General features: G+C 69.4%; 48 protein-coding genes and 1 riboswitch (2 of these 49 cut by a window edge). Of the genes, 22 read left to right on the top strand and 26 right to left on the bottom strand.

From position 1 onward, the window contains the following. Positions 1 to 2,248: the 5' portion of a BTAD domain-containing putative transcriptional regulator gene (locus AMK34_RS31300; RefSeq protein ID WP_143202665.1), read on the bottom strand. It extends 704 nt beyond the left edge of the window; only the first 2,248 of its 2,952 coding nucleotides appear in the window; the start codon lies at positions 2,246 to 2,248; its stop codon lies beyond the left edge, outside the window. Positions 2,249 to 2,391: 143 nt separating this feature from the next. On the opposite strand from AMK34_RS31300, the gene AMK34_RS31295 reads away from it, so the two are divergent. Together AMK34_RS31295 and AMK34_RS31290 are read left to right on the top strand one after the other, a co-directional pair. Further along, positions 2,392 to 3,048 (top strand): SH3 domain-containing protein, encoded by a 657-nt coding sequence (locus tag AMK34_RS31295; protein ID WP_037346577.1) that lies wholly within the window; start codon positions 2,392 to 2,394, stop codon positions 3,046 to 3,048. A gap of 44 nt (positions 3,049 to 3,092) precedes the next feature. Continuing rightward, a complete protein-coding gene (locus AMK34_RS31290; protein ID WP_073847734.1) occupies positions 3,093 to 4,664 on the top strand; it encodes an alkaline phosphatase D family protein in 1,572 nt (523 codons plus the stop codon). Here the strand turns inward: AMK34_RS31290 and AMK34_RS31285 are convergent, their stop codons facing one another. Next, positions 4,665 to 5,669, bottom strand: a complete 1,005-nt coding sequence (locus tag AMK34_RS31285) for a winged helix-turn-helix domain-containing protein (protein WP_073847733.1) — start codon at positions 5,667 to 5,669, stop codon at positions 4,665 to 4,667. It lies immediately after the preceding gene. Positions 5,670 to 5,813: 144 nt separating this feature from the next. After that, positions 5,814 to 6,974: a glycoside hydrolase family 88/105 protein gene (locus AMK34_RS31280; protein WP_038517946.1), complete on the bottom strand. Its 1,161-nt coding sequence runs from the start codon at positions 6,972 to 6,974 to the stop codon at positions 5,814 to 5,816. 238 nt (positions 6,975 to 7,212) lie between these two features. Between AMK34_RS31280 and folP the strand changes: the two genes are divergently transcribed. Next, positions 7,213 to 8,079, top strand: coding sequence for a dihydropteroate synthase (gene folP / locus AMK34_RS31275; protein WP_083650052.1), 867 nt, complete (start codon positions 7,213 to 7,215; stop codon positions 8,077 to 8,079). A 236-nt stretch (positions 8,080 to 8,315) separates the two neighbouring features. Here folP and AMK34_RS31270 read toward each other — a convergent pair whose 3' ends face one another. After that, positions 8,316 to 9,836 carry a sensor histidine kinase gene (locus AMK34_RS31270; protein WP_143202690.1) on the bottom strand — a complete coding sequence of 507 codons (1,521 nt, stop codon included), beginning with the start codon at positions 9,834 to 9,836 and terminating at the stop codon, positions 8,316 to 8,318. Between the two features lie 217 nt (positions 9,837 to 10,053). On the opposite strand from AMK34_RS31270, the gene AMK34_RS31265 reads away from it, so the two are divergent. The 4 genes from AMK34_RS31265 to AMK34_RS31250 all read left to right on the top strand — a co-directional run bounded on the left by AMK34_RS31265 (position 10,054) and on the right by AMK34_RS31250 (position 13,817). Further along, positions 10,054 to 11,115, top strand: coding sequence for an ABC transporter substrate-binding protein (locus tag AMK34_RS31265; protein ID WP_073847732.1), 1,062 nt, complete (start codon positions 10,054 to 10,056; stop codon positions 11,113 to 11,115). Between the two features lie 16 nt (positions 11,116 to 11,131). After that, positions 11,132 to 11,914, top strand: coding sequence for an ABC transporter ATP-binding protein (locus tag AMK34_RS31260; protein WP_038517935.1), 783 nt, complete (start codon positions 11,132 to 11,134; stop codon positions 11,912 to 11,914). Continuing rightward, on the top strand, positions 11,901 to 12,794 hold the full coding sequence (locus AMK34_RS31255; protein WP_038517932.1) for an ABC transporter permease: 894 nt from the start codon (positions 11,901 to 11,903) through the stop codon (positions 12,792 to 12,794). Before AMK34_RS31260 ends, AMK34_RS31255 begins: the two co-directional genes overlap by 14 nt. Positions 12,795 to 12,884: 90 nt before the next feature. After that, entirely contained in the window at positions 12,885 to 13,817 is a 933-nt protein-coding gene (locus tag AMK34_RS31250) for an acyl-ACP desaturase (RefSeq protein ID WP_038517929.1), read from the top strand. 135 nt (positions 13,818 to 13,952) lie between these two features. Here the strand turns inward: AMK34_RS31250 and AMK34_RS31245 are convergent, their stop codons facing one another. Then, positions 13,953 to 15,611 carry a DEAD/DEAH box helicase gene (locus AMK34_RS31245; protein WP_073847731.1) on the bottom strand — a complete coding sequence of 553 codons (1,659 nt, stop codon included), beginning with the start codon at positions 15,609 to 15,611 and terminating at the stop codon, positions 13,953 to 13,955. A gap of 273 nt (positions 15,612 to 15,884) precedes the next feature. Between AMK34_RS31245 and AMK34_RS31240 the strand changes: the two genes are divergently transcribed. Both AMK34_RS31240 and AMK34_RS31235 read left to right on the top strand, forming a co-directional pair. Then, positions 15,885 to 17,222, top strand: coding sequence for a serine hydrolase domain-containing protein (locus AMK34_RS31240; protein ID WP_073847730.1), 1,338 nt, complete (start codon positions 15,885 to 15,887; stop codon positions 17,220 to 17,222). A gap of 25 nt (positions 17,223 to 17,247) precedes the next feature. Continuing rightward, entirely contained in the window at positions 17,248 to 18,978 is a 1,731-nt protein-coding gene (locus AMK34_RS31235) for an acyl-CoA dehydrogenase (protein ID WP_073847729.1), read from the top strand. Positions 18,979 to 19,047: 69 nt separating this feature from the next. Here AMK34_RS31235 and AMK34_RS31230 read toward each other — a convergent pair whose 3' ends face one another. Beyond that, entirely contained in the window at positions 19,048 to 21,420 is a 2,373-nt protein-coding gene (locus AMK34_RS31230; RefSeq protein WP_038517917.1) for a Tex family protein, read from the bottom strand. Positions 21,421 to 21,582: 162 nt separating this feature from the next. Between AMK34_RS31230 and AMK34_RS31225 the strand changes: the two genes are divergently transcribed. Further along, positions 21,583 to 23,073, top strand: a complete 1,491-nt coding sequence (locus AMK34_RS31225) for a chitinase (protein WP_038517914.1) — start codon at positions 21,583 to 21,585, stop codon at positions 23,071 to 23,073. A gap of 136 nt (positions 23,074 to 23,209) precedes the next feature. Here AMK34_RS31225 and AMK34_RS31220 read toward each other — a convergent pair whose 3' ends face one another. From AMK34_RS31220 to AMK34_RS31210, 3 genes are all read right to left on the bottom strand, one after another. Continuing rightward, on the bottom strand, positions 23,210 to 24,877 hold the full coding sequence (locus AMK34_RS31220) for a GMC oxidoreductase (RefSeq protein ID WP_073847728.1): 1,668 nt from the start codon (positions 24,875 to 24,877) through the stop codon (positions 23,210 to 23,212). After that, the gene (locus AMK34_RS31215) at positions 24,874 to 26,331 is read right to left on the bottom strand and encodes a flavin-containing monooxygenase (RefSeq protein ID WP_073847727.1); all 1,458 of its coding nucleotides are present in this window, start codon (positions 26,329 to 26,331) and stop codon (positions 24,874 to 24,876) included. The genes AMK34_RS31220 and AMK34_RS31215 overlap by 4 nt, the downstream gene beginning before the upstream one ends. A gap of 88 nt (positions 26,332 to 26,419) precedes the next feature. Beyond that, complete coding sequence (locus AMK34_RS31210; RefSeq protein ID WP_073847726.1) at positions 26,420 to 27,523, bottom strand: winged helix DNA-binding domain-containing protein; 1,104 nt, start codon at positions 27,521 to 27,523, stop codon at positions 26,420 to 26,422. An 80-nt stretch (positions 27,524 to 27,603) separates the two neighbouring features. On the opposite strand from AMK34_RS31210, the gene AMK34_RS31205 reads away from it, so the two are divergent. Beyond that, the gene (locus AMK34_RS31205; RefSeq protein ID WP_038517904.1) at positions 27,604 to 28,632 is read left to right on the top strand and encodes an AraC family transcriptional regulator; all 1,029 of its coding nucleotides are present in this window, start codon (positions 27,604 to 27,606) and stop codon (positions 28,630 to 28,632) included. On the opposite strand, the gene AMK34_RS31200 is transcribed toward AMK34_RS31205, so the two are convergent. Next, the gene (locus AMK34_RS31200; protein ID WP_073847725.1) at positions 28,559 to 29,224 is read right to left on the bottom strand and encodes a TetR/AcrR family transcriptional regulator; all 666 of its coding nucleotides are present in this window, start codon (positions 29,222 to 29,224) and stop codon (positions 28,559 to 28,561) included. The genes AMK34_RS31205 and AMK34_RS31200 overlap by 74 nt on opposite strands. Beyond that, a complete protein-coding gene (locus AMK34_RS31195) occupies positions 29,221 to 29,736 on the bottom strand; it encodes an NUDIX domain-containing protein (protein ID WP_037346619.1) in 516 nt (171 codons plus the stop codon). Before AMK34_RS31195 ends, AMK34_RS31200 begins: the two co-directional genes overlap by 4 nt. Before the next feature lie 178 nt (positions 29,737 to 29,914). Between AMK34_RS31195 and AMK34_RS31190 the strand changes: the two genes are divergently transcribed. Beyond that, positions 29,915 to 30,193, top strand: coding sequence for a hypothetical protein (locus tag AMK34_RS31190; protein ID WP_073847724.1), 279 nt, complete (start codon positions 29,915 to 29,917; stop codon positions 30,191 to 30,193). Positions 30,194 to 30,408: 215 nt separating this feature from the next. Here AMK34_RS31190 and AMK34_RS31185 read toward each other — a convergent pair whose 3' ends face one another. From AMK34_RS31185 to paaI, 3 genes are read right to left on the bottom strand one after another with little or no spacing between them, the layout of a single operon-like run. Further along, on the bottom strand, positions 30,409 to 31,002 hold the full coding sequence (locus tag AMK34_RS31185) for a TetR/AcrR family transcriptional regulator (protein ID WP_034323145.1): 594 nt from the start codon (positions 31,000 to 31,002) through the stop codon (positions 30,409 to 30,411). Then, on the bottom strand, positions 30,999 to 32,282 hold the full coding sequence (paaK, locus tag AMK34_RS31180) for a phenylacetate--CoA ligase PaaK (protein WP_073847999.1): 1,284 nt from the start codon (positions 32,280 to 32,282) through the stop codon (positions 30,999 to 31,001). Before paaK ends, AMK34_RS31185 begins: the two co-directional genes overlap by 4 nt. 2 nt (positions 32,283 to 32,284) lie before the next feature. Next, the gene (gene paaI / locus AMK34_RS31175; protein ID WP_038517894.1) at positions 32,285 to 32,668 is read right to left on the bottom strand and encodes a hydroxyphenylacetyl-CoA thioesterase PaaI; all 384 of its coding nucleotides are present in this window, start codon (positions 32,666 to 32,668) and stop codon (positions 32,285 to 32,287) included. A 205-nt stretch (positions 32,669 to 32,873) separates the two neighbouring features. Between paaI and paaZ the strand changes: the two genes are divergently transcribed. Genes paaZ through paaE form a run of 6 tightly spaced genes read left to right on the top strand, consistent with a single transcriptional unit; the run spans position 32,874 to position 38,536 of the window. Further along, positions 32,874 to 34,904: a phenylacetic acid degradation bifunctional protein PaaZ gene (gene paaZ / locus AMK34_RS31170; RefSeq protein WP_073847723.1), complete on the top strand. Its 2,031-nt coding sequence runs from the start codon at positions 32,874 to 32,876 to the stop codon at positions 34,902 to 34,904. Beyond that, entirely contained in the window at positions 34,901 to 35,839 is a 939-nt protein-coding gene (paaA, locus tag AMK34_RS31165; protein ID WP_038517888.1) for a 1,2-phenylacetyl-CoA epoxidase subunit PaaA, read from the top strand. Before paaZ ends, paaA begins: the two co-directional genes overlap by 4 nt. Beyond that, the gene (gene paaB, locus AMK34_RS31160) at positions 35,839 to 36,123 is read left to right on the top strand and encodes a 1,2-phenylacetyl-CoA epoxidase subunit PaaB (RefSeq protein WP_037346994.1); all 285 of its coding nucleotides are present in this window, start codon (positions 35,839 to 35,841) and stop codon (positions 36,121 to 36,123) included. Before paaA ends, paaB begins: the two co-directional genes overlap by 1 nt. A gap of 1 nt (position 36,124) precedes the next feature. Further along, on the top strand, positions 36,125 to 36,982 hold the full coding sequence (paaC, locus tag AMK34_RS31155; RefSeq protein ID WP_073847722.1) for a 1,2-phenylacetyl-CoA epoxidase subunit PaaC: 858 nt from the start codon (positions 36,125 to 36,127) through the stop codon (positions 36,980 to 36,982). Further along, the gene (gene paaD / locus AMK34_RS31150; RefSeq protein ID WP_037346628.1) at positions 36,976 to 37,464 is read left to right on the top strand and encodes a 1,2-phenylacetyl-CoA epoxidase subunit PaaD; all 489 of its coding nucleotides are present in this window, start codon (positions 36,976 to 36,978) and stop codon (positions 37,462 to 37,464) included. Before paaC ends, paaD begins: the two co-directional genes overlap by 7 nt. Position 37,465: 1 nt before the next feature. After that, positions 37,466 to 38,536 carry a 1,2-phenylacetyl-CoA epoxidase subunit PaaE gene (paaE, locus tag AMK34_RS31145; protein WP_073847721.1) on the top strand — a complete coding sequence of 357 codons (1,071 nt, stop codon included), beginning with the start codon at positions 37,466 to 37,468 and terminating at the stop codon, positions 38,534 to 38,536. Positions 38,537 to 38,599: 63 nt separating this feature from the next. On the opposite strand, the gene AMK34_RS31140 is transcribed toward paaE, so the two are convergent. Beyond that, a complete protein-coding gene (locus AMK34_RS31140) occupies positions 38,600 to 40,171 on the bottom strand; it encodes an ABC-F family ATP-binding cassette domain-containing protein (protein WP_073847720.1) in 1,572 nt (523 codons plus the stop codon). A gap of 1,448 nt (positions 40,172 to 41,619) precedes the next feature. On the opposite strand from AMK34_RS31140, the gene AMK34_RS31130 reads away from it, so the two are divergent. Beyond that, complete coding sequence (locus AMK34_RS31130; protein WP_073847718.1) at positions 41,620 to 42,708, top strand: dihydrofolate reductase family protein; 1,089 nt, start codon at positions 41,620 to 41,622, stop codon at positions 42,706 to 42,708. A 204-nt stretch (positions 42,709 to 42,912) separates the two neighbouring features. Here the strand turns inward: AMK34_RS31130 and cobN are convergent, their stop codons facing one another. The 11 genes from cobN to AMK34_RS31080 form a co-directional block, all read right to left on the bottom strand. Continuing rightward, a complete protein-coding gene (cobN, locus tag AMK34_RS31125; RefSeq protein WP_073847717.1) occupies positions 42,913 to 46,494 on the bottom strand; it encodes a cobaltochelatase subunit CobN in 3,582 nt (1,193 codons plus the stop codon). A gap of 53 nt (positions 46,495 to 46,547) precedes the next feature. Then, positions 46,548 to 46,620, bottom strand: a riboswitch (cobalamin riboswitch). Between the two features lie 52 nt (positions 46,621 to 46,672). Further along, the gene (locus AMK34_RS31120) at positions 46,673 to 47,350 is read right to left on the bottom strand and encodes a response regulator transcription factor (RefSeq protein WP_038517869.1); all 678 of its coding nucleotides are present in this window, start codon (positions 47,348 to 47,350) and stop codon (positions 46,673 to 46,675) included. After that, positions 47,335 to 48,777, bottom strand: coding sequence for a sensor histidine kinase (locus tag AMK34_RS31115; RefSeq protein ID WP_241832904.1), 1,443 nt, complete (start codon positions 48,775 to 48,777; stop codon positions 47,335 to 47,337). The genes AMK34_RS31120 and AMK34_RS31115 overlap by 16 nt, the downstream gene beginning before the upstream one ends. After that, positions 48,761 to 49,009 carry a hypothetical protein gene (locus tag AMK34_RS31110; RefSeq protein WP_037346637.1) on the bottom strand — a complete coding sequence of 83 codons (249 nt, stop codon included), beginning with the start codon at positions 49,007 to 49,009 and terminating at the stop codon, positions 48,761 to 48,763. The genes AMK34_RS31115 and AMK34_RS31110 overlap by 17 nt, the downstream gene beginning before the upstream one ends. Positions 49,010 to 49,065: 56 nt before the next feature. Further along, a complete protein-coding gene (locus tag AMK34_RS31105; protein WP_073847715.1) occupies positions 49,066 to 50,220 on the bottom strand; it encodes a glycerate kinase family protein in 1,155 nt (384 codons plus the stop codon). A 17-nt stretch (positions 50,221 to 50,237) separates the two neighbouring features. Next, entirely contained in the window at positions 50,238 to 51,674 is a 1,437-nt protein-coding gene (locus AMK34_RS31100; protein WP_083650051.1) for an SLC13 family permease, read from the bottom strand. Positions 51,675 to 51,909: 235 nt separating this feature from the next. Then, a complete protein-coding gene (locus AMK34_RS31095; RefSeq protein WP_073847997.1) occupies positions 51,910 to 53,163 on the bottom strand; it encodes an HNH endonuclease signature motif containing protein in 1,254 nt (417 codons plus the stop codon). Between the two features lie 103 nt (positions 53,164 to 53,266). Next, complete coding sequence (locus tag AMK34_RS42855) at positions 53,267 to 53,524, bottom strand: hypothetical protein (RefSeq protein ID WP_143202664.1); 258 nt, start codon at positions 53,522 to 53,524, stop codon at positions 53,267 to 53,269. A 69-nt stretch (positions 53,525 to 53,593) separates the two neighbouring features. Next, a complete protein-coding gene (locus tag AMK34_RS31090; RefSeq protein WP_005162705.1) occupies positions 53,594 to 53,839 on the bottom strand; it encodes a helix-turn-helix transcriptional regulator in 246 nt (81 codons plus the stop codon). 3 nt (positions 53,840 to 53,842) lie between these two features. Beyond that, positions 53,843 to 54,694, bottom strand: coding sequence for an ABC transporter permease (locus tag AMK34_RS31085; RefSeq protein WP_073847714.1), 852 nt, complete (start codon positions 54,692 to 54,694; stop codon positions 53,843 to 53,845). Beyond that, positions 54,691 to 55,596: an ABC transporter ATP-binding protein gene (locus AMK34_RS31080; RefSeq protein ID WP_073847713.1), complete on the bottom strand. Its 906-nt coding sequence runs from the start codon at positions 55,594 to 55,596 to the stop codon at positions 54,691 to 54,693. The genes AMK34_RS31085 and AMK34_RS31080 overlap by 4 nt, the downstream gene beginning before the upstream one ends. 98 nt (positions 55,597 to 55,694) lie before the next feature. On the opposite strand from AMK34_RS31080, the gene AMK34_RS31075 reads away from it, so the two are divergent. The 3 genes in view from AMK34_RS31075 to AMK34_RS31065 are tightly spaced (each overlapping or abutting the next) and all read left to right on the top strand, a layout consistent with a single transcriptional unit that may run on beyond the window. After that, positions 55,695 to 56,774, top strand: coding sequence for a precorrin-3B synthase (locus AMK34_RS31075; RefSeq protein WP_073847996.1), 1,080 nt, complete (start codon positions 55,695 to 55,697; stop codon positions 56,772 to 56,774). Further along, positions 56,771 to 57,394 (top strand): precorrin-8X methylmutase, encoded by a 624-nt coding sequence (locus AMK34_RS31070; protein WP_016332061.1) that lies wholly within the window; start codon positions 56,771 to 56,773, stop codon positions 57,392 to 57,394. Before AMK34_RS31075 ends, AMK34_RS31070 begins: the two co-directional genes overlap by 4 nt. Continuing rightward, on the top strand, positions 57,391 to 57,526 hold the 5' end (the start) of the coding sequence (locus AMK34_RS31065; protein WP_073847712.1) for a precorrin-2 C(20)-methyltransferase. The gene runs 1,370 nt beyond the window's last position; only the first 136 of its 1,506 coding nucleotides appear in the window; its start codon is at positions 57,391 to 57,393; its stop codon lies off the right edge, out of view. Before AMK34_RS31070 ends, AMK34_RS31065 begins: the two co-directional genes overlap by 4 nt.

The raw sequence follows: 57,526 nt of genomic DNA, 5'->3' as shown, positions 1-57,526 counted from the left end.
GCGACTGCTCGAACGCGACCAGGGCCTCGGCGTAACTGTCCTGGTACAGCTGGATCTGCCCGAGGTTGCGCTGGATGATCGCCTCGCCGCGGACCTCGCCGGACCGCCGGGCGGCGGCCAGCGCGACGGCGTGCGTCTGCAGCCAGTCGTCCTGGTGACCGCGCTGGTCGAAGTACGGTGCCAGCGCGGCGGCGAGCCGCCAGGCCAGCGAATCGAAGCCGAGGTCGGCGGCCAGCGAGACGGCGGCGACACAGGTGTGCCGTTCGGCGGCGAACCACGCGGCCGGATCCTCGATCAGCCTGCCGGTCCCCCGGGGGAGCGCGGGCTGGACCGCGGTGTCGTCCCGGTAGAGGCCGAAGAAGTGGATCGGCAACCGGTCCGCGGCCTCGACCGCGAGCGCGAGATAGCCCTCCAGCACCCGTTTCGTGGCGCCGTGCGCCTTCGCCGGGACGTCCTGCGCGCGGAGTTCGAGCGCGTAACACCGCAACAGGTCGTGCAGACGGTAGCGAGGTTCGCCGGTGGTGTCCGAGCCGCTGAGCTCGACCAGATGGGCGTCCACCAGCACGTCGAGGACGTCGTCCCCGTGCTCGCGACCGAGCAGCGCCGCGACCACCCAGCCGGGGAACTGCACCGAACCGAGCCCGCCGAGGCCGCGGAACGCGGTCGCCGCCGACATGGGCAGCAGGTCGTAGCTGAGGGTGACACTCGCCCGCACGGCGAGATCGCCGACGCGGAGTTCGTCCAATCTTCGTCTCTCGTCCCGCAGCCGGTCCGCCAGCACCCGCAACGTCCAGCCCGGCCGGTGCGTCAGCTTCGCCCCGGCGACCCGGATCGCCAGCGGCAGATACCCGCAGTGACGCAGGATCGCGGTCGCGCACTCCGGCTCCGCGGCGACCCGCTCGGCGCCGACGATGCCTTCGAGCAGCTTCGCGGCCTCGGCTTCGGGCAGGAGCTCGACGTCGACCGGGGTCGCCCCGGCCAGATCCGGCATCCGGATCCGGCTGGTGATCAGCACCGCGCACGAACCCGCGCCGGGCAGCAGCGGCCGGACCTGCGCCGCGCTGCCGGCGTCGTCGAGGACCACGCACATCCGCATGGTCGACAGCCGGGACCGCAGCAACGCCGCGCGTTCGGGAAGATCGCGCGGCAGCCCCGCGTCGGGGACGCCCAGCGCGCGGAGCAGCTCGGCGAGCACCGTCATCGGGGGCCGGGGCGAGGACGACGTCCCGGCGAGGTCGACGTGCAGCTGACCGTCCGGGAAGTCGTCCCGGACCGCGTGCGCCACCCGGATCGCGACGGAGGATTTGCCGATCCCCGGCGCACCCGAAAGCACCGCGATCGCCGGCTTCCCCTGCTCGCGGCGCTCGCGGAAGAGGCCGACGAGCTCGCCGACCACGTCGTCACGGCCGGTGAAATCCGGCAGGTCCAGCGGCAGCTGGCAGACCGGCGCCATCGGCCGGGTGAGGGCCGCGGACACCGCGTCCTGGGTCGCGGACGGGGTGAGGACCAGCGAGGCCCGCAGCTGCCTCAGCCGCGGGCCCGGTTCGGTGCCGAGCTCCTCGGCCAGCACCTTCTCGGCCGTTTCGTAGGCCTCGATCGCGTCGGCCGTGCGGCCGTCGGCCCGCAGCGCGACGATCAGCTGCTGCCAGAGCTCCTCGCGCAGGGGATGCTCGGTGACCAGGCCGCGCAGTTCGGCGACGGCCTCCGCGGTCCGGCCGAGTTCGATCCTCGCCCGCAGCCGCTGTTCCTGCACCGCCAGCCGCAGTTCCGACAGCCGCGCCACGGTCGCGCCCCAGCCGTGGTCGTGGGGGAGGCCTTCGAGTACTTCCCCGCGCCACAGGGCTTCGGCTTGATCCAGCAGGTCGAGTGCGGATTCGGCCTCGCCACGGCCGAGCGCGTCCTGCGCGCGGGCGGCCAGTTCGCCGAACCGGATGTGGTCGATCTCCTCGGGCGTGGCCTTGAGGATGTATCCGGACGCCCGGCTCCCGATGCGCTCCCCGAGCGCGGGGTCGTGGTCGGCGAGGCGTTTGCGGAGTGAGTGGACGTAGGTGCGGATGTTCGCGGCCGCCGACCGGGGAGCCGACGAAGGCCAGAGGACCTCGATCAGCAGTTCGGTGGAGACGACGACGTTGGGCTGGAGCAGGAGAGCGGCCAGCAGCAGACGCGGTTTGGGGCCGCCGAGCGGCACCACCTGCCCGTCCACCGCCACTTCGAGCGGACCGAGAACGCGAAACCCGAGAATAGTCACCTAAACCGCCAATACGGCAGGAGCCCCATATCCGCCGATAATATTGCCGTCCCGCCATGGTTGGCTAGATCCATTCGCATGCATGTGCAGACGCGGGTCGGCGTTTGTACGTGACGTGTACGACGCCGGTCGACCCTGCGGTCATGAAGCGTTCAAGTGTCCGGCGGCTCGCCGGTTTCTTTCTCGTGCTGGTGACGGCGGGCGCCTTGGGCCTCGCCGGAGCCACTCCCGCGGTGGCCGCGGCCACCGGGACCGTGAAGACGGCGGGTGATCCGCTGAACGTCCGCCGCGCCCCGAGCACCTCCTCGACCGCGGTGCGCACGGTCGCCAACGGCGCCACGGTGACCATCGACTGCCAGACGATCGGGACCTCCGTCGCCGGCCCGCTGGGCACGACGACGTTGTGGGACTACGTTCCCGCGCTGGGCGGTTACATCTCGGACGGTTACGTCTACACCGGTTCCGATCAGCGCATCGCGCCCGACTGCGGAGTCGGTTCCGGCAGCGCCGAATGTTCCACCGGCGTCTGCGCGGGTGAGGGGCAGTTCCGTTCATCGGATGCTCATTTCCTCGTCTACGACAAGGACGCCGACGGCAAGTCCGCCGTGGTCGCCTACTGGCTGAAGGGCGGCGCCGGCCCGTTCTACGTCTGGGCTTCCGGCGGCAACGGGACCCACGTCGACAAGGCCGTGCCGGTCGCGAAGGGATCGTGGGTCTATTACAAGGTCTGCGTCGCCAACGCCGCCGCCAATCCGACGCTCGAAGCCTGTAGTGGCGGCATCACCGATTACGCCGCGTGAAATCCCTCCCCTCTTCTTTCCCCACTTCGAAAGGTTGAATTTTCATGGGCCAGGTGAATCGGCGGGCGGTACTCCTCGGCGGTGCCGCGGCGGTTTCGGCGGCGGCGTTGTCGTCGACGGTGCCTTCGTGGGCGAACGCGAGAACGCTGGCGGCGGCGCCCGCCATCCACGATCCCTTCCAGCTCGGGGTCGCCTCGGGTGACCCGCTGCCGGACAGTGTCGTGTTGTGGACGCGGCTCGCGCCCGCGCCGCTGAACCCCGACGGTTTCGGCGGGATGCCGGACGCTTCGTACACAGTGGACTGGGAACTCGCGAACGACCAGGCGTTCACCTCGATCGCGCAGCGGGGCACCGCGACCGCGGCCCGCGCCTCCGGGCACAGCGTGCACATCGAACCGGTCGGACTCGAGCCGGGACGTGAATACTTCTACCGATTCAAGACCAGTGGCTACATCTCGCCGGTCGGCCGGACCAGGACCGCGCCCGCCGCCGGTGCCGCGGTGAACCAGCTGAAGTACTGCTTCTCCTCGTGTCAGCACTGGGAGGAAGGCTGGTACCACTCGTACAAGGGCATGCTCGCCGACAACCCCGAACTGGTGCTGTTCCTGGGCGACTACATGTACGAGCGGAAGTCCGGCCGTGCCGCCGCCGAGCGGAATCCGCGCAGGCTGGCCTTCACCGAGGACGTCACGACCCTCGCGCAGTACCGCGCCCGGCACGCCCAGCACAAGACCGACGCCGACCTGCAGAACGCGCACGCGATGGCGCCGTGGATCGTGGTCTTCGACGACCACGAGGTGATGAACAACTGGAACGGCACCACCAGCCCGGCCACCGCGGACCGCAAGGCCGCCGGGTTCCAGGCGTTCTACGAGAACATGCCGATCCGGTCGACCGCCAAGCCGAGCGGCGCGTCGATCCGCCTGTACCGCCAGTTCACGTGGGGGAACCTCGCCCGGTTCCACATGCTCGACACCCGTCAGTACCGCAGCGCGCAGGTGCCCGACCCGTCCGGTTCGACGGGACCGGCGTGCACCGACATGCGGTCGACCTCGCGCAGCATCCTCGGCACCACACAGGAAGCGTGGCTGCTGAAGGCGCTGGAGACGCAGCCGGCGAAGTGGGACTTCCTCGGCCAGCAGGTCTTCTTCGCCACCCGTGACGGCGACGGCAACAAGGCGACGTGCGAGAGCCCCGATTCCTGGCAGGGTTACGAGGCCTCGCGCGACCGGATCGCGAAGGGCATCGTGGACCGCAAGGTGCCGAACCCGATCGTGCTGACCGGCGACGTCCACCGCCACTGGGCGGCCGATCTGCGCCGCGACTACTTCAACCACAGCGACCCGGTGTTCGGTTCGGAACTCGTGACGACCTCGGTGACGAGCAACAGCGACACCGCGACCGACCCGTCGTCGACGTGGCTCTCGAACAACCCGCACATCAAGTACTGCCGGGGAAAGCGCGGCTATGTCCGGGTGACGGCGTCGCAAACGCAGATGCGGGCGGATTTCATGACGGTTTCGGACACCACGGAGTACGACTTCTCGAAGGTGACCTTGGCCGCGGACCGTTCGTACGTCGTCGAGGCCGGCAAGCCGGGGCTGCAGCGGGTCTAGTCAGGAGAGCAGGTCCACCAGCGCGTCACCGCGAGGAGTCCGGACCACGAGGACGACCTGGCCCTCGCGGTGCCGCTGGATCAAACCCGCCGAAACGAGCTGTTCGCAGTGATAGGTCGCGGTGCTCGCCGCGCACGACAGCAGATTCGCGATCTCGCCCATCCGGGCCGGCTTTCCCAGATGCCGCAACAGTTTCGCGCGGTGGGCCCCGACCACCAGGTCGAGCCCGTCGACACCCGGGGCCGGTTCGGTCTTGCCGCCTTCGAGCAGGCCGTCGAGCCCCGGCAGCGGGTAGCCGATCCAGATGGCGTCCTCTTCGTCGAAGTTGGACACCACCGAACGGCTGCCCGCGAGCATCGGGACGAGGATCAGCTTGCGGCCACGGGTGGTGTACCGCGCCGGTTCGGCGTCGGGCAGCAGGAGACATCCGTTGCTGAACCGGAAATGGGGCCGCAGCAGGCCGAGTACCGCGTCCGTCCCGCCGCGGACGGAGGCTACGCCGATGCGTTCGATCTCGCGGTCGAGCAGGGGACGGGCCTTGGTCCAGAGATTTTCGGTCGCCAGCCTGGTCGCGGTGAAGGCGTCCGCGATCGAGGCGACCCAGCGTCTCGGATGGTCGGCGGCCTGCCGCCACTGCGCGGGCAACCGGTCGCCGAAGACCTCTTCGAGGCCTTTCAGGACGTCGGCCTCCGGCAGTTCGCGCAGCATCTCGGCCTGTGCGGCGGCGGAGGAGTCCGCACCGGGGCTGATCGGGACGATGAAGTCCGGTTGTACCGAGGTGCCGCGGCGGGCGAGGGCGCTCGCCGCGCGGTATCCCTGCTCCGGGATCGCCGAGCCCACCTGACGGCGCCAGGCGGCGGGCAGGCCGCGGTCGTACCCGCCGACGACCTCGACGAGCATCGAAACCAGTGAGATGTGCGGGGAAACCGTCACACCGACCGGGATCGTGCTGGTGTCACCGAGTTCGAGCCGGGTATAAGAAGCCGGGGGCGGCGTCTCGCGCATCCGGTCGTCCCTCCTGGGAGTGGGCGTCGCAGCACGCGATGTTAGCGCCTCCGGTCAATACCCGGCACCCGCCCGGAAAACGACCGAAGGACGCTTTCCTCAGGTCGGAAGCGGGGAAGGCGTCCTTCGGCCGGTGCGGCGACCTCAGCGGGCGAGTTGCTCATTCATGATGAGGAACGCGCCGAGACCGTGGAAATCGTTGGTGTTGCGTTTACGCGCGTAGTAATACGCCGTGTCGCCGACGTTGGTGCCTTCGGAAATGTTCGCGATATCGGTCAATCCGTCGGAACCGGTCGAAACCTGGGAGAGAACCCCGCGATAGCCCTTCGCGGCCACTGGTCCGTACTCCGGGCCGACGTAGCCGCGTTGCACCGCGCGGGACAGCAGGAACGTGTACATCGCCGAAGCCGACGTCTCCAGCCAGTTGTCCTTGTCGCCACCCCGGTCGACGACCTGGAACCAGCGGCCCGAAGCCCGGTCCTGCCAGCGCCGGTAGCCGGCCGCGAGGAATTCGACGACGTCCACGAGACGCCGCCGCCGCGGATGGTCGCGGGGAAGGATTTCGAGGAGGTCGATCGCCGTCATCCCGAGCCAGCCGATCGCCCGCCCCCAGTGGTACTTCGAATGCCGTCCGGCGCCGGAAGCCCACGGTTCCGAGCCGTCCTCGTCGTAGGCGTGGTAGAGCAGGCCCTTGGCGGGTTCCTTGAGGTGGTCGAAGTAGATGCTGACGTTCTTCGCGGCTTCCTCGTAGCAGTAGCCGGCATCGCCGAAGGTCTTGCCGTACAGGGCGAGGAACGGCTGCGCCATGTACACGCCGTCCGCCCACAACTGCCCGACCCGGCTCGTGGCGTGGAACATCCCGCCGTCGGACGTCCGGGGATAGGACGGGAAGCGGCCGCGCAGCTGCTCCGCCGCGGTCTTGTACTTCGCCTGCCCGGTTTCGTTGTACAGCAAGGGGAACATCTGCCCGGAGCGCATCGCGTCCAGGTTGGTGAACCCGTTGGAAATACCGCTGTCGGTGACGAATCGGTCGTACCACGCGAGGATGTAGTCGAGGTAGGACTTCTCGCCGGTGCGCCGGTACACCAGGTACTGGCCGTAGAGGTAGAGACCACGGGTGTAGCCCCAGCCGCCGAGCGTGGCCGGGGTGTGGCGTTTCATCGTCGAGTCGACGACCGCGCGCGACCAGTCCACCGGCGCCGCGGTGGCCACGCCGGGCAGGGTGAGCGCGCCGAGGGCGCCCGCGGTTCCCGCCAGCACGGTGCGTCGCGAAAGCCGTGCCGCGCGAAGAGGATCCGGTGCCATTCGAGGTCCTTCCTGCGCAAGGAAACCGGGGGAATGAGTGGCCGGGATGCCGATCCGCCGTCCGTCGCCATCCCGGCTGAACAACGTCTACCCGCGTGTTCGACGGTGAGTCAAGAGAGATCCGATCTCTTACGTCATATATCAGATATGCCACTCGAATGGGCGCTCCCGGTCCCCGGGACGGTCCCGCTGGGCGGCACTTTCCGTCTCCGGGCGTCCGCTCGCCTACGATCGGTGCGTGAACGAGCTGACCTTCCGCGGGCGCCGCGTCGCCAGGGACCGCGCCCTGGTCATGGCTATCGTCAACCGGACCCCCGATTCGTTCTACGACAAGGGCGCGACCTTCTCGGATCCGGACGCGCTCGCCGCCGTCGCCAGGGTGGTGGCGGAGGGCGCCGACATCGTGGACATCGGCGGGGTCAAGGCGGGCCCCGGCGCGGACGTCGACGTCGAGGAAGAGATCCGACGGGTGGTCCCGTTCGTCGAGCGGATCCGGGAACTGCATCCCGACCTGGTGATCAGCGTCGACACCTGGCGCCACGAGGTGGGCAGGCGCGCGGCGGAGGCCGGCGCGGATCTGATCAACGACACCTGGGCGGGCGCCGATCCGAAACTGGCCGAGGTCGCCGCGGAATTCGGCACCGGTTACGTCTGCTCGCACACCGGGAACGCCGTCCCGCGCACCCGCCCGTTCCGGGTGCGCTACCCGGACATCGTCGCGGACGTCGTCGCGGAAACGACGGCCCACGCCGAAGCCGTCGTGGCGCTCGGTGTCCCGCGTGAAGGGGTGCTGATCGACCCGACGCACGATTTCGGCAAGAACACGTGGCACAGCCTGGCGCTCCTGCGGCACGCGCGGGAACTGGCGGACACCGGCTGGCCGGTGCTGATGGCACTGTCCAATAAGGACTTCGTCGGGGAGACACTCGGCGTGGAACTCGCGGAGCGGGTCGACGGCACCCTCGCCGCGACGGCCTGGGCGGTGGCCGAAGGGGCGAAGGTGTTCCGGGTACACGAGGTGCGGCGCACCCGGCAGGTGCTGGAGATGGTCGCGTCGATCCAGGGGACACGGCCGCCGGCGCGCGCGATCCGCGGGCTCGCCTAGGCTCGGTCGGTCGTCAGCGCGATTCGGTCTGGAGCCGTGGCCCGGGCACCCGCGATCGGACATTTCGCGTGACTGCGAGGACGACACTGGTGATCAGATGGACGACACGCGTGACTGGATGGACGACACGCGCCCGTGGCCGGGTCCGCCGCGAGTCGTCCACCTGGACACGCGTGTCGTCCATCTGATCACGCGTGTCGTCCCCGCGGTCCCGCGCACCGGACCGCAGAAGGGGCCTAGCCGTCAGTCGGGATGACGGCCGAAACCGTGGTGCCCGAGCCGGGTTCGCTCGCGACGGTCAGTTCGCCGCCGAGCGCGCGGACCCGGTCACGCAGGCCGTGCAGCCCGGAACCGCCGCCGATGTCGGCCGTGCCGACGCCGTCGTCGTGGACGTCCACCCGCAGGCCGTCCTCCCCGACGCGGATGCACACCCGGACCTGCTCGGCTTGCGCGTGCTTCAACGCGTTGGTGACCGCTTCCGAAACGACGAAGTACGCCGTCGCCTCGACGGCGCCGCTGAGCCGGGGCACGTCCGCCCCGGCGAGGTCGACGGCGATCGGGACGCGGGCAAGCAGCGACCGGACCGCGGGGATCAGCCCGGCCTCGGTGAGGATCGGGGGACGCAGCCCGCGCGCGAGTTCACGCAGTTCGGTGACGGTGGCCTGCAGTTCGTCGATCGTGCCGGTCAGCAGGGTCGCGACGGCGGGCGTGAGGTCGTCCCCGAGCCGTCGTTCCGCCATCCGCAGCAGCAGTACGACGCTGACCAGGCGTTGCTGTGCCCCGTCGTGCAGGTCGCGTTCGACCCGCCGCCGCTCGTCGTCGGCGGCGGCGACGATACGGGCGCGGGAGGCCTGGACCTCGACGAGACGTTCCTCAAGTTCCGCGGCCAGCCGCTGGTTGTCCAGGACGAGCCCGGCGGCGGCGTTGAGCGCGTCGATCGACCGGCTGTCCTTCCACACCTCGTCGTCCTGCACGAGCGCGGCCAGCCCGGAACCGTCGCGTTCCAGCAGGAGCCGGATCATCTCCGCGTTGCCGACCCGCGCCCGCAGCACCCCGATCAGGAACGTCAGCGGCCACAGGCAGAACGAGATCCGGTAGACGTCCAGCAGCGGTTCGGAGAACGGGTGCCCGGAGCCGAGCGCGCTGCCGACCGTGGTGCTCACCGCGCCGACCACGGCGATCGCGAGGACGGGGGAGAGCAGCCGCCGCTGCGGGAGCCGCCCGGCGAGCCAGCGGTAGAGCAGCACCACCACGACCCCGCCGCCGATCAGCGCGCCGACCAGCTCCAGCAGCCGTTTGACCAGCTGTTCGGCCTCCGGCGAGGCGGCGACCGCGGCGAGGTTCCGCGGATCGTCGTTGACCAGCAGGCCGAGGACGGCCGACCCGAAGACCACGGCGTACGCGGAGAACGCGAGGATCCGCTCCCCTCGGGACCGGAGTTTCCCGTGCGGGAAGGCGAGCACGAGATGCGCGATCACCGGACTGGACGCGGCCGAGAGCGCCAAACCGAGGGTGTGCGTGAGCGGCTCGTCGGAGAACTGGAGGTCCTCGGTGAACAACGCGAGCCCGGCCAGCGCGATGAGCAGGCCGATGGGGTTCGAGGCCCGGCGCACGTGCGCGACGGCGCCGGCGAGGAGGAAGAGGAACCCCGTCGTGGACGACAGGGTGGTGTCGAGCACGGTGTGCGTGCCGTCGGCGATCTTGAGCGTCGTCGCGACGACGCCCATGCCGATCCCGGCGGTCAGCACGCCCGCCATCGCGACGGTCCGAGGGTGCGTCACCACTAAGCGTGATTCGTCCGTTCGGCCCGGACCGTTACACCGGTCCTGATATGTGGAACACCTGTTCCGCCAGGTGTCAAGGATTCTCAGCATCTTTCCCGTCATTCGGATGGCGATGCAGGCACGTGGGTGAACATGCGACTCTCGCGCCATCACCCGAGCCGAAGTCGTACCCTCCGAAAGGCGACCTTCCGTGAGCACCCACCACAGAACCCGTTTGCTGGCCGCGGCCTTTGCCGCCTTGACCTTGGCCGGCGGGATCGCGGGGTGTTCACGCGCGGACAGCGGCGCCGCCCCGGCGGAGCAGAAGAGCCAGGGTGCCGCGGCCGAGGTGCGTGTCGGGTACTTCCCCAACGTGACGCACGCGCCCGCGCTGATCGGCGTCAAGAACGGCTTCTTCGCCAAGGAAATCGGCTCGACGAAGCTCACCACGCAGACGTTCAACGCCGGCCCCGAAGAGGTCAACGCGCTGCTCGGCAACTCGCTCGACATCGCCTTCATCGGCTCCGGGCCCGCGATCAACGCCTTCACCAGGTCCAAGGGCGCCATCCAGCTCGTCTCCGGCGCCGTCACCGGCGGCGCGCAGCTGGTGGTGAAGCCCGAGATCACCACTCCCGAGCAGCTCACCGGCAAGAACATCGCGACCCCGTCGCTGGCCAACACCCAGGACGTCGCGCTCAAGAAGTTCATCGCCGAAAAGAAGCTGCCCGACGTCAAGATCACCAACCTCGACAACCCGAAGACGTTCGACGCCTTCAAGAAGGGCGAACTCGACGGCGGTTGGCTGCCCGAACCGTGGTCCTCGCGGCTCGTGCTGGACGCGGGCGCGAAGGTCCTGCTGGACGAGAAGAACCTGTGGCCGGAAGGCAAGTTCCCGACCACGGTCGTCATCGTCCGCAGCGAATTCCTGCAGCAGCACCCGGAGACCGTCACCGCCATCCTCAAGGGTGAACTCGCCGCCATCGAGTGGGCGAAGACCAATCCCGCCGAGGCGAAGAAGGTCGTCAACGGGGAGCTCAAGGCGCTCGCGGGCAGCACACTGAGCGAGGCCGTCCTCGATCGCGCGTTCTCCGGCATCGAACTCGGCATCGACCCGGTGGCGTCGACCTTCACCCAGCTCGCGCAGGACTCGGTGACCGCGGGCGTGGTGAAGTCCGCGGTGGACCTCAAGGGGTTCGCCGATTTCGGCCCGCTCAACGCCGTGCTCGCCGAGCAGGGCAAGCCCGGCGTGAACGCGCCCGGGCTGACGAAGTGACCGGAGGGGATCAGCGATGACGACCACCTTGGAGCCCGGCCTGTCCACCGATGTCGCCGTGCGGCTCGACGGGGTGCGGAAGGCGTTCGGGCCGACCGGCCGCGCCGTCGTGGCCCTCGACGGGATGGACCTGACGGTGGCGCCCGGCGAGTTCGTCTGTCTCCTCGGCGCCTCCGGTTGTGGCAAGAGCACCCTGCTGAACCTGGTCGCCGGGCTCGACCAGCCGACGTCGGGCTCGATCACGCTCGAGACCTCCCGGCCCGCGGTCATGTTCCAGGAAGCCGCGCTGATGCCGTGGCTGACCGCGGCCCGCAACGTGGAACTGCCGCTGCGGCTCGCCGGTTTCGGCCGGGCCGAGCGTCGCGAGAAGGCGGCCGAACTGCTCGAACTCGTCCGCCTCGGCGGCGCGGGCGACAAGCGGCCGCACGAGCTGTCCGGCGGGATGCGGCAGCGTGTCGCGCTCGCCAGGGCGCTGGCCGCGACCCTGCGCGTCGGCGGTGACACGGAGCAGTCGCTGCTGCTGATGGACGAGCCGTTCGCCGCGCTCGACGCCATCACCCGCGACGTCCTGCAGGGTGAACTCCTGCGCGTCTACCGCAGCACCGGCACCTCCGTGTTGTTCGTGACCCACGACGTCCGCGAGGCCGTCCGGCTGGGCCAGCGGGTCGTGCTGCTCTCGTCGCGGCCGGGCCGGGTCGTGCGGGAATGGCGCGACGTCCAGGCCTCCGACGCCGAGGAGCTGACGCTGGAGATCACCGGTCACCTCCGGGAGGTGATCAGTACCCATGCCGCGGCTTGACCGCCCTGAAACCGCGGTGGAAGACGCCGACGAGGCCGTCGGCGCGGGACTCGATTCGCTCGACACCCCGACCGGGGAACGCCGGGAAAGCCGGGGCAAGCGGTTCCTGCGCGGCTTCGTGCCGCCGGTGGTCTTCCTGGCGCTGCTGATCGCGCTGTGGCAGGCACTCTGGGCCGCCGCGTTCTGGCCGGAGGCCATGCTGCCCGCGCCGCTCGCGGTGTGGGACGAACTCGTCGGCATCACCGTCGACGGCGAGATCTTCGAATTCGTCTGGACGTCGGTGCACCGGGCCGCGCTGGGCTTCCTGATCGGCGTGGTCATCGGGACCCCGCTCGGCCTGCTGGTGGCGAAGGTCCGCATCGTGCGCGCCGCGGTCGGGCCGTTCCTGACCGGGCTGCAAAGCCTTCCGTCGGTGGCGTGGGTGCCGGCGGCGATCCTGTGGTTCGGGCTGAACGACGCCTCGATCTACTTCGTGGTGTTGCTGGGTTCGGTGCCTTCGATCGCGAACGGCCTCGTCTCGGGCATCGACCAGATCCCGCCGATCCTGCCGCGCGTCGGACAAGTGATGGGCGCGAACCGGCTCTCGTCGGCCCGGCACATCCTGCTGCCTGCCGCGTTGCCCGGGTTCCTGGCCGGGCTCAAGCAGGGCTGGGCTTTCTCGTGGCGTTCGCTGATGGCCGCCGAGCTGATCGCGTTGTCCCCGGCGCTGGGCAAGGGGCTCGGCGCGTACCTCAACGAGGGCTCGTCGTTCAACAGCATGGAAGGCGTGATCTCGGCGATCTTCCTGATCCTGCTGGTCGGCGTCGGTATCGAGCTGCTGGTGTTCCGTCCGCTGGAGCGTTCGGTGCTGCGAGCGAGGGGGCTGACGGCCTCGCTGTAAGTCGTTCATCTTCCGGAGGTGGCAAACCTACGACACCGTAAGTTACGGTGTCGTAGGTAGCGTTTTCCGTACCCTGGAAGGACGAAACGCATGACGGTCCCCGAAACCACCCGGCTGATGCTCGAGCTCGAGGGGACGGTCGAGGAGAACCTCAACCGGCATCTCTCGGTCGCCAAGGAATGGATGCCGCACGAGTACGTGCCGTGGGACGAGGGCCGGAACTTCGCCGATCTCGGCGGCGAGGCGTGGGATCCCGAGCAGTCGCGGGTGTCGCCGATCGCGCGGACGTCCCTGGAGGTCAACCTCCTCACCGAGGACAACCTGCCGAGCTACCACCGCGAGATCGAGCGTGCCTTCGGCCGCGACGGGGCGTGGGGCACGTGGGTGCACCGCTGGACCGCCGAAGAGGGCCGCCACGGCATCTGCATCCGCGACTATCTGCTGGTGACGCGCGCGGTCGATCCGGTCGAGCTGGAGCGTATGCGGATGCAGACCATGGAGGCCGGCTACGACAGCGGCGACAAGGCGCTGCTGAACGTTTTCGCGTACGTGTCCTTCCAGGAGCTGGCGACGCGGATCTCACACCGCAACACCGGGAAGTACACGCAGGATCCGTTGTGCGAGAAGCTGCTCGCGCGGGTCGCGATGGACGAGAACCTGCACATGCTCTTCTACCGGAACCTGGTGCAGGCGTCGCTGGAGCTTTCACCCGACGCGATGATGCGCGCCATCACCGACGAGGTCGTCCAGTTCCAGATGCCGGGCGCGGTGATCCCGAGCTTCGTGCGGAAGGCCGCGCTGATCGCGAAGGCGGGCATCTACGACCTGCGGATCCACCACGACGAGGTGATTTGGCCGCTGCTGCGGCAGTGGAAGATCTTCGAGCTCGAAGGGCTCGGCGAGGTGGGGGAGAAGGCGCGGGACGAACTCGACCAGTTCCTGAAGGCCCTCGACACCCAGGCGTCACGTTTCGAAGAGCGTCGCGCGGCCGCCGAGGCCCGCTCCGCCGCCCGTCGCGCGTGATCGGAGCCGTCACTCGCGTGATCAGAGGCGTAACTCGCGTGATTGGAGCCGGATCATGGAGTTACGCCTTCAATCACGCGAGTTACGCCTCCGGACACGCGTGATCCGCCTGGGATCACGCGTGTCCGGGATGGGTCAGCGCGAGCGGCGCGAGCCGGCCCGGGTTCCCGATGAGAACGCGGCGGCACCGCCACGACGGGCGGGAGCGCCGCCGGACTGGTTCCGCGACGACTGCGATTTGGCGGCGCCGGAGCCGCGGCGCGGCTGCGCCTCGGCGGCGGCGCGACGACCTTGGCCGCCCTTGGGCGCGCCTTCGCGACGTCCGGTGCTCTCGGCACCGCGACGGCCCTGGCCCGCGGAAGCGCCGCGACGGTCGCCCTCGGAGCGGGGCTGACGCGAACGGCCGTCCGAGGAGCCATCGCGACGTCCGCCGCCCGAAGCACCCCGTCCGCCGCCGGAAGCGCCACGGCCCCCGGCCGAGGGACCGCGGCCACGACCACCGCGGGCACCGCGCCCGCCGCGAGCCGGACGCTCTTCGTCGTCACCCTTGGCCGGGATGGCTTCACCGGAGGCGGTGACCTTCTTCGGCCGCGTGTCCACGATCGGTCGCCGCGGCGACGCGGTGAACGAACGCTCACCGGGCGCCAGCTCCGACAGCAGCGGATGGCCGGGGCCGAGCTGCGTGGTGGTCGGCTTGATACCCGCCTTGCGGGTGAGGTCGCGGACGTCGCCGACCTGCGCGTCGGTCATCAGCGTGACGACGGTGCCGGACGCCCCGGCCCGCGCCGTCCGGCCGGAGCGGTGCAGGTACGCCTTGTGCTCGACCGGCGGGTCGGCGTGGATGACGAGCGTGACGTCGTCGACGTGGATACCGCGCGCGGCGATGTCGGTCGCGACCAGCGTCTTCGCCGCGCCGGACGCGAACGCCTCCAGGTTGCGGGTCCGCGCGGTCTGGCCGAGGTTGCCGTGCAGTTCGACCGCCGGCACGCCGGAGGCCATGAGCTTGCGTGTCAGCTGCTTGGCGCGGTGCTTCGTGCGGGTGAACACGAGCGTGCGGCCCGGGGCGGCGGTGAGGTCGATCAGCACCGGCAGCCGGTGGGTCTCCTCCAGGTGCAGCACGTGGTGCTTCATGGTCGCGACCGGCGACTGCGCCGAGTCGACGCTGTGCGTGACCGGGTCGTGCATGAAGCGCTTGACCAGCACGTCGACACCCGCGTCGAGGGTCGCGGAGAACAGCAGCCGCTGCCCGCGCTCCGGGGTCTCGGCCATGATGCGCCGCACGTCGGGCAGGAAGCCGAGGTCGGCCATGTGGTCGGCCTCGTCCAGCACGGTGATCTCGACGTGGTCGAGCTTCGCCTCGCCGGAACGCATGTGGTCGGCGAGCCTGCCGGGGCAGGCGACGACGATGTCGACGCCGTCACGCAGGCGGGTGATCTGCGGGTTCGGGCTGACCCCGCCGAAGATCGTGGTGACCTTGAGGCCGAGCGGTTTGGCCAGCGGCAGGAACGACGCCTCGATCTGGGTCGCCAGCTCGCGGGTCGGCGCCAGGACCAGCGCGCGCGGGCGGCCGGGGCGGCGCCGCGTCGGGCCATCGGCGAGCCGGGCGAGGACGGGCAGCACGAAACCGTAGGTCTTGCCGGAGCCGGTGCGGCCGCGGCCGAGGACGTCCCGGCCGGCCAGCGAATGCGGCAGCGTGGCGGCCTGGATCGGGAACGGGCTGGTGACGCCCTGTTCGGCGAGCGCGTCGACGATCGTCTTGGGCAGGCCGAGTTCGGTGAAGGTAGGTGTGCTCATAAGCGTGTGGGCACAGGTGCGCCCTGGTATCTCCGTAAGGATAGAAAGGGTTGTCCTGCCCGGCGCAGACCTCGGGGGCCGCGGCGCGTGGTCTTCGACAACGAAACGCGGCCCGAGGCAGAACTGAGCGGACCGCAAGACCAGTGTACTGGGTCGTGATCTCCCGGGCTACGTGATATCGCCCGCACCGGTCCGTCGATGTTCGTCGGTTCGTACGAGCCGGACCCGCCCTCGCGGTGAAACGCTGACCTGACCGGACGAAAGGGGACACGGGTGTCGAACGTTCAGGAACTGCAAGGGGTGCTCGACGAGGAAGCGCGTCGCGCGAGTGTCCCCGGGGCCGTGGTGGGGGTGACGCACCGGGGCGAGGAGTCGGTGTTCGCCACCGGGGTGTCCAGTGTGGACACCGGGCTCCCGGTCGATCCCGGCACGTTGTTCATGATCGGCTCCACCAGCAAGACGTTCGCCGCGGCCGCCGTCATGGCACTGGTCGAAGACGGGGTGCTGGATCTGGACCGGCCGGTCGTCGACCACCTTCCCGATCTCCCGCTGGTGGATCCGGTGGCGCGGAAGACGGTCACCCTGCGCCATCTGCTCACGCATTCGGCCGGGTTCCTCGGCGACGTGGACTTCACCACCGGATGGGGTGACGACGCGCTGGCCCTCGCGATCGCGAAGTTCGGCGAACTCCCGCAGAATTTCGCGCCCGGTGAGGTGTTCTCCTACTGCAACGCCGGGTTCCAGTTGGCCGGGCGGGTCGTCGAGGTGGCGGCGGGCGAGCCTTTCGAAGACGTCGTCCGCGCCCGGCTGCTCGAACCGCTCGGTATGACCGAGTCGTATTACCTGCCGTGGGAGGTGCTCACCCGGCGTCACGCCGTCGGTCACGTGCTGCGAGACGGCGGGCCGGCGGTCGAGCACACCGTGGGCCTGACCCGGGCCGACAGCGCGAGCGGCGGCCTCTGGTCGACGGCGGGTGACCAGCTGAAGTGGGCCCGGTTCTTCCTGACCGGCGAGGCCGAGGGGAAGCCGCCGCTCAGCGAGGCCACCCGTGACCTCATGCGCGCGCCGCAGCGCAAGGCCGCGCTGCGCTTCGAAGAGGTCGGCCTGAGCTGGCTGCACACGACCCACGGCGCGGCACGGCTGGTCCGGCACGGCGGCAACGTGAGCAATCTGCAGCTGTCGGATTTCGTGACGCTGCCCGAGCACGATTTCGCCGTCACGGTGCTGACCAACAGTGCGGGCGGATCGGCACTGGGCGCCAAGATCGTCGACTGGTGCCTGGAGAACGTGGTCGGGCTGCCGCCGCTCGTGAGCCCGCCACCTGTGCCCCAGCCGGATATCGCCGAGTACCTGGGCCGCTACCGGACCGGTGACCTGACGTTCGTGATCAGCGACCAAAACGGCGCCCTCTGGGCCCAGCTGGTCGCCGAAATCGAGGACTTCCCGTCGCCTCCGCCGTTCGAGGCCGTGTTCGTCGGCGACGACGCGATCGCCCCGGCCGCGGACACCCGCAAGCCCACCGCCCGGTTCCTGCGGGACGAGCGTGGACGGGTGACTTCGGTCGAGTTCGGTGGCCGGACGGCGAAGCGAGGCGCTACGGTTACCGGGTAGTAACTTCGGCTGACCAGGAGTGACCATGAGCGAAAAGGCGACCGCGTTGTTGCTGAACCCGGGTGGGTACGACCCCCAGCAGTTCGACCCGGAGACGCGTCGCCTGTTGCGTGCCACCATCGAGTGGTTCGAACAGCGTGGCAAGCGCAAGCTCGTCGAGGACTACCACGACCGGACCTTCTACGCGGACTTCATCGAGTTCGCGGGCAAGGAAGGCCTGTTCTCGACCTTCCTCACTCCCGGCGCCAACGCCGAGGGGAACCCCGACAAGCGCTGGGACACCGCGCGGGTCGCGGCCCTGTCGGAAATCCTCGGCTTCTACGGCCTGAACTACTGGTACCCGTGGCAGGTCACCATCCTCGGCCTGGGCCCGGTGTGGCAGAGCGCGAACGAGGCCGCCCGCAAACGCGCGGCGGACTCGCTCGCGGCCGGCGGCGTCGCCGCGTTCGGACTGTCCGAAAAGGAGCACGGGGCCGACATCTACTCGTCGGACCTCGTGCTCACCCCGGACGGCGCGGGCGGCTACCGCGCGAACGGCTCGAAGTACTACATCGGCAACGGGAACTGCGCGCGGACGGTGTCGGTCTTCGGCCGCATCGAAGGCGTCGAGGGGCCGGACCAGTACGTGTTCTTCTACGCGGACTCGGAGCACCCGAACTACCGCGTGGTGAAGAACGTCGTGCCGTCGCAGATGTACGTCGCCGAGTTCGAGCTCAACGACTACCCGGTGTCCGAAGAGGACATTCTGCACGTCGGCGCCGAAGCGTTCTCCGCGGCGCTGAACACGGTCAACATCGGCAAGTTCAACCTGTGCTTCGGCGGCATCGGGATGTCGACGCACTCGCTGTACGAGGCGATCACGCACGCGCACAACCGGGTGCTCTACGGCAAGAAGGTCACCGATTTCCCGCACGTGCGCCGGGAATTCGTCGAGGCGTACGCGCGGCTCGTCGCGATGAAGCTGTTCTCCGACCGTGCCGTGGACTACTTCCGTAGCGCGAACGCGGACGACCGCCGGTACCTGCTGTTCAACCCGATCACCAAGATGAAGGTGACCACCGAGGCGCAGAAGGTCATCGGCCTGGTCGCGGATGTGGTGGCGGCCAAGGGTTTCGAGGCCGACACCTATCTCGCGATGTCCAAGAACGACATCGACGGCCTGCCGAAACTCGAAGGCACGGTGGCGGTGAACCTCGCGCTGATCGCGAAGTTCGTGCCCGCGTACCTGTTCGCGCCGCAGGCCTACGAGCCGGTGCCGACCCGGTCCGACGCGGCTGACGACGAGTTCCTGTTCCGCCAGGGGCCTGCGCGCGGGCTGTCGAAGGTGCGGTTCCACGACTGGCGTGAGGCCTACGCCAAGGCGGCCTCGATCCCGAACGTCGCGCGGTTCACCGAACAGGCCGAGGCGCTGGTGAAGCTGTTCACCGACGCGGCCCCGGACGAGGCGCAGCAGCAGGACCTCGACTTCGGCCTCGCGCTGACCGAGCTGTTCACACTGGTCGTCTACGGGCAGCTGGTGCTGGAGCAGGCGGAGATCACCGGCATCGAGACCGAGGTCGTCGACCAGATCTTCGCCGTGCTGGTGCAGGACTTCAGCGTCGCGGCGATCGACCTGCACGGGAAGTCGTCCTCAACCGAGGCGCAGCAGGCGTTGGCGCTCGCTTCGATCCGGAAGCCGGTCGTGGACGCGGACCGCTTCGACCACGTGTGGTCCCTGGTCCGCGATCTCTCCGGTACCTACGCGATGAACCCCTGACCCAAGTACATGAAGGCCCCCATCCTTGCGCCTGGGTACAGGATGGGGGCCTTCATGTACTTCTGAGCCTTACTTGCCGAAACCGGCCTTCCGGAGCGCGTCCGCCATGGCGCCGCCGCCACCGGAGTTCCCGCCGCGGTCCCGGCCGCCACCACGGCCGCCCTGGCCGCCACGCTGACCGCCGCCCTGACGCTGTCCGCCCTGGCCGCGGTCACGACCGCCGCCGCCCTGCTCGCGAGCGGGCTTGCCGGGTTCGTCGTCCAGGCGCAGGGTCAGCGAGATCCGCTTGCGCGGCACGTCGACCTCCAGCACCTTCACCTTGACGATGTCGCCCGGCTTCACGACCTCACGCGGGTCCTTGACGAAGTTCTTCGACAGCGCCGAGACGTGCGCGAGCCCGTCCTGGTGCACGCCGACGTCGATGAACGCGCCGAACGCGGCCACGTTCGTCACGACGCCTTCCAGCCGCATCCCCGGCTTGAGGTCGCCGATCTTCTCGACGCCGTCGGCGAAGGTCGCGGTCTTGAACGCCGGACGAGGGTCGCGGCCCGGCTTGTCGAGTTCGGCGAGGATGTCGGTCACCGTCGGGAGACCGAACGTGTCGTCGACGAATTCCGACGGCTTCAGCGCCTGCAGCGTCCGCGTGTTGCCGATCAGCGCGCGGATGTCGGTGCCGGTCGAGGTCAGGATCCGCCGCACCACCGGATAGGCCTCGGGGTGCACCGAGGACGAGTCGAGCGGGTCGTCGCCGTCCGGGATCCGGAGGAAGCCCGCGCACTGCTCGAAGGCCTTCGGGCCCAGCCGCGCGACCTCCTTGAGCCCGCTGCGGGTCTTGAACGGCCCGTTCTCGTCGCGGTGCGCGACGATGTTCTCCGCCAGCGTCGTCGTGATACCCGAAACGCGGGTCAGCAGCGGCGCCGACGCGGTGTTGACGTCCACGCCGACGGCGTTCACACAGTCTTCGACCACCGCGTCGAGTGACCGCGACAGCGAGATCTCCGACAGGTCGTGCTGGTACTGCCCGACACCGATCGACTTCGGATCGATCTTCACCAGTTCCGCCAGCGGGTCCTGCAGCCGCCGCGCGATCGAGACCGCGCCGCGCAGCGAGACGTCCATGCCCGGCAGTTCCTGCGAAGCGAACGCCGACGCCGAATAGACCGACGCGCCGGCCTCCGAGACGACGGCCTTCGTCAGCTTCAGTTCCGGGTGCTTCTTGATCAGCTCGCCGGCGAGCTTGTCGGTCTCGCGCGACGCGGTGCCGTTGCCGATCGAGATCAGGTCCACCTTGTGCCGGGCGCACAGCGCGGCGAGTTCGGCGATGGACTGGTCCCATTTGTTCGCGGGCTGGTGCGGGTAGATCACGTGGGTGCCGACGACCTTGCCGGTCGCGTCGACGACGGCGACCTTGACGCCGGTGCGGAAGCCAGGGTCGAGGCCCATCGTGGCGCGGGTGCCCGCCGGGGCGGCGAGCAGCAGGTCGCGCAGGTTCGCGGCGAACACGCGGACGGCGTCGTCCTCGGCCGACTGACGCAGCCGCATCCGCAGGTCGATCCCCAGGTGCAGCAGGATCTTCGTCCGCCACGCCCAGCGGACGGTGTCGCCGAGCCACTTGTCGGCCGGGCGGCCCTCGTTCGAGATGCCGAACTTGTGGGCGATGCGGTTCTCGTACTCGGTCGGCCCCGTGCGCGGTTCTTCGGAGGGCTCCTCCGACTCCATCGTGAGGTCGAGGATCTCTTCCTTCTCGCCGCGGAGCATCGCGAGGATCCGGTGCGAGGGGAGCTTCGTGTAGGGCTCGGAGAACTCGAAGTAGTCGGAGAACTTCGCGCCCTCTTCGGCCTTGCCGTCGCGGACCTTCGAGGCCAGACGGCCTTCCGCCCACATCTTCTCGCGCAGCTCGCCGATCAGGTCGGCGTCTTCGGCGAAGCGCTCGACGAGGATCGCGCGGGCACCGTCCAAGGCGGCCTGCGCGTCCGCGACACCCTTGTCGGCGTCGACGAACACCGCGGCGGCGGCCTGCGGGTCGGTGTTCGGGTCGCTCAGCAGCCCGTCGGCGAGGGGCTCCAGACCGGCCTCGCGGGCGATCATCGCCTTCGTGCGCCGCTTGGGCTTGTACGGCAGGTAGATGTCCTCGAGACGGGACTTGGTGTCTGCCGCCATGATCGACGCTTCGAGCGCCTCGTCCAGCTTGCCCTGACTGCGGATCGACTCCAGCACCGCGACCTTGCGCTCGCCGAGTTCCCGCAGGTAGCGGAGGCGCTCTTCGAGCGTGCGGAGCTGGGTGTCGTCCAGCATCCCGGTGACCTCTTTGCGGTACCGGGCGATGAACGGCACGGTCGATCCGCCGTCCAGCAGGTCGACGGCCGCCTTGACCTGCCCCTCGCGCACGCCGAGTTCTTCGGCGATCTTCTGCTCGACTGTCTGCAGGCCCTGCACGCTCACTCCCACGCTCCTGAAATCCGCCCTCGGGTGCTCTCGGACCCTGCATTCTGCCGCTCGCGCCGAGCCGACTTTCGTATGGCCTCCCCTAAGCGAACCCTTGACAGTTGTATTGGTCTGTACCATTTTGATGTGGCCGACATCACCCGTTCGTGGAGGCCAGTCGTGAAAGTGAAGCCGAAACACGCGTTCCTCGCCCTGCTGTCGTCACTGGCCGTGTGCCTGGGGGTGACTTTCGCGGTCTCGGGCAACGCCTCGGCCGCCAACATCCTGACCAACCCGGGCTTCGAACTCGGGACCACGAGCGGCTGGACCTGCTCCGGCACGTCCTCCGTGGTCACCACACCGGTCCACTCGGGAAGCCGCGCGCTCAGCGCCACCCCCGCCGGACAGGACAACGCCCGCTGCTCGCAGAGCGTGCCGGTCAAGGCCAACACCGCGTACACGCTTTCGGCGTGGGTGCAGGGCAGCTACACCTACCTCGGTGTCACCGGCACCGGGACGGGTGACAAGAACACCTGGACCCCGGGCGGCGGCAGCTGGTCGCAGCTCTCGCTGAGCTTCACCACCGGCGCGTCCACCACCAGCGTCGAGATCTACCTGCACGGCTGGTACGGCCAGCCCGCGTACTTCGCCGACGACGTGAACCTCGACGGCCCCGGCGGCTCGCCCACCACGACGCCGACCACGCCGACGACGTCCACGAGCCCGACGACCACGACGTCGAACCCGCCGACGACCACGACGAGCACCCCGCCGACCGGGAACCTGCCGAAGCACGTGATCACCGGCTACTGGCAGAACTTCTACAACGGCGCGAAGGCACTCAAGCTCGCCGACGTGCCGACGAAGTACAACATCATCGCGGTGTCCTTCGCCGACGCGACGGCCACGCCGGGCGCGGTCACCTTCACCCTCGACTCCGGTCTGTCGAGCCAGCTCGGCGGCTACACCGACGCGCAGTTCAAGGCCGACATCAAGACGGCGCAGGCGCGCGGGCAGAAGGTCATCCTGTCCGTCGGCGGCGAGAAGGGCACGATCCGCGTCGACTCGTCGGCCGCGGCGACGAACTTCTCCAACAGCATGAAGTCGCTCATCGCGACCTACGGCTTCGACGGCGTCGACATCGACCTCGAGAACGGCGTCAACGCGACCTACATGGCGCAGGCGCTGCGCAGCATCCACGCCGCGGGCGGCACCGTCATCACCATGGCGCCGCAGACGATCGACATGCAGAGCCCGGCGGCGGAGTACTTCAAGCTGGCGCTGAACGTCAAGGACATCCTGACCATCGTCAACATGCAGTACTACAACAGCGGCACGATGCTCGGCTGTGACCAGAAGGTCTACTCGCAGGGCACGGTCGACTTCCTCACCGCGCTGGCCTGCATCCAGCTGCAGAGCGGCCTGCGGGCCGACCAGGTCGGGCTCGGCCTGCCCGCCTCCGGTTCCGCCGCGGGTGGCGGCTACCAGGCGCCCGGCAACACGGTCAGCGCGCTGAACTGCCTGGCGAAGGGCACGAACTGCGGCTCGTTCAAGCCCTCGACGACGTACCCGGCGATCCGGGGCGCGATGACCTGGTCGATCAACTGGGACGCCTCGCAGGGCTACGCGTGGTCGAACACGGTGAGCGCGGGCCTGGCCGGCCTCCCGTGATGATCCGCTAGACCGGGGCGGGGCACCGTCGTCGCGCGGGCGACGGTGCTCCGCCCTTTCCACTTCACGCGTTTCGTCCTCTGGATGCGGTAGTTGGCAGGGCGAACTACCGCATCCAGAGGACGAAACGCGGGGGTCAGAGCGGGGTGAGGGGGAGGCGCAGGGCCGCCGGGGCCTCCGGAGGGACGACGGGCTTCAGCGGCGCGACAGGGGATAGGCGCCGGTAGGCGGAGCCGAGCGGCGGCCGGGGATCGTCCTCACCTTTGTTGGGCCACAACGACATCGCGCGTTCCGCCTGCGCGGTGATGGTCAGCGACGGGTTCACGCCGAGGTTCGCCGAGATCGCCGAACCGTCGGCGATGTGCAGCCCCGGATACCCGTGCACCCGCTGGTACGGATCGACGACGCCGGTCTCGGCGCTGTCGCCGATCGCGCAGCCGCCGATGAAATGCCCGGTGACCGGGATGTTCGCCAGATCCGTCCACGCGCCCTGCGCCAGCCCGCCGATCTTGTCCGCCACCCGCCGGGTGACCTCGTGCCCGGCCGGGATCCATTCGGGGTTCGGGTCACCGATGCCCTGTTTCGTGGTCATCCGGCGGCCGAAGAGCCCGCGTTTCGTGTACGTGGTCACGGAATTGTTCAGCGTCTGCATCACCAGCAGCCCGACCATCCGTTCCGACCAGCGTCGCGGGTTGTGCAGCCGCACCAGGTTCCGCCGGTGCCGCCACAGCTCACGGACGCCCAGCGCCCACCGGCGTTTGCCCGGCTCGGCGTCCACGAGCACCGTCGCGAGCAGTCCCATGGCGTTGCTGCCCTTGCCGTAACGCACCGGTTCGACATGCGTGACGGCGTCGGGATGGATCGACGACGTGATCGCGACGCCGCGCGTGAAGTCCGTGTCCTTGCGCAGCGAGCGCGCGGCGAGCACCGCCTCGGAATTCGTCCTGGCGAGCAGGCCCAACCGCGGCGACAGCTCCGGCAGGGTGCCCGAATCCTTGAGCGAGTGCAGAAGTCGTTGCGTGCCGAGGGAAGCGGCGGCGAACACGACCTGCTCGGCGGTGAAGGTCCGCTTGGCCTTGCGGACCCACCGTCCTGTTCGGACGGTGTCGACCGCGTAGCCGCCGCCGATCGGCCGGACCGACACCGCGGTGGTCAGCGGGTGGACCTCCGCGCCCGCCTTCTCCGCCAGGTACAGGTAGTTCTTGACAGTGGTGTTCTTCGCGCCCACCCGGCAGCCGGTCATGCACTCGCCGCAGTGCGTGCACGGCTTCCGCAGCGGGCCTTCGCCGCCGAAGAACGGGTCGACGTCGCGCGCGCCGAAGTGGACGCCGACCGGAGTCGGCCGGTAGGTGTCCGCGATCCCCATGTCCTCGGCGACTTCGCGCAGCACGCGGTCGGCCGGGGTGACCAGCGGGTTCTCGACCACACCCAGCATCCGTTTCGCCTGGTCGTAATGCGGGGCGAGTTCGGCCTTCCAGTCGGTGATGCGCGCCCACTGCGGATCCCGATAGAAGGTGTCCGGGGGCTCGTAAAGCGTGTTCGCGTAGACGAGCGAGCCGCCGCCGACACCCGCGCCGCTCAGGACGAACGTGTTCTTCAGCAGGGTCAGCCGCTGGATGCCGAAGCAGCCCAGTTTCGGGGCCCACAGGTACTTCCGCAGCCGCCACGAGGTCTTCGCGAACTCGTCGTCGGCGAAGCGGCGGCCGGTCTCCAGCACGCCGACGCGATAGCCCTTCTCGGTGAGCCGCAACGCGGTCACGCTGCCGCCGAAACCGGAGCCGATCACCAGCACGTCGTAGTTCATCGTGGTCCCGCCGTCCGGTAGTCGCCGAGGTCGAGCGTCTTCGTCCGGCGGTCGTATTCGGTGACCAGACCGGGCCAGTTCGTGCTCACGCGGCCGTTCTCCTGGCGGTACCAGCTGGCGCAGGTCGTCCAGACGCTCTTGCCCAGCCGCCGCTGGATCTCCTCGTCGTACCGCTGCTCGACCTCCGGGACGACGTCCATATAGGACACTTCGGGTTTCGCGAGGTGTTCGACGGCCTGACGGATGTAGCGGGCTTGCCGTTCGATCATGTAGATGATGGAGCCCGCGCCGAGGTTCGTGTTCGGGCCGTAGACGCAGAACAGGTTCGGGAAACCCGGCACGGTCATGCCGAGGTACGCCCGCGCGCCGCCCTTCCACGCGTCCGACAACGCTTTTCCGCCGAGGCCTTCCACCTTCAGCTCGCCGAGGAAGTCGGTCGCCGCGAAACCGGTGCCGTAGACGATGACGTCGGCCTCGTGCTCGACGCCGTCCTCGGTGAGCACGCCGGACGGGGTGATCGCGCTGATACGCCGCGTCTCCACGGCGACGTTGTGCTGCGCCAGCGCGGGCAGGTACTCGTTGGTGAACAGGATCCGTTTGCAGCCCAGCGGGTAGTCCGGGGTGAGTTTCTCGCGCAGCGCCGGATCCTTGATGTGACGGCGGCGCAGCTGGGCCGTCCGTAGCTCGAAGACCTTGGCCAGCAACGGATGCTTCGTCATCGCGTAGGTCGCGTACTCGGCGAGCAGGAAGATCCGGAGCCTGCCGAGTAACTGGGTAGCGGGCAGGTGCCGGAACAGTCGCTGTTGCCAGCGCCGGTAGCTGGTGTCCCGTTTCGCCATGATGTAGGGCGCGGTGCGCTGGAAGACGGTCAGTTCGCCCGCCTGGCGCTGGAGTTCGGGCACGAACTGGATCGCGCTCGCGCCGGTGCCGATCACCGCGACCTTCTTGCCGCGCAGATCGACGTCGTGATCCCAATGCGCGGAGTGGAAGCTGGTGCCTTCGAAGGTCTCCTGGCCGGGGATGTCCGGCTGGACGGGCCGCGAGAGCTGGCCGACGGCAGGGACGAAGACGTTCGCTTCGTACGTCTCGCCGCCCGCGGTCTCCACCCGCCAGAGCCCGCGTTCCTCGTCGAAGGCCGCGGAGGTGACGCGGACGCCGAACCGGATGTGCGGTTCGAGCCCGTAGCGGCGCACCACGCGTTTGAGGTACTCGTGGATGTCCGGTTGCAGCGAGAACCGCTTCGGCCAGTCCGGATTGGGCTCGTAGGAGAACGAGTACAGCGGCGACGGGATGTCGCAGCCCGCGCCGGGATACGTGTTCTCCCGCCAGACGCCGCCGGGTTCGTCGGCGCTCTCCAGGATGGTGAAGTCGTCGAAGCCGGCGCGTTTGAGCTCGATCGCCGTCCCGACCCCGCCGAAGCCCGTCCCTACGATCAGCACACTCGTATCGCCCATGCCGATCGAAGTTACCCAGCGGTCACCCCTGGTGGAAGTACACGAGCGGCCACTCGATCGAGATTTCCGGCCACGCCCCCGCTCGCATTCAGAGGACTAAATGCACCGAGTGGGTCTCCGCCTGGGGGTGCGCCCAGGCCAGGAGGCGGTGCGCGGAGCTCTCCAGGGTGTCCAGATCGCGCTTCGGGACGCGCTCGAACGGCGTGATCACCACCGAAGCCTCCTTCTTCACCGTCTTGATCTCCCAGAAGCCCTTCACCATGCCGCCGACCAGGATGGTGCCTTTGACCAGGCCGTTCTGCGTGATGACGACCTTGCGGTGCTCGTCGCTGATCACCCGCGTGCGGTCGGCGTAGGACAGGACGGTCTGGTCGAACGGGCCCAGCAGCCGCGCGGGCGCGGGGGTGTCCGGATCCGGACGCGAGGCCTCGGGCAGGTCGAAGAGCTCGCGGCCGTTCTCGTCGCGGAACGTCCGCAGCTCCGGCCGCAGCCGCTCGGCGACGTCGCCGAGCTTCGTGATCCCGGCCCAAGCCTGCGCGTCTTGCACGCTGGCCGGCCCGAACGCGGCCAGATAGCGCCGGAACATCGCTTCCGGCGATGGCGAGGTGTCCGGTTCGGCTCCCAGCCAGTCCCCGGTGGTCTGGTACGTCGGCTGCCCGGACTTGCCCCAGACGCCGCGCGGCGGGATCTGCACCAGCGGCAGCAGCGCCCGTGCGACGTGCACCAGCGACGACGGCGCGACGCCTTCCCAGTGCTTCGCCAGTTCCGCGCCGAGGCCTGCCGACGAAAGCGGCCGCTCACCCAGCAGTTTGCGGGCGGTGCGGGCGATCTCCTGGTGGTCGAGGCCCTTGATGTCGGGGCCGTGCTGGGTGTTGCCGAGCACCGAGCGGTCGTAGAGCGGCTGCACGATGGGGCGCCACGCGAGCGCGTCCGACGGCGTGACCAGGTGCACCGTGCCGCGCATGAGCGCGATCCGCACGACGCTCTTGTCCAGCAGGAGGCTCGCGAGGTCTTCCTGGCGGAAGCCGTGCAGCCGGGTCCACAGCGCGAAGTACGGCGGGTTCGGCGCCTGCGCCTGCAGCCCGGCCAGATGCTCGACCGCTTCGAGCGCGGTCATCTTCGAACGCCGGAGCAGCAACTGCCGGTCCAGCATGGCGCGGTTCAGCGCGCGCCTGCTCAACGTGTCGGACATGCCGCTCACCCTAAAGGGGATCAAGGACAGTTATGGTCCTCAATGGGCCGATTGTCGCCAGGGGATCCATAATCCCGGCCATGGAACTACCGCCGCCGGTGATCCGGGACTGGGACTACCCGCGCGGCACGGCGAGCATCGTGCTCATGGCCCGCTTCGCCGCCGAAAACGGCGTCGAGGGGCTGGAGTCCTACGAACACGCCCCCGTGGACGGCCAGGTCGACGCGCGTCAGGAACTCGCCGTGGTCCGGGCCCTGGTCCGCGGGCTCGGCGGCGAGGACGCCGTCGCGCTGCGGCTGAGCAGGCGATACCGGGTCAGCGCGTTCGGCATCTTCGGGTTCGCGTGCATCAGCAGCCCGACGCTGGGGGACGCGATGCGCTTCGCCCTGCGCTACCTGGACCTGAGCTTCACGTTCTGCATCCCGCACGTGACCGTCGAGGCGGGACGGCTCGCGCTCGCCATGGACGACAGCCGCGTGCCCGGCGACGTCGCCCGCTTCCTGCTGCTGCGCGACCTCGGCGCCATCCACACCGTCATGCGCGACATCCTGCCGGACATCTCCTTGCGCTCCTTGGCCTTCCGGCACGACAAACCCTCCACTGTGGACGAATACGTGCGGACCTTCGGGCTGGCGCCGTCGTTCTCGGCGACGTCGCATGTCGCCACCCTGGACCCGCTCCTCCTCGACAAACCGCTGCCGCAGGCCAACGACCAGACCGTCGCGGTGTGCGCCGCGCAATGTGAACTGCTGGTGTCACGGAAACGGGAGCGATCCGGGATCGCCCAGCAGGTCCGGGAAAGACTGGTACGGCTCGGCGGGGTCGACGCGGGTATGGAGGAGGTCGCGCGGCAGCTCGCGCTCAGCCCCCGGACCCTGCGGCGACGGCTGTTCGAGGCCGGGACCGGCTACCGGGCCCTGCTCGACGAGGTCCGCCAGGCGCTGGCGGAGGAGATGCTGGACACCGGCGCGCTCACCGTGGAGGACGTCGCGCTGCGGCTGGGCTACGCGGAGGCGTCGAGTTTCATCTACGCCTTCAAACGCTGGAAGGGGATGACGCCGGCGGCCTACGCCCGGCGGAACGCGTTGCGAGCACGGCCGGGTAGGTGACCCGCAGCAGGTGCAGGATCGACTCGGTGAGGAAGACCCGCAGCTCCTCCCGGCCGAGCGTGCCGCGGATCAGCCATTCGCGTGACGCCGCGCGCAGCATCCCGCCGTACGACCGGATCATCGCGCGGAGTTCTTCGCGACCCTCGGTGACGTCGCTCATCAACGCGGCCGCGAGCACGCGATCGGCGGCGATCTCGTCACCCTCCAGCATGATCCGCTCGATCTCCGGGTCGCGGCCCACCGCCTCCGGGCCGATCGCCGTCAGCCACGCCTGCTCGTTGCGCTCGACGACCTCGATCCAGTGCCGGACGCTGATCGCGAGCCGCTCTTCGGCGGTCGTCTCCGGCAGGTTCTCGATCACCGGCGCCGGGACGATCATCATCTGCCGGACGACTTCCAGGTACAGCTCGCGTTTGCTGCCGAAGTAGTGGTTGATCAGCGGCCGGGCCACCCCGGCGGCCTTCGCGATGTCCGAGGTCGAAACCGAGGCGTACGTGCCCTCGCCGAACAGCCGCCGGGCCGCGGTCAGGATCTCGGCGCGCCGGGCGGCCGGTTCGAGGCGGCGCCGCCGGGCCTCCGGATCGGTGCTCATGGGCCGAGCGTAACCGTTTCGAAGAGAGCTTCGGACGGGTTGCCTGACTCGCAGAACATCGTCACTCCGCGGTCGACCGCGGACAACGCGGCGTTGATCCGGCCATGGAGGGGCGGCTTCACCAGCCGACCAGCCTCCGTTGGCGGGCACAGCCTCACAGACCGGATCTCAGGGTCTGTCGACTCGATAGCGCCTACTTCTTCTTCGGTGATCAAGCCGCCGTCGAACACGAAAGCCAATCCCTCCGGCATGACGCCTTGTGTGGGGACGTGGTCGACGACCAGCAACGCGCCTAGAGATCGGGTGATGCCCAGCTCTTCGTGGAGCTCGCGGGCCGCAGTCGCCCACGGCGTCTCCTCCGCTTCGACCGCCCCTCCGGGGATCTCCCACTCAGGTTTGTACGTGGTCTCCACCAGCAGCACTCGCGACCGGTCATCACGGAGCAGTACTCCGGCCGCAGTGCGCTTCCGGTTGAGAGAGGCCGCGTATTCACCGAAGGGGAGGAGTTCCACGATTTCGCAGGCTACCGTTCGAGGTGCCGCCGGGCCTCCGGATCGGTGCTCATGGGCCGAGCGTAACCGTTTCACGTGGCCGTCTGCCGTTACTCATTCGGAACAACCCCTCGGTAACCCCTGGGGCCTTCGCGGCGACGTTCGGGGCGGGGGGACCGGGTGTCATGGGTAGGGACGAATGACCAGTGCTGAGCGCGATCCGGTTCGCCGTGCCGGACGGTGGGTCAGTGTCCGGCTGCAGCATCGTGACGTCCGCATCCAAGGTGACACCGGGGAGGAAGCCGTCTCGTACGCGGGGATCGTGATCACGAGTTTCGAGAACGGCGCCGAGGTCTGCGAACGCTGGATCCCGCTCGGGGTGGATCCGTCGGAGGCCGACGACGAACAGCTCATCCAGCAGCTGCGCGACGCGCTGGTCTGGCAGGCTCGGCGGCCGCCGAAGGCCGCGGGGGAGTAACGCCGCTCGCGGGACGGTTCCCAATGTCGCATTTGAGTCGCTCAGCGTCTCTAATGCGACATTGGGAACCCTGACCGACGAACAAGGCCGGCGCAGCGAAGGGGGGACTCGCGTGCTCAGGGACGTGACTCGCGTGATTGGAGCCGTGACTCGCGTGATTGAAGACGGAACGGCCCCAATCACGCGAGATCCGCCTTCAATCACGCGAGTTACGGCTATTGGGTCCGCAGGCCGTCGAAGGCGATCTTGCACACCGCGTCCGCCAGCTCGGTCCCAGCCGAACCACGGCGCGGCCGGTACCACTCGATCAGCGAGTTCACCATGCCGTACAGCAGGCGCGCGGTGACCGCGGGATCGATGTCGGGGCGCACGTCGCCCTCGGTTTCGGCCTGTTTCACCAGTTCCGTGACGAGCCGGTCGAATTCGCGCCGCCGCGCGAGCGCCGCCCGTTCGATTTTGGTGTTGCCGCGCACCCGCAGCAGCAGGGTCACGAACGGCAGCTGGTCGACCAGCACCAGGACACTGCCCCGCACCAGATGCTCCAGCTTTTCGATCGCCTTGCCCTCGAAGGATTCCGTCTCGGCGGCGACGGCGAACAGGCCGTTCAGCGCGCGGTCGACGGCGAGCCGCAGCAGCTCCTCCTTGCTCGGCACGTGGTGGTAGATCGCGGATTTCGTGATGCCGAGCTTGCGGGAGAGGTCCTCCATGCTGGTGCCGTCGTAGCCGCGCTCGTTGAACAGCTTCACCGCGACCTGCAGCAGCGACTCGAGGTCGTAACCGGGACGCCCCCGGCGGGCGGGGGTGCTCAAGCGCGGTCCCGTTCGTCGAGGACGCGGCGCATCTTGCCCAGCGAGCGTTCCAGCGTGTCCGGGTCGACGACCTCGACGCCGACGCTCACGCCGACCCCGTCCTTCACCCCGGCGATCAGCCGGGCGGCGGCCTCGGCGCGCTGCTCGGCGGTCGCGTCCGGACGCGCTTCGACGCGGACGGTCAGGTGGTCCATCCGGCCCTTCGTCGACCGGATCAGCTGGAAATGCGGCGCGAGCGCGGGGGTCACCAGCACGACTTCCTCGATCTGCGTGGGGAAGACGTTGACGCCACGCAGGATGATCATGTCATCGCTACGCCCGGTCACCTTCTCCATCCGCCGGTACGCCGGCCGTGCGGTGCCCGGCAGCAGCCTGGTCAGGTCGCGCGTGCGGTACCGGATGATCGGCAGCGCCTGCTTGGTGAGCGAGGTGAACAGCAGCTCACCTTCGGCGCCGGTCGGTTTCTCGGTGAACGGGTCGATCACCTCGGGGAAGAAGTGGTCCTCCCAGATGTGCAGCCCGTCCTTGGTCTCGACGCATTCCTGCGCGACGCCGGGGCCCATCACCTCGGACAGGCCGTAGATGTCGACCGCGTCGATGCCGACGCGTTCCTCGATCTCCGTGCGCATCTGCTCGGTCCACGGCTCCGCGCCGAAGATGCCGACCTTGAGCGAACTCGTCTGCGGGTCGATGCCCTGCCGCTCGAACTCGTCGAGCAGCGTCAGCATGTACGACGGGGTGACCATGATGATCTCGGGTTTGAAGTCGGTGATGATCTGCACCTGCCGCGCGGTCATGCCGCCGGACGCCGGGATCACCGTGCAGCCGAGCTTTTCGGCGCCGTAGTGCGCGCCGAGCCCGCCGGTGAACAGGCCGTAGCCGTAGGCGACGTGGACCTTGTCGCCCGGCCGCCCGCCCGCGGCGCGGATCGAGCGCGCCATCACCGTCGCCCAGGTGTCGATGTCTTCGGACGTGTAGCCGACGACGGTCGGTTTCCCGGTGGTGCCGCTGGACGCGTGGATCCGGCTCACCTGCGCCTCCGGCACGGCGAACATGCCGAACGGGTAGTTGTCGCGCAGATCCTGTTTGGTGGTGAACGGGAACTTCGCCAGATCTTCCAGCGCCTTGCAGTCGTCCGGGTGAACGCCCGCCTCGTCGAACTTCCGCGTGTAGAAGGGCACGTTGTCGTACGCGTGCCGCAGCGTCCACCGGAGGCGCTTCAGTTGCAGCGCCTGGAGTTCGTCGATGGTGAGGTTCTCGGCTTCGTCGCTGAAAGTCATCGTCACGCCTTCTGGATGGTGCGGCTGCGGCCGCGGAATTCGGCGACGACCTCCGGCCCGTCGGGGGTCTCCCGGTGCACGGTGACGTCGTAGATGCCGTTGCGGCCGTAACGCGTCCGTTCGGTGGCGGTGGCGATGAGGTGGTCGCCGAGTTTGCCCGCCGCGACGAAGGAGATCTCCGCGCCGGCCGCGACGGTCACCGGCCCATGGCTGTTGCAGGCGCAGGCGAAGGTCGTGTCGGCCAGCAGGAAGACGTAGCCGCCGTGGGCGATGTCGTGGCCGTTGACCATCGTCTCGGTGATCCGCATGGTGGCGACGGCGTGGCCTTCGGCGGCCTCGATCAGCTCGATGCCCAGCGCCTTCGACGCCTGGTCGTCGGCGAACATCGTGTGCGCGGCGTTGCTAGTCAAGCCTGACCACCTGGTTACTGACCGAATGGACGGTTGTTAAAGGGTGTCGCAAGTAAAGGCGCGCTTTCGGGCAGATGTCAAGGGTCCACCGCCGTCAGGGGGTTTGCAAGACCCCGGTCACGAGCTACAGTGAATTACTGAACGGACGGTCTGTTAATCCCACCATCGAAGGGTCGGCCCCATGGCATTGCTGCGCAGCTACGTCTCCGGCGGGTGGCACACGGCGGAAAGTGACGGAGTACCGCTGCACGACGCCTCCACCGGCGAAGAGGTCGCCCGGGTCTCGTCCGACGGCATCGACTTCGCCGCCGCGCTGGAGTACGGCCGCCGCGTCGGCGGCCCCGCGCTGCGCGAGCTGACCTTCCACCAGCGTGCCGCGCTGCTGAAGGCACTGGCCTCCCACCTGCGCGAACACCGCGAGGAGCTGTACGCGCTCTCCGCGCGTACGGGCGCGACTAAGGGCGACTCGATGGTCGACATCGACGGCGGCATCGGCGTGCTGTTCGCCTACTCCAGCAAGGGCAAGCGCGAACTGCCGAACGACACCGTCTACGTCGACGGCAACGTCGAGCCGCTGAGCAAGGGCGGCACCTTCGTCGCCCAGCACATCGCCGTCCCGCTGCGCGGCGTCGCCGTCCAGATCAACGCGTTCAACTTCCCCGTCTGGGGTCCGCTGGAGAAGTTCGCGCCCGCGTTCCTCGCCGGCGTGCCGAGCCTGATCAAGCCGGCCAGCCAGACCGCGTACCTCACCGCGCGGCTGGTCGAGATCATCATCGAATCCGGCATCCTGCCCGAGGGCACGCTGCAGTTCGTCGCGGGCAGCGTCGGCGATCTGCTCGACCACGTCACCGCGCAGGACCTCGTCTCGTTCACCGGCTCCGCGTCGACCGCGCAGAAGCTGCGCGCGCACCCCGCGATCGTGCGCAACTCCGTTCGGTTCAACGCCGAAGCCGACTCGCTCAACCTGTCGATCCTCGGCCCGGACGCCAAACCCGGCACCACCGAGTTCGATCTCTTCGTCAAGCAGCTGACCACCGAGATGACGGTCAAGGCGGGCCAGAAGTGCACCGCCATCCGTCGCGCCTTCGTCCCCGCCGACCTGCTGGACGAGGTCGCCGAGGCCGCGAGCGCGCGGCTGGCGAAGACCACCGTCGGCAACCCGACCGCCGAGGGTGTCCGCATGGGTGCCCTCGCCAGCCTGGAGCAGCGCGAGGAGGTCCGGCGGTCGCTCAAGGCACTGCTGGACGTCGGCACCGTCGTCTTCGGCGACCCGGAGCAGGTCGAGGTCGTCGGCGCGGACGCCGAACGCGGCGCGTTCATCTCACCCGTACTGCTGAAGGCCGACCCGGAGCGCTCCGAGCCGCACGAGGTCGAGGCGTTCGGCCCGGTGTCGACGCTGCTGCCCTACACCTCCACCGAACAGGTCATCGAGCTCGCCGCACGCGGCGGCGGCAGCCTCGTCGGTTCCGTCGTTTCCGCCGACAAGGAGTTCGTGCGCGAGGTCGTCCTCGGCGTCGCGCCGTACCACGGCCGCCTGCTGGTGCTGGACGCCGAAGACGCCAAGGAATCCACCGGCCACGGTTCCCCGATGCCGCAGCTGGTGCACGGCGGCCCCGGCCGCGCCGGTGGCGGCGAGGAGATGGGCGGCGTCCGCGGCGTGCTGCACCACATGCAGCGCACGGCGGTCCAGGGTTCGCCCGCCGCCCTGAGCACGGTCACCGGCCGCTGGGTCGCGGGTGCGCCGCGCGCCGAAGGCGACGTCCACCCGTTCCGGAAGTCCTTGGCGGAGCTCAAGATCGGCGACTCCGTGGTCGCCGGTCCGCGCACCGTCACCCAGGAGGACGTCGACCACTTCGCCGAGTTCACCGGCGACACCTTCTACGCCCACACCGACCCCGAGGCCGCCGCGGCGAACCCGCTGTTCGGCGGGATCGTGGCGCACGGGTACCTCGTGGTCTCGTTCGCCGCCGGCCTGTTCGTCTCGCCGGAGCCCGGCCCGGTGCTGGCGAACTACGGCCTGGAGAACCTGCGGTTCCTCACCCCGGTCAAGGTCGGCGACTCGCTGACCGTGACCTTGACCGCCAAGCAGATCACCCCGCGCATCGACCAGGAGTACGGCGAGGTCCGCTGGGACGCGGACGTCACCAACGCCGACGGCGACTCGGTCGCCAAGTACGACGTGCTCACCCTGGTGGCGAAGGAGCAGTCATGACCGCGACGTTGCCGGAAGAAGACCTCGAACGGCATTTCGAGGCGACGATCGAGCGCGATCAGCGCATCGAACCGCGTGACTGGGTGCCCGAGGGTTACCGCAAGACGATGATCCGGCAGATCGCGCAGCACGCGCATTCGGAGATCATCGGCATGCAGCCGGAGGGCAACTGGATCACCCGCGCGCCTTCCTTGCGGCGTAAGGCGATCTTGCTCGCGAAGGTGCAGGACGAGGCCGGACACGGGCTGTACCTGTACTCCGCGGCCGCCACACTCGGCGCCGATCGCGCGGATCTGACCGACAAGCTGATCAACGGCAAGCAGAAGTACTCGTCGATCTTCAACTATCCGACGCTGACCTTCGCCGACGTCGGCGTGATCGGCTGGCTGGTGGACGGCGCGGCGATCTGCAACCAGGTTCCCTTGTGCCGCAGCTCGTACGGGCCGTACGCGCGCGCCATGATCCGCATCTGCAAGGAGGAGTCCTTCCATCAGCGGCAGGGTTTCGAACTGCTGATGACCATGATGCGCGGCACCGAGAAGCAGCGCGAGATGGTGCAGGAGGCGGTGAACCGCTGGTGGTGGCCGTCGCTGATGATGTTCGGCCCGCCGGACGCGGATTCGCCGAACACCGCGCAGTCGATGGCGTGGAAGGTCAAGCGGCACACGAACGACGAGCTGCGCCAGCGCTTTGTCGACATGTCCATCCCGCAGGCCGAGGCGCTGGGCGTCACCTTCCCGGACCCGGACCTGAAGTGGAACGCCGAACGCGGGCACTACGACTTCGGCGCCGTCGACTGGGACGAGTTCAAGAACGTGTTGAAGGGCAACGGCCCCTGCAACGCCCAGCGCGTCGCGCACCGGCGGCGGGCCCAGGAAGACGGCGCGTGGGTGCGGGAAGCCGCCTCGGCGCACGCAGCGAAGAAGGGTTCGTGATGAAACACGACTGGCCGTTGTACGAGGTGTTCGTCCGGGGCAAGCGCGGGCTGAACCACGTGCACGTGGGTTCGCTGCACGCGGCGGACGACGACATGGCGTTGCACCACGCGCGGGATCTGTACACCCGCCGCAACGAGGGCGTGTCGATCTGGGTCGTGCGCGCGTCGGACATCACGGCGTCCTCGCCGGACGAGAAGGACCCGTTCTTCGCGCCCAGCGGCGACAAGGTGTACCGGCACCCGACGTTCTACGAAATCCCCGACAACGTTCCCCACATCTGACATGAGCTTCGACAACGCCTATGAGGCGATCACCGAGGAGAACGATTCCCGCTGGGCCTTCGGCACCGGGTTCGAGGATCCGCTGTCCGGTGTGGACACCACGGTCCCGTCCGGTGTGGACGGTGCGCGGCTGGCGGCCTATTGCCTGATGCTCGGCGACGACGCGCTGATCTTCTCGCACCGGCTGCAGGAGTGGTGCACGAACGCGCCCGAACTCGAGGACGAGGTCGCGATCGCGAACATCGCGCTCGACCTGCTCGGGCAGGCGCGGCTGCTGCTGGCCCGCGCGGGCAAGGCCGACGGCAGCGAGCGTTCGGAGGATTCGTACGCCTTCTTCCGGAGCGAGCAGGAGTACCGCAACGTCCGCCTCGCCGAACTCGAAGGCGGGCACTTCGGACATCTGATCGCACGGCTGCTGGTGTTCTCGATCTGGCGGCTCGCTTTGCTGCAGCAGCTTCAGTCCTCTGTGGACCCCGTGCTCGCGGCCATCGCGGACAAGGGTGTCAAGGAAGTCGCGTACCACCGCGACTACGCCGCCCAGTGGGCCGTGCGCCTCGGCGACGGCACCGAGTTGTCCCACACGCGGATGCAGGAGGGCCTCGACGCGGTCTGGCCGTACGTGGACGAGCTTTTCGCGGCGCACGAGGTCGAGTTCGTCGATTCACCGTCGCTGCGGCCGGAGTTCGACGCGATCCTGGACCAGGTGCTGGCCGTCGCGACGCTGAAGCGTCCCGAAATCGGTGCCATCGCAGGGGTTTCCGGCCGGATGGGCCGCGACGGTGTGCACACCGAGCGGATGGGCTTCCTGCTGGCGACGCTGCAGAGTGTCGCCAGGGAACATCCGGACGCGACATGGTGACCGCGTACGCCGTGGCGGCCACGGTCACCGACCCGGAACTGCCGATGCTCACCCTCGCCGACCTCGGCGTGCTGCGTGAAGTGTCCGAAGAGGACGGTCGGGTGGTCGTCGCGATCACCCCGACTTACACCGGCTGCCCGGCGATGGACACCATGCGCGACGACCTGGTGCACGCGTTGACCGGCGCGGGCTACGGTGAGGTCGAGGTCCGCACGGTGCTGCAGCCCGCCTGGTCCACCGACTGGATCACCGAGGACGGCAAACGGAAACTGGCCGAGGCCGGGATCGCGCCGCCGGGAGCCGCGCCGCGGCGGACCGGGCCGATCCCGCTCACGTTGAGCCCGGCGGTGTCGTCAGTCCGCTGCCCGAACTGTGGTTCCGCGGACACCGAGGAGCAGTCCCGGTTCAGCGCGACCGCGTGCAAAGCCTTGCGCCGCTGCCGGTTCTGCCTCGAACCGTTCGAACACGTCAAGGAGATCTAGCGTGACCGCAACCCTGCGCCGCATGGGATTCCACGCCCTGAAGGTGGCGGACGTCCAGCGCCTGTGCGACGACGCCGTCGCGGTGACCTTCGACGTGCCCGAAGACCTCGCGGACACCTTCCGCTTCAAGGCGGGGCAGTCGCTGACCCTGCGCCGCGAGATCGACGGCCGCGACGAGCGCCGGTCGTACTCGATCTGCGCGCCCGCCGGCGCGGCGCCGCGGGTCGGCGTCCGTGAGGTGCCGGGCGGGCTGTTCTCGTCGTGGCTCGTGCGCGACGTGAAACCCGGCGACGAGATCGAGGTCGCGCCGCCGACCGGCACCTTCAGTCCCGATCTGGAAGCCGCCGGGCATCACGTGCTGATCGCGGCCGGTTCCGGGATCACGCCGGTGTTGTCGATCGCGTCTTCGCTGCTCAGCGACTCCGACGCGACGGTGACCGTGCTCTACGGCAACCGCCGCACGGACACCGTCATGTTCGCCGACGACCTCGCGGATCTGAAGGACCGTTACCCCGCGCGGCTCGAACTCGTCCACGTGCTCTCCCGTGAACCGCGTGAGGCCGAACTGTTCACCGGGCGGCTCGACGTGGAGAAGCTGCGGCGCCTGTGCAGCGTGCTGATCCCGGTCGAGGACGTCGCGCACTGGTGGCTGTGCGGGCCGTTCGAGATGGTGACCGGCGCACAGGAACTCCTGCGCTCGCTGGACGTCGCGGACGAACGCGTGCATCAGGAACTGTTCTATGTGGACACTCCACCGGAGCCGGTGCATCACGTCGATCCGGCCGTCGTGGGCGCGTCCAGCGAGGTCACGCTGGTGCTCGACGGCCGGTCGACGACGATGACGCTGCCGCGCGGGACTTCGGTGCTCGACGGCGCGCAGAAGTTCCGTCCGGATCTGCCGTTCGCCTGCAAGGGCGGTGTGTGCGGCACCTGCCGGGCGAAGATCTGCGACGGCAAGGTGGACATGCGGCGCAACTTCGCGCTGGAGAAGGCCGAAGTCGACGCCGGTTTCGTCCTCACCTGCCAGTCGGTGCCCGTCTCCGATGCCGTCACCGTGGACTTCGACGCCTGACCCACCCCCGCGTTTCGTCCTCTGGATGCGGTACTTGCACACGCAAGTAACGCATCCAGAGGACTAATTGCGGAGGGGGAGCCAGCGGGTGATGCCGATGTCGGCCAGGAACGGCCGGTCGTGGCTCGCCACGATGAGCGTGCCCCGGTAGGCGAGCAGTGCCTCGGTGAGCCGCCGCACGCTGGCCAGGTCGAGGTTGTTCGTCGGCTCGTCGAGCAGCAGGAGCCGCGGCGTGGGCTCGGTCAGCAGCAACGTCGCCAGCGCCGCCCGGAACCGTTCCCCGCCGGACAAAGACGCCACCTCGCGGTCGGCCGCCTTGCCCCGGAACAGGAACCGGGCCAGCCTCGCGCGGATCTCGTTGTCCGTGAGCGACGGCGCGACCAGTCGCACGTTGTCCACAATGGACAGCGTGTCGTCCAGCACGTCGATCCGCTGGGGGAGCAGCCTCGCGGGGACGAAGAGCCCCGCCTCGCCCGACTTCGGCGGCAGCTCGCCGGCGATCGTCCGCAGCAGGGTGGTCTTCCCCGAACCGTTCGGGCCGGTGAGCGCGATCCGCTCGGGGCCCATGACGTGCAGGTCCGCCGCCGGGCCGAACCGGGGCACGGCGTCGATCCGGAGCACGTCCGTGCCGCGGGCGACGGTCGTCTCCGGCAGCTCGACGCGGATCTCGGCGTCCTCCCGCACCAGTTCCTCCGCGGCCTTCAGCGCCTCGACGGCGCCTTCCAGTCGGTCGGTGTGCAGGTTCCGGTACTTGCCCGCGGCGATCTGCGCGTCCTCCTGGCGTTTGCGCATCCGCACCTTGGGCTCGCGTTTCCGGTCCCACATCTGCTGGCCGTAGCGGGCCCGCCGGGCGAGTTTGATCCCGGCCTCGACCAGCTCCCGCTTCTGCCGTTTGACGTCCGACTCCGCCGCGCGCACATGCCGCCGGGCGGCCTCCTGCGCGACCTCGACGGCGTGTTCGTAGTCCGCGAGGTTGCCGCCGTACAAGGTGACCTCGTGGTCGCGGACCTCGGCGATCCGGTCGACCAGCCGCAGCAGTTCGCGATCGTGCGAGACCACCACGAGGATCCCGCCCCAGCCCGCGACCTCGCGGTGCACGAGTTCGCGGGCCCGCAGGTCGAGGTTGTTCGTGGGCTCGTCGAGCAGCAATGCGGCGGGGCGGCGCAGCAACAGGGCGGCCAGCCCGAGCAACGTGAGTTCGCCGCCGGACAATTCGCCCGCCCGCCGGTCCAGGCGGACGGCTGCCAGACCGAGCCGGTCGAGGATCGCGCGGATGCGTTCCTCGACGTCCCAGTTGTCGCCGATGGTGGCGAAGTGCTCTTCGGTGGCGGAACCGTCCTCGACGGCCCGGATCGCCGCGCGGATCGCGGTGACACCGAGCACGTCGTCGACGCGGCGGCCGGTGTCGAGGACGAGGTTCTGCGGCAGATAGCCGAGTTCACCCGGTGTGGTGATGGAACCCGTCGTGGGCCGCAGCTCGCCGGCGAGCAGCCTGAGCAGCGTGGACTTGCCGGATCCGTTGGTGCCGACCAGGCCGGTGCGGCCGGTGCCGAGGGTGAGCGAAAGGCGGTCGAACGCCGGGGCGCCGTCGGGCCAGGTGAAGGTGACGTCGGAAAGCGTCAAGGAAGAAGACATGAGACTCCCTGCGAAGGAGGTGGATGTGGGCGCAGGTTCGTCTCAGAAGATCACCGCGACAGGTTAGCTCTTGGGTGGTCGGGTGGCGATCGATTTTCGTGGGGCCCGGTAGCCGTTCTGTGGCGATCCGGTACTCGGGTTCGTCCTTGAGCCGATGAGGCGGGTGTGTTCCTTGGAGCGGTCGAGATCGCGGGCCTGAGCGGGCACGCCTGGCCCGGCGTTCGCGGGACCGGCGCCGGGGCTGGGCCGATGATGATCCGACGCGGCACCATGTCGGGTCCGCTCGCGAAGGGTCGGCGGATTTCGGCGGCGGTGCGGGTGGTGTTCCGCGGCTTGCGTGGGCGGTCGTTGCCGAAGTGAGGCAACGGTGCGGGCGTCTCGGTCTCGGTCACGTGACATGGGGACGGTCGCTGGTGCCCTAGGCGCTGTCGCCGAATTGTGGCAACGCGGGGGAGTCGGTCTTGGTCATGTGGCTGCGGGTAGCGTCGTGGATTCCGTGGTCGTTGCCGATTTTCGGTAACGCCGAGGGTGGCGTCCTTGGTCACGTGACGTCGGGGCGGTCCCGGTTGCCGCAGGTGGTCGTTGCCGATTTGCGGCAATGGTCGCCGGTGCGGTCGGCCCTGATTCGGTGCGGGGGTGGTCCTGGTGCGGGCAGGCGTTGTCGCCGCTTTCTGGCAACGCTGAGGGTGTCGTCCTTGGTCACGTGACGTCGGGCCGGTCCCGGTTGCCGCAGGTGGTCGTTGCCGATTTGCGGTAACGGTCGCCGTGCGGTCTGCCCTGATGCGGCACGGGGGCGGTCCCTGGTGCGGGCAGGCGTTGTCGCCGATTTCCGGTAACGCCGAGGGTGTCGTCCTTGGTCACGCGGCATCGTGCCGGTCCCCGGTTCCCGCAGGCGCAGGTGTTGTCGCCGATTTCCGGTAACGCCGAGGGGTCTCGGTCACGTGACGTCGGGGCGGTCTCGGTTCCCGCAGGAACCGTCGCCGAATTGCGGTAACGGTCGCCGTGCGGTCTGCCCTGATGCGGCACTGGGGCGGTCCCTGGTGCGGGCAGGCGCTGTCGCCGATTTCCGGCTACGTGCAGGCGTGTCGGTCTCGGTCACGTGACGTCGGGGCGGTCCCGGTTGCCGCGGGCGGTCGTTGCCGATTTGCGGTAACGGTCGCCGTTGCGGTCGGCCCTGATTCGGTGCGGGGGTGGTCCCTGGTGTCGGCAGGCGTTGTCGCCGATTTCCGGTAACGCCGAGGGTGTCGTCCTTGGTCACGTGACGTCGGGGCGGTCCCAGTTCCCCTTGGTAACCCTTCGCCGAATCCCGGCAACGGCACTAGAGCGTCGCCCCGACGCGACACCCGACCCCGGCTCAGGCCGTCGCCGAATCCCGGTAACGAACAACCCGCCACAGAGCCCCGAGTCACGGTCTGTCCCAAAGACCCGCGAGGGGCATACTGGCGGTCGTGATCGAACGCCCTCATGTCCTGCTCTCCGCCGCGGTCTCGCTCGACGGTTACCTCGACGACGCGAGCGACACCCGGCTGGTGCTGTCGAACGAGGAGGACTGGGCCAGGGTGGACGGGCTGCGTGCCGCGTCGGACGCGATCCTCGTCGGCGCGAACACGGTGCGCGCGGACAATCCGCGGTTGCTGGTCCGCTCGCCGGAGCTGGTCGCGAAAAGGGTCGCGGAAGGGCGCCCGGAGCAGCCGGTCAAGGTCACCCTCACGCGGAGCGGGTCACTCGATCCGGCGGCGCAGTTCTTCACCGTCGGCGACACCGAGAAGCTGGTCTACGCGCCGCCCGGCGTCGTCACGGGGGTGAAGGCGACCGTCGTCGAACTGTCCGGCCTGAAGGAAATCCTGGCCGATCTCCACGCGCGCGGCATCCGGCGGCTGATGGTCGAAGGCGGCGGCGCGATCCATACCCAGTTCCTCACCGAGGGCCTGGTCGACGAGCTGCACCTGGCCGTCGCGCCGTTCTTCGTCGGCGACACGCGCGCGCCGCGGTTCGTCGGGCCGGGCGCGTTCCCGCGCGGGCTGACGCTGACCGGAACCACGCGGCTGGGCGACATCGCCGTCCTGGAGTACCAAGCGACGCCGGAACCGTCCGATGTGGACATCCGGCACCTGCGTGAGGCCATCGCGCTGGCGGAGAACTGCCCGCCGCGCACGTTCCGCGTCGGCGCGGTGATCACCGCCGCCGACGGCGAAGTGCTCGCCACCGGTTTCTCGGGCGACGGCGATCCCGCCAACCATGCCGAAGAAGCCGCGCTCGCCAAACTCGAACCAGGGGATCCGAGGCTGGCGGAGGCGACGATGTACACGTCACTGGAGCCGTGCAGCTCGCGGACGTCACATCCGCGAAGCTGCACCCAGCTCATCCTCGACGCCGGCATCCCGCGCGTCGTTTTCGCCTGGCGCGAGCCGTCGGTGTTCGTCGACTGCGTCGGCGCCGAGACGCTGGAGGCGGCCGGACGCCGGGTGATCGAGGTACCCGCCCTCGCCGCCGACGTCCGCCGCGCGAACACCCATATCCCGGGTGTCCACCTCTGAGCTTCTACTTGCAGGCGTCGCAGCAGCCGCAGCCCTGACCGGTGCACGCCGAGCAGCAACCGTGGCGAAGCACGACCTTCAACAGACGCTTGATCATCGCTGTCCTCCCGATCATTGACGTCCCACCGCCCTTGTCACGCTAAGTTCTGCGCATATGACAGTGGTACCGCCGGGAGTGCCACGGCACTGCTCCAGCGGGTGAAGTCAGGACTCGAGATCCCCCTCCAGCGATAGGTAGACCTCGCGCAGCTGAGCCAAAAGATCGGCGTCCGGCTCCGCCCACAGCCCCCGATCGGCCGCCTCGTTCAACCGCTCGATGATGCCGCGCAGCGCCCACGGGTTGGCCTGGCGCAGGAACTCCTGGTTGACCTCGTCGAGCACGTAGGACTCGGTGAGCTTTTCGTACATCCAGTCACCGACGACACCGGCGGTGGCGTCGAAACCGAACAGGTAGTCGACCGTCGCCGCCAGCTCGAAAGCGCCCTTGTAGCCGTGCTTGCGCATCGCCGCCAGCCAGCGCGGGTTGACCACGCGGGCCCGGAAGACGCGGGCGGTCTCCTCGCCGAGCGTGCGGGTGCGGACGGCGTCCGGGGTGGTGCTGTCGCCGACGTAGGACGCGGGCGCGGTCCCGGTCAGCGCGCGGACCGTCGCGATCATCCCGCCGTGGTACTGGAAATAGTCGTCGGAGTCGGCGATGTCGTGCTCGCGGGTGTCGGTGTTCTTGGCCGCCACCACGATCCGCTTGTACGAGTTCTCCATGTCCTCGCGCGCCGGCCTGCCGTCGAGGTCGCGGCCGTAGGCGAAGCCGCCCCAGACCGCGTAGACCTCGGCGAGATCCTTGTCGTCGCGCCAGTTCCCGGAATCCATCAGCGGCAGCAGACCCGCCCCGTACGCGCCCGGCTTGGAGCCGAAGATCCTCGTGGTGGCCCGGCGTTCGTCGCCGTGCGCGGCCAGATCCGCGCGGGTGTGGGCCCGCACGAAGTTCTGCTCGTCCGGCTCGTCGAGGTTCGCCACCAGGCGCACGGCGTCGTCCAGGAGGGTGATCACATGCGGGAAGGCGTCGCGGAAGAACCCACTGATCCGCACGGTGACGTCGATCCGCGGACGGCCGAGCTCGGCGAGCGGGATCGCCTCGATCCCGGTGACGCGCCGCGAAGCCTCGTCCCAAACCGGCTGGACACCCAGCAGGGCGAGGACTTCCGCCGCGTCGTCACCCGACGTGCGCATCGCCGACGTGCCCCAGACCGAGAGACCGACCGAACGCGGCCAGTCGCCTGTGTCCTCCTTGTAGCGGCGGAGAAGCGAGTCCGCGAGAGCCTGTCCGGTCTCCCATGCGAGACGGCTGGGGATGGCCTTCGGGTCGACGGTGTAGAAGTTGCGGCCGGTCGGCAGCACGTTGATCAGGCCGCGCAGCGGAGAACCGCTGGGTCCCGCGGGGATGTAGCCGCCGTCGAGCGCGTGGAGCACGGCGTCGATCTCGGCGCCGGTGCCCGCCAGACGCGGCACGATCTCGGTGGCGGCGAAGGTCAGCACGCGCGCGACCTCCTGGTGTTCCGGCACCTCGGCGACGACCTCGGCGACGGCTGCGGGGGACCAGTCCCTGGCCTCCATCGCCTCGACGAGCGAGCGGGCCGTCTGCTCGATGGCGTCCACTTCGGACAGTGGGGCGTCGCTGTTCTCCTTGAGCCCCAAAGCGGACCGCAGACCGGGGACCGCGCCCTGTTTGCCGCCCCACATCTGCTGTGCGCGCAGCATGGCGAGCACGAGGTTGATCCGCGCCTCGCCCACCGGCGCGGCGCCGAGGATGTGCAGGCCGTCGCGGATCTGGGCGTCCTTGACCTCGCACAGCCAGCCGTCGATGTGCAGCAGGAAGTCGTCGAACTCCGCGTCGTGCGGGCGTTCTTCGACACCGAGGTCGTGGTCCAGTTTCGCGGCCTGGATCAGCGTCCAGATCTGCGCGCGGACGGCGGGCAGTTTCGCCGGGTCCATCGCGGCGATGTTGGCGTGCTCGTCGAGGAGCTGTTCCAGGCGGGCCATGTCGCCGTAGCTCTCGGCGCGGGCCATCGGCGGGATCAGATGGTCGACGATCGTGGCGTGCGCGCGCCGTTTCGCCTGCGCGCCCTCGCCGGGGTCGTTGATCAGGAACGGGTAGATCAGTGGCAGATTGCCCAGGACGGCGTCCGGCGCGCACGAGTCCGAGAGACCCGCGGTCTTGCCGGGAAGCCATTCCAGCGAACCGTGTTTGCCGAGGTGGACGACGGCGTGCGCGCCGAATTCCTCCTCAAGCCAGCGGTACGCGGCCAGGTAGTGGTGGCTCGGCGGGAGATCCGGGTTGTGGTAGATCGCGACCGGGTTCTCGCCGAAACCGCGCGGCGGTTGGATCATCAGGATGACGTTGCCGGACTGCAGCGACGCCAGCACGATGTCGCCGTTGTCGACGTAAAGCTCGCCGGGCGCCGGGCCCCAGTGCTCCTCCATGCCCTCGCGCAGTTCCGCGGGCAGCTCGGCGAACCACTCGCGGTATTTGCCCGCGGGCACGCGGATCGGGTTGCCGGACAGCTGTTCCTCGGTGAGCCACTCCGGATCCTGGCCGCCCGCGGCGATGAGCGCGTGGATGAGCGCGTCGCCGTCGGGCTGGTCGGTGCCGGTGGGCTCGACGCCGGGGAACGGATCGTCGCCGAGGTCGTAACCCTGGTCGCGCATGCGGCGCAACAGCTTGATCGCGGACGCGGGAGTGTCGAGGCCGACGGCGTTGCCGACGCGGGAATGCTTCGTCGGGTACGCGGACAGCATCAGCGCGATCCGGCGTTCCGGCGGGGGAGTGTGGCGCAGACGCGCGTGCGCGAGCGCGATCTTGGCGACCCGCGAAGCGCGCTCGGCGTCCGGCACGTACTTGGGGAGGCCGTCGTCGTCGATCTCCTTGAACGAGAACGGGACGGTGATGAGGCGGCCGTCGAACTCGGGGACGGCCATCTGGTTGCCCGCGTCGAGCGGCGAGAGGCCGTCGTCGTTCGCGGACCAGGTCTCGCGATCGCTGGTGAGGCACAGCGCCTGCAGGATCGGGATGTCGAGCGCGGCCATCTCGGCGACGTCCCACGCCTCGTCGTCGCCACCGGCGCCGACCTCGGACGGGCGGGTGCCGCCTGCTGCCAGCACGGTGACCAGGAGCGCGTCGGCCTTGGCCAGCTCGGCCATCATCTCCGGCTCGCGGGTGCGCAGGGAGGCGCAGTGGATCGGGAGCGCGCGGCCCCCGGCGTCCTCGACGGCGTCGGCGAGGGCGTGGACGAACTCGGTGTTCCCGGACAGGTGATGCGCCCGGTAGTAGAGGATCGCGACGACCGGCCCCTCGGTGCTCTTCGGCTCGCGCTCCAGGACACCCCACAGCGGCTGCACGGCGGGCGGCTCGAAGCCATCACCGGTGAGCAGGAGCGTGTCGCTCAGGAACCGGTGCAGCTGCGTGAGGTTGGCCGGGCCGCCCTGCGCGAGATACGCGTGCGCCTCCGCCGCGGTGCCGGCCGGGACGGTGGACAGCTTCATGAGCTGCGCGTCCGGCGTCTGCTCGCCGCCGAGGACCACCACGTGCGCGCCGCTCGCGCGGACCGTGTCGAGGCCTTCCTGCCAGCTGCGTTCGGAGCCGAGGATCCGGACGACGACGATCTTGGCGCCGTCGAGCAGGGCGGGCAGCTCCGCGAGGTCGAGGCGGGCCGGGTTGGCCAGCCGGTACTCGGCCTCGCTGGAACGGGCGCTGAGCAGGTCGGTGTCCGAAGTGGACAGAAGCAGGATCACGGCAGTCCTCACTCGGGGTGTCCGCGCCCCGGGTCGTGTGGTCGCGACGGCCGGAGTTCCTGGCTTCCCTCCCTGGCCGGGAGGATGACAGTGGCGGGACCGCCCCGGACTCTCACCGGGTTCCTCCGCCGCCGTCGCGTGGGTCTTGAGTTCACTCTCCGGTGCGGTCCGGCGGGAGTCAAGGTGATGTGTGGCCGGGGTCGAACGCGTACCCCATACCCCGCGCGGTGCGGATGTGGCCCGCCCCGATCTTGCGGCGCAGGGTGCGGACGTACACGTCGACGATGTTGGAGCCCGGGTCGAAGTCGTACCCCCACACGTGGGAGAGGATCTGCTCACGGGTCAGCACCTGGCCCTGGTGGCGGATGAACAGCTCCAGCAGGGCGAACTCGCGCGAGGTCAGGTCGACGCCGGCGCCGTCGACGTCCGCGCGGCGAGTGCGCAGATCCAGCGACAGCGGGCCCGCGTGCAGCACGGTGGTCTCGGCGACGAGTTCGGTACGGCGCAGCCGGAGCCGGATCCTGGCCAGCAGCTCGTCGAAGCGGAACGGTTTGGCCATGTAGTCGTCGGCGCCGCCCTCCAGCCCGGCCAGGGTGGTCTGCGGCGAATCGTGCGCGGTGAGGATCACCACCGGGGTGGTGTTGTGGTGTTCGCGCAGCGTCCGCAGCACGGACAGGCCGTCGCGGGAGGGCAGGCCGAGGTCGAGCACCAGCAGGTCGTAGCCGTCGCCGAGGGCGTACTGGAGGGCCTGCTCGCCGTCCGCGACGACGGTGGTGGTGAAGCCGTTGGCGACGAGCCCCTTGCGGACGAACGACGCGATGCGCTCCTCGTCCTCGGCGATCAGGATACGGGCCACGGCGTGCCTCCTTCGGCTGAACGAACAGGGATTTCGATGGTGAACCGGGCGCCGTGCCCCGGGGCGGATTCCAGGCGCACCAAGCCGTGCTGAGCCTCGGCGATGGCGCGCACGATCGCCAGCCCGAGCCCGGCCCCGCTCCGATGACCGCCCGACGGCCCCCGGTTGAACCGCTGGAAGATCTTCTCGGCGTCCTCCCGCGGCACTCCAGGGCCATGGTCGGCCACCCAGAACGACACGGTGTCCTCGGTGACGGCCGAGCCGATCAGGATCTCGTCGCCGTCTTCGGTGTGCTGGACGGCGTTCTGGGCCAGCTGCACCACGGCCTGGGTCGTGCGCTGCTCGTCGAGCGGCACCTGGCCTTCGCCGAGCGCCTCCAGCCGCCAGCGACGATCGCCGATGGTGCGGACCTTGGCGTAAAGATCGCTGGTCAGCTCGGTGACGTCGGTGGGGGCGAGGGTGACGAAGTCGGGCTGCTCGGCCTTCGCCAGCAGCAGGAGATCGCCGACGATGCGGTTCATGCGGTCCAGTTCGTCGACGCACAGCCGGATCGCCTCGGCCCGCGCGACCGGGTCGTCGTCGAGCAGTTCGAGATGGCCGAGCACGATCGTGATGGGCGTCCGCAGTTCGTGGCCGGCGTCGTCGAGGAAGCGCCGCTGGGTGGCGAACGCGAGGTCGAGCCGGTCGAGCATGGCGTTGAACTGTTCGGCGAGCGCGGCGACGTCGTCGCGGCCGTCCACCGGGATGCGGCGGGTCAGGTCGTGCTCGGTGATCTCGGCGGCGGCGCGGCGCACCAGCCGCACCGGGGCGAGGATCTGGCCGGCGACCAGCCACGCCGCGGCCCCGGCCAGGACGAGCCCGAGCAGCCCGACGAACAGCAGGGTCCGCACGGTGGTGGCGATCTCGGCGCGGTCGCGGTCCACGAAGTAGCCGACGACGAACGAACCGCGGTCACCCTCGCGGGTGCCGGACGCGTCGACACGGATCCAGCGCATCTCCCCGGCGGGGGTCTCGACGCTGCCGCTGCGCGCCGGGTCGGCGAGGATCGGATCCAGCACCGCTGGGCTCTCGCCCAGCCGGAACGGTTCCTCGCGGTCCTGCAGGATCGGCCCGGACGACGGCGTCCAGGCCAGGACCACTTCGTCGTCGTCGACGTACTGGCGCCGCAGATGCGCCGACAATGCGGACCGCACGTCCGGGAACGGCTGCCCGGTGGCGCGGTCCACCCCCTCGGCCAGCACCTGGCCGAGTTCGGCGGCCTCCTGCTCGAGCGCGGCGTTGACGTCGCTGTCGACCTCGCGCAGCAACAGGTTGTACGTGACCAGCGTCGTCGACACCGTCACCACGGCGACGAGCAGCAGCAGCCAGCCCATGATCCGGACGCGCGCGGGGACCGCCCGCATCCTGGTTTCAGTCGTCGTCGGCACCGTCGTCGTCCTGGTCGTCGCCGGGCGGGACCACCGGGGGCGGTGGCACGACCACCGGCGTGGAACTGCTCGGCGGAGGGGGCTGGGTGGTCGACGTGGGGTGTTCCTTCAGTTTCACCTCGATCGGCGCCTGCGGCGCGGGCGGCTCCGGCCATGCCCAGGTGACCGCGGCCGCGCCGAGCGGGAGCGCCACGGCGGCGATGAGCAGGGCGATACGCGGCGAACGGGCCATGGCTCCACCCTTCCGGTCGTCGATGTGGCGAAGATGAGGACAAGATGAAGGAATCTTCACATAACGGGCGTGGACAGGCGGGTGCCGACCAGCACGAGCCGCAGCAACCGTTCGGCGGCGTCGGTGAGGAACTCCGCGCCGCGCAGGATCGCCTCGTCCAGATCCACAGGACCGGGCTGGATGGCCTGGAAGGCGTCGATGCCGACCGCGTAGGTGGTGTCGGCGTCCATGCCGATCCGCCCGGCGAGCGCGACCACCGGCTTGCCGTGCGCCTTGGCCCGGCGCGCGACCTCGGCGGGCACCTTCCCGTGCGGGGTCTGGGCGTCGATCGTGCCCTCGGCGGTGACCACGAGATCGGCCGCCGCCAGCCGCGCGTCGAGGTCGACGTGGTCCAGCAGGACTTCGAAGCGCGGCAGCAGCCGGGCTCCCAGCGCCGCGCACAGCCCCGCGCCGAGACCGCCGGAAGCACCCGATCCGGGAACGAGCGCGACCTCGGCGCCCAGGTCGCTGCGCAGGACGCCGGCCCAGTTGTCGAGCGCCGCCGCCAGCCGCTCCACCTGCTCGGGAGTGGCGCCCTTCTGCGGGCCGAACACCCTGGCCACGCCGCGTGAGCCGCACAGGACGTTGTGCGGGTTGACCGCCAGCCGGAGTTCGGTGCCCGCGAGTCTCGGATCGAGCCCGGACACGTCGATGTGCCGGGCCCGCGCCAGCTCCGCCCCGCCGGGCCCCACCTCCTGACCGGCGCGATCGAGCACGCGGGCGCCCAGCGCCTGGAGCGCCCCGGCTCCGCCGTCGGACACGCCGGAATCGCCGCAACCGACGAGCACCGACGAACAGCCCGAGTCGAGCGCGGCGATCATCAGCTCGCCGACGCCCCGGCTGGTGGTGCGCCCGGGATCGCGCCGATCGGCGGGCACCAGGCGGAGCCCCGCGGCCGCCGCCATCTCGACCACCGCCGTCGAGCCGTCGCCGAGAATCGCGAAATGGGAGCGCACCGGCAGCCCGACCGGGCCGGTGACGACGGTGTCCACGATCTTCCCGCCGGTGCTCCCGGCCAGGGCCGCGGCCGACCCCTCGCCGCCGTCCACGAGCGGGACGCGGTCGATCTCCGCGAACGGGACGACCCGCAGCACGCCCTCGGCGATGGCGTCGGCGGCGGCTTCGGCACCGAGACTTTCCTTGAACCCACTGGGGGCGACGACGATCCGCATGACTTCCTCCTGATGGTTCACGGGATGAGCGAGAGGCCGAGGTGCGGCCAGACGAGCAAGGCGAAGACGGCGACGACGACCACGTGCAGCGGCGCGAGCACCTTCGAAAGCCGGAGCAGGTCGCGGGACGAATAGGTCGGCACGCCGTCGATGTCGGAGAAGAGCGCGACCGGTTTGGCGGACGAGGTGAGGGTGTGGCAGAACCCTGCCGCCGCGGTGGAGGCGAACACCGCCGCGGCCGGGGCCAGCCCGGTGGCCGCCGCGAGCGGGATCACCACCGGCACCAGCACCGAAGACCGCGCCGACCGGGACTGCACCGCCAGATGCGCGGCCGTGCTCACCACGATCACCGCCGCCAGCACGGCCCACGCCGGCGCGCCCCGGACGGGACTCAAGGCCACGTCCGCCACCCATGCCGCCGCGCCCGACGACACCAGCGCGCCGCCCAGCGCGGCCGTCGCGGCGGTGAAGAGCAGCAACGACCACGGCACGGTCTTCAGCGCCGTACCCGTCGTGACCCGATGCGGTGGCACGCACATCGCCAAGGCACCGACGAGCCCGACCAGCGCGGGCGGCAGTCCGTGCCACGGCTCGGTGCACCACAGCACCAGCACGGCGCCGATGGTGACCGCCGCGAACCGCTCCGTCCGGGTCCACGGCCCTCGCGGCGGGAACCTGGAGCGCAGGTCGAACCGCTCACGACGGTCTTCGCGGGTGGTGAACAACCGCAAGACGACCTCGGCCGCGAGATGGGACGAGACCACCGCAAGCGGTAGGCCCAGCAACAGCCAGCGCAGGAAGCCGATGCCGTCGCCGGTCGCTTCACGCAGAAGCTGATCGGCCACCAGATGCGCGCCCGCGCCGATGAGCGTCGAAACCGCCGACAGCAACACCACCGTCGGGAACAGCACCGAGAGCGCCTTGACCATCCGCGGAAGCGCGCTCGCCAAGGCGGTGAACACCGGCACGGCCAGCGCCGCCCGCCCCGACGTCGAGGGGACCACCAGCGACGAGACCACCACCGCGACCGTCGACAGATGCGCCAGCCCGCGCACCGATCGCGCCCGCGCGGGGACCATGGCCACGAACCGGTCGACCAGTCCTGACGCGGTCAGCCCCGCCGCCAGTACGAACGCCGCGATCAGCAGCCACACCAGATCCGCGCCGAGGGTGGCGAACAGGTCGGCGGGCGCCAGCACTCCGGCCACGGCAAGGACGGCCACCGCCGCCAGCGCGATCCAGGTGTCGTCCAGGCTGGTCAGTACCCACGCGCCCACGGCCGTGGTGAAGATGGCCAAGACCAGTGCGCCCTGCCAGCCCGGTCCGCCGGGCACGAGCGCGGTGGTCAGCGCCGGGATGGCCGCGGCGGGGATCAGCCATGCCTTGGTGTGCCGGGGTTTTTCGGGGTTGGTGGGTTTTCTCGGTGGGCTGGTCGTGTAGGTGTAGGCGGTCACGGTGATGAGCTTGTGACGCGCTTCTGAATCGTCCGTTAAGGACGGATGAGGAGGTCTTCATGTTGGCTTGGCGGCTGTTGCCGTGCGACGGGCAGGGCGTGACTGGTCCGGTGGTGATGGACTGTGTGGATTTTGGGGCGTTGGATGACCAGAAATCCACACAGTGACCGGGCCTGTCCGGCGTCGGGCATGCCGAAGGGCCCGTCGCCTGGATGGCTGGCGGGCTCTTCGGGGTTCAGACGTGGTGCAGGGTGTTGCGTCGGGGTTGTCGGAGCGGGTCTCGGTATTGGGGTGGGATGAACTCCGGTAACCCGTCGGCGGCCATCCGCACTTCCCAATCACCGTGGTGGATCAGCCGATGATGGAAGCCGCAGAGCAATACGAGGTTCCGGAGGTCGGTGGGTCCGCCGTCTGCCCAGTGCTCAATATGATGAGCGTGGCAATTCTTAGGCTTCCGATGACAGCCCGGGAATGCGCAACCGCCATCTCGGATGTTCAACGCGCGTCTCTGGCCTGGGGTGACGAACCGTCTCAGTCGACCCATGTCCAGCGGCTCGCCCGAGGCACCCATCACGACCGGCACCATCAGGCAATCGCAGGCCGCGAGCCGGGCTTCCCGTGCCGTCATTGTCCCCACGAAGTCGAGACACGCGGTGCCGAGACCGGACTTCAGTTCCTCAAGTCCGACGGTGACGTGCACGAGGGTGCGGTAGCCGCTGGTCCCCGGTTGGTCGGGGCAGGCGATGGCCAGATCGAGCAGCTCGGCCCAGGCGTCTCCCAGGCGCTCGCACTTCATCCGCAGATCCGCCTGCCCGAACTCATCCACCGGCCGCGGCTGCGCATGCGCCTCCAGTGCTGCCGCCGTGCGAGCACCGGTCTCCTCATCCAGCAGGCCGGTGAGCTTCCAGAAGCCATCCTTGCGCCGTTCCAAGGTGATCTCGCGGCGTGGCTCCTTCGGCTCGGGATCTTTGGGTTCGTTGCCATCAGGGTTCAGCAAGCCCTGCAGGTTCGCCTCAGCCTTGGCGAGCTGCCGAGGACCGGCGCTCGGGGCAAGATTGCCGAGGATCTGCTCCGCTCCCGCCCGGTCCTCGGCTGAAATGTCGGCGGGGAGGTTTTTCAGGATCTCCAGGATCTGATCGATCCGCTCATCCCCGACCAATCCCTGAGCGGCGACCGCAGCAGTGGCGGGAGCGAGAGGCGGAACCTCAGTGCCATCCAGAGCGCGGGTGGGGTTCAAGGCGATCGCCCGCTTCACGATCGGACCCGCCTCACCCCGCGACAACCCCGCGATCTCGGCGAGCCAGCTCGCCGTACTCCCATGCCCGTACAAGTCTTTGGCGCCCCGAGACTCGATCTCCGCCAGGAACTGCCCCAGACAAGCGGTCGCGATCCGGATCACCTGCAAAGCGTGCTGCACGCCATGGGCAAGCTCCAGCTTGCCGGCGCGCCACAGCTCCTGCGGCAACTCGGGGAGGAAGGTCTCGGACACCCCTTCATAATACCCGAAGAAATCGAACACGTGTTCGTAATTTTAAGCAACCAGCCAACTCGCATCGACAACACTGAAGGGTGAAACAGTCGCCAGCACCGCATCACCCTGAGCGACTCGCATTTAGTCGACTAAATGCCGAAGAGGACTCCTGTGGATCGACGGCCGCTTCCTTGCGTCGTCGGTATTCGGCGATCTCGGAAGTCAGCGCCTGGATCTCGACGGGCGGGGCCGCAGGGCCGCGCGTAAACCTCCCGCCCCCGGCGGCCAGCAGGCTGACGACCAGCTCAACCAAGCTGACCGGATAGCCGTCGATGCTTCCGGCGGCAGGCGACGAAGCCGCTTTATCCAGTTGCCGCACAAGGACATCGCGAGAGATCCCCAGAGCATCCGGGAGCGCGTGTCCGACGCACCGCGTGCTCCAGCAGGCTCACGCCGACCGTTCCGACGAAGAGTCCCCGATCCGCGGGAAAGGGGCGGTGGAGAAGATGATCTCCACCGCCACCTCGAAGAACTCCGCGATCCGCAGGGCGAGGTAGAGGCTCGGGCTGTACTCGCCGCGTTCGAGGTAGCCGATGGTCTGGTAATGCACGCCCAGCGCATCGGCGAGTTCGCGGCGGGAAATGCCCCGTTCCGCCCGCAACATCGCGATCCGGTTGTAAACGACCTCGCTCATGAGCTAGCCAATTCGCTGCATCGCCTTTTCCCGTCGTGCCGCCACCGAGGACCCGGACTCGCGCCGCGCCATGCGCCGCAGGACGACCGGGGCCAGCGTCAATCCGATCACGGCCCACACCGACAGCACGCCGAGGGTCTCCCAAGGCCGCCAGGACTGGCCGATCTCGATGATCACCGTCGAGTCCGGCAGCAGCGCCGACCGCATGCCGAGGCCGAGCCAGTACATCGGGAACACCTGCCCGAGGTATTGCAGCCACTCCGGCAGCGCGGTGATCGGGTAGAAGATCCCCGAGATCGCGCCGATCCCCAGTGTCGGCAGCATGATCAGCCCGATGCTGCGCGCGTTCGAGGTCAGCGAGCCGAAGATCGCGCCGATCGGCATCGTGGCGAGCAGGCCGAGCACCAGCACCCACATCAGGCCCAGCCACGACGTCAGCCCGCCGGGCGCGATGCCGTCGAACAGGATCAGGCTGGGGATCAGTACCAGCAGCATTCCGACGACGGTGCTCATCGACACCGTGACGACCTTGCCGACGAGGTAGCCGATCATGCCGTTCGGCGTGGCCTTGGCGCGCAGGAGCGTGCCGTCTTCGCGTTCGACGGCGAGGACTCCCGCCATCCCGAGCATGCCGCTGAACACGATCGACGCGCCCAGCACGCTCGGCACGGTGGCGGCGCCGAGCGAGAACTCCGTGCCCGGCAGTTTCGCGCCGCGCATGAAGAACATGACGATCACGAAGATCGCCGGGTACAGGAAGGTGTTGAAGAGGTCTTCCCGGTTGGTCATCATCTGGCGGGCCTCGAGCCAGCCGCGTCGGACGCCCAGCCGGACACTGTGCTGAATCGTGTTCATCGCGCGCCCACCGCCTCCAGGGACTCGGCCTTGCGGACCAGGGTCATGTACGTGTCTTCGAGCGACGCCCGCCGGACCTCCAGATCGCCGATGGCGTCCCCGTGCTGCTTGAACAGTTCGTGCACGTACTTCGTCGATTCGGTCGTGGAGTGCACGAACCGCTGGCCGTCCAGCGTCCAGCGCACCTCGGCCTCGCCGGCGATCTGCCTGCTCAGCGCGTCGGCCGAACCGTCGGCCACGATGCGGCCGTGGTTCAGGATCAGGATCCGGTCGGCCAGCTTCTCGGCCTCGTCGAGGTCGTGCGTGGTCAGCAGGATCGTCGTGTCGTCGTCATCGGTCAGCCGGTGCACGAGTTCGTGGAACTCGCGCCGCGCCTCCGGGTCCAGCCCGGCGGTCGGCTCGTCGAGGAACAGCAGTTCCGGGCGGCCGACGATGCCGATCGCGACGTCGAGCCGCCGCCGCTGCCCACCCGAGAGCATCCGGACCTTCTTGTCTGCGTGCTCGGTCAGGCCGACCGCGGCGACCAGTTCGCCCGGATCCCACGGCCGCTTGATGCGGTCCGTGGAGTACGGCGCGTAGTAGCCGCCCAGGTGCTCCAGCAGCTCGCGCACCCGCCATTTCGCGTGGTCACGCCAGGCCTGGAGGACGACCCCCAGCCGCGCCCTCCAGTTCTCGTCGGCGTGCGCCGGGTCGACGCCCAGCACGCTGACCTCGCCCTCCGACCGCATCCGGAAGCCTTCGAGGATCTCGATCGTCGTGGTCTTGCCCGCCCCGTTCGGGCCGAGCAGGCAGATCACCTCGCCGCGGTGCGCGGTGAAGTCGACGCCGTGGAGGACGTCGTTCGTGCCGTACCGCATCCGGAGATCTTTGACGGAGATCATCACGTCGTGTGGATCTCTCATTGGTCACCCCCATCTCAGTGCTGCGATCGAATGTAGCACACCTACTACATATGATCTGAGACATACTCTCGGTGGAATCGGCCATCTACAGTGAGCGCATGTCCACGAGCGCACGTGTCCGAGCCGACGCGTGCCCTGGTGTTTTCGCCACGCACGACGCGGCCGACGGCCCGCTCGCCCGGATCCGGCTGCCCGGCGGCGCCATCTCGGCGGCTCAGTTCGGGGCGCTCGCCGGCGCCGCCGACGACCTCGGTGACGGCGCCCTCCACCTGACCTCCCGCGGCAACGTGCAGCTGCGCGGAGTCACCCGGCCGGGGCTCGCGGGCAGGCTCGCCGCGGCCGGGCTCCTGCCTTCGCCGTCACACGAACGCGTCCGCAACATCCTCGCTTCGCCGCTGAGCGAGACCGCGCAAAAGCTCGCTCAGGAACTCGACGAGGCCTTGTGTGCCGTCCCGGAGCTGGCCGAGCTCCCCGGACGCTTCCTTTTCGCGTTCGACGGCGGCCAGGGTGACGTCGCCGGTGAGGGCGCCGACGTCTGCTGGCGCGACGGGGCCGTACTGCTCGCGGGCGAGGACACCGGCCTGCGCGTCCCCGCCGAGCACGCCGTCGAGACGCTGCTCGCGGTCGCGCGCGCGTTCCTGCGCACGAGGGGAACGGCCTGGCGGATCAGCGAACTCGCCGACATCGAGCCGCTGGTCAGGGGCATCCCAGGCGAAATGACGGAGCCGCGGGAGTTCGAGGTGAACCCGGGCCTCCCGATCGGGCCGATCGGTGACGCGATCGGGGTCGCCCCGGTCTTCGGCAGGCTCACCTCGGCTCAGGCGCGCGCGATCGCGAAGGCAGGGAACGCCGTGGTCACGCCGTGGCGATCGATCCTGGTGCTCGGTCCCTTGGCCGCGGACACGGGGCTGATCACCGATCCGGACGCGCCTTCGCTCGGGATCAGCGCCTGCATCGGGCAGCCGGGCTGCGCCAAGTCGCTCGCCGACGTGCGGGCCGACGCGGCGCGGGTCGGGCGGGCCCCGCGAGCCCATTTCGCCGGTTGTGAACGGCGTTGCGGCAAACCCGCGCGCGAGCACGTCGACGTGCTCGCGACAGAGGACGGTTATCTGGTCGACGGGGCGTTCGTCCCGGTCGGCGAGCTGGCGAGAACGTTGGCGGAGAAGGGAACACAGTGATCGACTACATCCGGGACGGGGCCGAGATCTACCGGCATTCGTTCGCCACCATCCGTGAGGAGGCGGATCTCGCGATCCTGCCCGACGACGTCGCGGTGCTGGCCGTGCGGATGATCCACGCCTGCGGGATGGTCGACCTGGTCGACGATCTCCGCTACAGCCTGGACGTGGTGGAATCCGGCCGCGCCGCGCTCGAAGCGGGCGCGCCGATCCTGTGCGACGCGAACATGATCGCCTCCGGGGTGACCCGCAAACGTTTGCCTGCCGCCAACGAGGTGCTGTGCACGCTGTCCGATCCGAAGGTGCCCGGGCTGGCCGAGCGGATGGGCACCACCCGGTCCGCGGCCGCGCTGGAGCTGTGGCGCGACAAGCTGCCCGGTTCCGTGGTGGCGATCGGCAACGCGCCCACCGCGCTGTTCCGCCTGCTGGAACTGCTCGAAGAAGGCGTCGGTGCCCCGGCGGCGATCATCGGGGTCCCGGTGGGCTTCATCGGCGCCGCCGAGTCCAAAGTGGAGCTCGCGAAGCGGGCACCGGCCCCGTACCTGGTGGTGCACGGACGACGTGGCGGCAGCGCGATGGCCGTCGCCGCGATCAACGCGATGGCGAGTGAGGTCGAATGAGCGGGCTCGGAAAACTCTGGGGTGTCGGGCTCGGACCGGGTGACCCCGAGCTGATGACCGTCAAGGCCGCACGCCTGATCGGCGAGGCCGACGTCATCGCCTATCACAGCGCGCGGCACGGCCGGAGCATCG

The organism is Amycolatopsis sp. CB00013 (assembly GCF_001905755.1).
Lineage (GTDB): Bacteria > Actinomycetota > Actinomycetes > Mycobacteriales > Pseudonocardiaceae > Amycolatopsis > Amycolatopsis japonica.
The sequence above is the reverse complement of the archived record's forward strand: the minus strand, read 5'-3'. Positions and strand labels throughout refer to the sequence as shown.

Coding starts and splice junctions, on each gene's coding strand:
- AMK34_RS31205 (WP_038517904.1), top strand. CDS start 27,604: ATGGAACTACCGCCGCCGGTGATCCGGGACTGGGACTACCCGCGCGGC.
- AMK34_RS31235 (WP_073847729.1), top strand. CDS start 17,248: ATGAGCGAAAAGGCGACCGCGTTGTTGCTGAACCCGGGTGGGTACGAC.
- AMK34_RS31215 (WP_073847727.1), bottom strand. CDS start 26,331: ATGGGCGATACGAGTGTGCTGATCGTAGGGACGGGCTTCGGCGGGGTC.
- paaZ (WP_073847723.1), top strand. CDS start 32,874: ATGGCATTGCTGCGCAGCTACGTCTCCGGCGGGTGGCACACGGCGGAA.
- AMK34_RS31290 (WP_073847734.1), top strand. CDS start 3,093: ATGGGCCAGGTGAATCGGCGGGCGGTACTCCTCGGCGGTGCCGCGGCG.
- AMK34_RS31245 (WP_073847731.1), bottom strand. CDS start 15,611: ATGAGCACACCTACCTTCACCGAACTCGGCCTGCCCAAGACGATCGTC.
- paaD (WP_037346628.1), top strand. CDS start 36,976: ATGGTGACCGCGTACGCCGTGGCGGCCACGGTCACCGACCCGGAACTG.
- AMK34_RS31285 (WP_073847733.1), bottom strand. CDS start 5,669: ATGCGCGAGACGCCGCCCCCGGCTTCTTATACCCGGCTCGAACTCGGT.
- paaA (WP_038517888.1), top strand. CDS start 34,901: ATGACCGCGACGTTGCCGGAAGAAGACCTCGAACGGCATTTCGAGGCG.
- AMK34_RS31260 (WP_038517935.1), top strand. CDS start 11,132: ATGACGACCACCTTGGAGCCCGGCCTGTCCACCGATGTCGCCGTGCGG.
- AMK34_RS31220 (WP_073847728.1), bottom strand. CDS start 24,877: ATGAACTACGACGTGCTGGTGATCGGCTCCGGTTTCGGCGGCAGCGTG.
- AMK34_RS31190 (WP_073847724.1), top strand. CDS start 29,915: ATGACCAGTGCTGAGCGCGATCCGGTTCGCCGTGCCGGACGGTGGGTC.
- AMK34_RS31090 (WP_005162705.1), bottom strand. CDS start 53,839: ATGAGCGAGGTCGTTTACAACCGGATCGCGATGTTGCGGGCGGAACGG.
- AMK34_RS31075 (WP_073847996.1), top strand. CDS start 55,695: ATGTCCACGAGCGCACGTGTCCGAGCCGACGCGTGCCCTGGTGTTTTC.
- AMK34_RS31140 (WP_073847720.1), bottom strand. CDS start 40,171: ATGTCTTCTTCCTTGACGCTTTCCGACGTCACCTTCACCTGGCCCGAC.
- paaI (WP_038517894.1), bottom strand. CDS start 32,668: ATGTTCGCCGACGACCAGGCGTCGAAGGCGCTGGGCATCGAGCTGATC.
- AMK34_RS31255 (WP_038517932.1), top strand. CDS start 11,901: ATGCCGCGGCTTGACCGCCCTGAAACCGCGGTGGAAGACGCCGACGAG.
- paaC (WP_073847722.1), top strand. CDS start 36,125: ATGAGCTTCGACAACGCCTATGAGGCGATCACCGAGGAGAACGATTCC.
- AMK34_RS31085 (WP_073847714.1), bottom strand. CDS start 54,694: ATGAACACGATTCAGCACAGTGTCCGGCTGGGCGTCCGACGCGGCTGG.
- AMK34_RS31250 (WP_038517929.1), top strand. CDS start 12,885: ATGACGGTCCCCGAAACCACCCGGCTGATGCTCGAGCTCGAGGGGACG.
- AMK34_RS31200 (WP_073847725.1), bottom strand. CDS start 29,224: ATGAGCACCGATCCGGAGGCCCGGCGGCGCCGCCTCGAACCGGCCGCC.
- paaK (WP_073847999.1), bottom strand. CDS start 32,282: ATGACTTTCAGCGACGAAGCCGAGAACCTCACCATCGACGAACTCCAG.
- paaB (WP_037346994.1), top strand. CDS start 35,839: ATGAAACACGACTGGCCGTTGTACGAGGTGTTCGTCCGGGGCAAGCGC.
- AMK34_RS31270 (WP_143202690.1), bottom strand. CDS start 9,836: ATGGCGGGCGTGCTGACCGCCGGGATCGGCATGGGCGTCGTCGCGACG.
- AMK34_RS31280 (WP_038517946.1), bottom strand. CDS start 6,974: ATGGCACCGGATCCTCTTCGCGCGGCACGGCTTTCGCGACGCACCGTG.
- AMK34_RS31295 (WP_037346577.1), top strand. CDS start 2,392: ATGAAGCGTTCAAGTGTCCGGCGGCTCGCCGGTTTCTTTCTCGTGCTG.
- AMK34_RS31210 (WP_073847726.1), bottom strand. CDS start 27,523: ATGTCCGACACGTTGAGCAGGCGCGCGCTGAACCGCGCCATGCTGGAC.
- AMK34_RS31080 (WP_073847713.1), bottom strand. CDS start 55,596: ATGAGAGATCCACACGACGTGATGATCTCCGTCAAAGATCTCCGGATG.
- AMK34_RS31105 (WP_073847715.1), bottom strand. CDS start 50,220: ATGCGGATCGTCGTCGCCCCCAGTGGGTTCAAGGAAAGTCTCGGTGCC.
- AMK34_RS31110 (WP_037346637.1), bottom strand. CDS start 49,009: ATGGCCCGTTCGCCGCGTATCGCCCTGCTCATCGCCGCCGTGGCGCTC.